Raw genomic sequence first — 56,812 nt, forward strand, 5'->3', positions numbered from 1 at the left:
GCGGGGGGCTGCGCCGAAGCGGGCATGTCCTGCGCGACCGCAATGCCGGTGACGCCCGCGCCGAAGGCCAATATGGCCGCGCCTGACAACAGGATCGATTTCATCGGGATCATCCTTTCCTTGTTCTCGACCCGTTCTGCCGTTCGGGCTGCACAAAGAACCGGATTTGCGACGCCGACGTTCCGGCCATGGCGACGAACCGTTGCCGCCGCGCCGCCAGACGATCCCCCAAACCGCCCGCCTCAATGTTCAGGATAGCGATCGAACTTCGGCAGTTCGTGCGCGCCCGCCATCCAGGACGCCGCCTCCGCGAATTGCACATGGATGGCCGGCGGCAGGGCGGACGGGTCGTCCAGCGTGCCCGTCTGAATATCCACCATGCCGGGGAAGACCGCGGCATTGCGATAGAACAGCCCCGTGCCGCATGTCCCGCAAAATTCCCGCGTCACATTGTCGGAGGATCGGTAGGTCACGGGGCGGCCCGTCACCGTCACCCGGTCTTCCGGAAACAAGGCCCAGCCGACCATCGGCGCGCCCGCGCTTTTCCGGCAGTCCGAACAATGGCACAGCGCGCTGTAGACTGGCTCCCCTTGCGCTTCGTAATGGATCGCCCCGCATTGGCACCGCCCCGAAACCATGGCCTTTCTCCTTGCACGATTCGCCTTTTGTTCTCATAGAAGAAGCGACGGCGCAAGGGCTGCCCGCCCTTGCCGCTTCCCGCCCGGCACCTTAGTTGATAGCTCATGACCCTGCCTGCTCCCTCGCCCGACGATCCCGCCTATCTTCAGGGGCTGAACGAACCCCAGCGGGAGGCCGTGCTCTCGACCGAGGGGCCGGTGCTGGTGCTGGCGGGCGCCGGCACGGGCAAGACGGCGGCGCTTACCGCCCGCCTCGCCCATCTGATCGCCACGCGGCGGGCCTATCCTTCCGAAATCCTTGCCGTCACCTTCACCAACAAGGCGGCGCGGGAAATGCGGGAACGCGTCGGCCGCATGATCGGCCCGGCGGTGGAGGGCATGCCCTGGCTGGGCACTTTCCACGCCATCGCCGCGAAGATGCTGCGCCGCCATGCCGAACTGGTGGGGTTGCAATCCAACTTCACCATCCTCGACACGGACGACCAGCTTCGCCTGATGAAGCAGTTGATCCAGGCGGAGGGCATCGACGAAAAGCGCTGGCCCGCCCGCCAGCTCGCCGGCCTCATCGACCAGTGGAAGAACAAGGGCCTGACCCCGGAGGAGATCGGCGCGGGCGAGAGCGAGGGCTATGCCAACGGCAGGGGGCAGAAGCTCTATGCCGCCTATCAGGCGCGTCTTCGGGACGTGAATGCCTGCGATTTCGGGGACTTGCTGCTGCATGTTCTGACGATATTGAAACGTCATCGGGACGTGCTGGAAAGCTATCAGCAGCGCTTCCGCTATATCATGGTGGACGAATATCAGGACACCAACTCCAGCCAGTATCTGTGGCTGCGCCTGCTCGCCCAAAGCAGCAAGAACATTTGCTGCGTGGGCGACGACGACCAGTCCATCTATTCATGGCGCGGGGCCGAAGTCGCCAATATCCTGCGGTTCGAAAAGGATTTTCCGGGCGCGAAGATCATCCGGCTGGAGCAGAATTACCGTTCGACCCCGCATATATTGGGCGCGGCGTCAGGGGTGATCGCGGAAAACGGCAATCGCCTGGGCAAGACGCTATGGACCGACATCGACGTGGGCGAAAAGGTCCGCGTCATCGGCGTGTGGGACGGGCCGGAGGAAGCGCGGCGCGTGGGCGAGGAGATCGAATCGATCGAACGCGGCGGCCGATCGCTGGACGAAGTGGCCATCCTCGTCCGCGCCCAGCACCAGACCCGCGAGTTCGAAGACCGCTTCATCCAGATCGGCCTGCCCTATCGCATCGTCGGCGGTTTCCGCTTCTATGAGCGCGCTGAAATCCGCGACGCGCTGGCCTATCTGCGCCTCGTCAACCAGCCCGCCGACGACCTGGCATTCGAACGGATCGTCAATGTCCCCAAGCGCGGCCTGGGCGACAAGGCGGTGGAAAAGCTGCACCGGCTTGCCCGCGCGGAGGGCGTTCCGCTTGCCCTCGCCGCCGCCCGCATCCTCGACACGGACGAGATGACGCCGCAGGCCCGCCGCAGCCTGGGCGCCTTCATCGGCGACCTCGCCCGCTGGCGGGACCGCGCCGCGCAACTGCCCCATGCCGAACTCGCCCGGCAGATATTGGACGAGAGCGGCTACACCGCCATGCTCCAGGCCGAGCGGACCGCCGAAAGCGCGGGGCGGCTGGAGAACCTGAGCGAACTCGCCCGCGCCATGGAGGAATATGAGACGCTGGGCGCGTTCCTGGAACATGTGTCGCTGGTCATGGACAATGAGGCGCAGGCGGACGAGCGCAAGGTCACGATCATGACCATCCACGCCGCCAAGGGGCTGGAGTTCGACACCGTCTTCCTGGCGGGGTGGGAAGAAGGCATTTTCCCTTCCCAGCGCGCCCTTGACGAAGGCGGCCTCAACAGCCTGGAGGAGGAACGCCGCCTTGCCTATGTCGCGATCACGCGGGCGAGGAAATCCTGCATCATCCTGCACGCCGCCAACCGGCGCATCTATGGCCAGTGGACCAGTTCCATCCCCTCGCGCTTCGTCGGGGAACTGCCGCCCGAACATGTGGAGGAGGAGAGCAGCATGTCCGGCGGCGCCTCGCTCTGGCGCGCCAACTGGTCCGAACGCGCCGATCCCTTCGCCAATGTCCAGCGCGGCACGGGACGCGGCCCCGGCTGGCAGCGCGCCCAGCAGAGCGGGCAGTTCATGAAGGAACCCGTCCGGATCGTGGAAGCCCGCGCATCGGCCGTATCGCTCGGCAACAAGGGCCGCGACGACATGAGCGTCGGCCTGCGCGTCTTCCACCAGAAATTCGGATACGGCACCGTGGCGGAGATCGAGGGCAACAAGCTGGAGATCGACTTCGAAACGACAGGGCGGAAGCGGGTGATGGACAGCTTCGTGCAGCCTGCCTAGGGGTCAATCGGGCATCCACAATGCAGGGGGCGATCTGGTATCGTGAAATGGCGGCGGTAAGGTTAGCGCCCGTATGGGAATGATAAGGATAGGGGTGGGGAGCGGACGCTCCCTTATTCGTCACCCCGGGCTTGACCCGGGGTCCCGCTGCCTTGGACGAGGCGCGCACTCAGACAAGAAAGCGGGACCCCGGATCAAGTCCGGGGTGACGGAAACTTCAGCTATTAGCCAATTCCAGTCGCTCATTCGACCGTCAGCTTCTGGACTTAAACGACCCACTGAGGACCAGCCGCAATAACCCAACGGCAATGACATCCCCAAAGGCGTCCTACTGCCCAACAGGCGGCCATTTCGCCTGTCCTATCCCGCACGGGCCAGCTTACCAGGCTCCGTCTTTGACAGGCTCGATATGCAGGCGCACCCATGAGCGTCAACGGAAAACAGCGGAAATCAGCCTCCAATCCCGATCGGATGGAGAAGCTTGCCGATGGCGAGCTCATTCATATGTTGGTGGAGCCTAGCGGGATCGAACCGCTGACCTCCTGCATGCCATGCAGGCGCTCTCCCAGCTGAGCTAAGGCCCCATCGTCGCGCGGCACATCATACCGCATCCCAATGGATCAGGCCATGTCCGGCATCAAGCCATCGGCCAAATATGGAACACTCCTTGCGTGGCTTTGGAGTGTTAATCGAGGTCACTTGCAACCTCGCCACACCCCTCGCTTGCGCTCGGGAGTTTTTCGGGAAAATGTCCCCCGGACATTTTCTTTTTCCGAAAAACTGGTGGAGCCTAGCGGGATCGAACCGCTGACCTCCTGCATGCCATGCAGGCGCTCTCCCAGCTGAGCTAAGGCCCCGTTTCCAGTGTCGGCGCCGTTTGGGTCCGGCGCCTCGGAGGCCGCTGCCATTAGGTGGCAGCGAACTCCTTGGCAAGCACAAAATTCAATTAATTGTCGTCGTCGCCATCGTCCCCGCCGGCGTCGACGCCCAGATCGTCGTCGCCGCCCAGATCGACGTCATTGTCGGGCGAATCGCCGTCATCATCCACGTCCAGATCCAGGTCCAGATCGTCGTCCGCCGTCTCGATCTCACCATCGGCGGTTTCGATGACCTTCTTGGGCGCTTCCTCATAGGGCAGCGGCTGCTTCGACTTCAGCACGGGTTCCGGTTCCCAGGCCGTGCCGCAATTGATGCAGGTGACCGGGTCATCCTTGCCCAGGTCGTAGAAGCGCGTGGCGCATTTCGGGCAGGTACGCTTCGTGCCCCATTCAGCCTTGACCATGTCCGGCCTTGTCCTTCTCTTGCGAGTGCTCAAAACAGAAATTACGCGGCACGACAGGGTCGCCCGCGAAGAGACGGCGCCTTGCCATAGCGAAACCGCGCTGTCAAAAGCCGGGCGCATTTTTTCAAGTCTTGCAGACGGATTGACCCGTGACCGCTTCTTCCGACCAGCCGATGCCCCAAGCTCAACCCGCTACCTTCACCGCCGCCCCGGCGCTTTCCGGATCGATCGCCGTGCCGGGCGACAAGAGCATTTCGCACCGTTCCCTGATGCTCTCGGCGCTGGCGGTGGGCGAAAGTCGGGTCGAAGGGCTGCTGGAGGGGGAGGATGTCCTGTCCACTGCCGCCGCGATGCGGGCGATGGGCGCGGACATCCGCAGGCAAGCGGACGGCATCTGGCATATCCATGGCGTGGGCGTCGGCGGCCTGCTCCAGCCGGAAAGCGCGCTCGACATGGGCAATAGCGGCACCTCCACCCGCCTGCTCATGGGCCTGGTCGCGAGCCACGCCATCACCGCGACCTTCGTGGGCGACGCCTCGCTCAGCAAGCGCCCCATGGCCCGCGTCACCGAACCGCTGTCGCGCATGGGCGCCAGCTTCACCACCAGCCCCGGAGACCGCCTGCCCCTTACCATGCGCGGCGCCTGCCCGGCGGTGCCGCTGGACTATCGCCTTCCCGTGGCATCGGCGCAGGTGAAGTCTGCGATCCTGCTCGCCGGCCTTAACGCCCCCGGCATCACCCGCGTGGTCGAGCCGATCCCCACCCGCGACCATAGCGAACGCATGCTCAAGGGCTTCGGCGCGGACCTCCATGTCGAGGTCGAGGGCGACGGCACCCGCATCGTCACGCTCAGGGGCGAGGCGGAACTCCGCCCGCAGTCGATCACCGTTCCCGGAGACCCCTCCTCCGCCGCCTTCCCGATGGTCGCGGCGCTGCTGGTTCCGGGGTCGAAGGTCGCCATCGCCAATGTCGGCCTCAACGCGACCCGCGCCGGGCTGATCGACCTGCTGCGCGAAATGGGCGGCGACATCGTCGTCGAAAACCCCCGCGAAGTGGGCGGCGAGCCGGTGGGCGATCTGGTCATCACCGCCTCGACGCTCCAGGGGGTGGAGCCGGACCCCGCCCGCGCGCCGTCGATGATCGACGAATATCCGGTCGCCTTCATCGCCGCCGCCCTGGCCGAGGGGCGCAGCACCTTCCGCGGGCTGGAGGAACTGCGCGTCAAGGAATCGGACCGCATCGCCACCATGGCGGCGGGGCTGCGCGCCATCGGCGTGACGGTGGAGGAACTGGAGGACGGCATCGTCATAGAGGGCAGCGGCGGCGCGCTCCTGCCCGGCGGCGGCCCGATCGCCACGAAGCTGGACCACCGCATCGCCATGAGCTTCGCGGTCGCGGGCCTCGTGTCGAAGAAGGGCGTGACCATCGACGACATGCGCCCGGTCGCGACCAGCTTCCCCGGCTTCACCGCGCTGCTGCGCTCGCTCGGCGCATCGGCATGAGGCAGGGGGCATGACATTCGATTTCGCCAGCGTCATCGGACTGGTCGGCAGCGGCCTGATGGTCCTCGCCTATGCCTACAGCAACATGGCGAAGGTGCTGAACTTCACCCTGTTCAACCTGCTGAATCTGGTCGGCGCGCTGTTGCTGATCTATTCGCTGACGGTTCATTTCAACGTCGCGTCGATGGCGCTGGAAGTCGTCTGGGCCTTTATCGCCCTGATCGGCCTCGCCAAGGCGCTGCGGAAAGGCAAGGCATCATGATCATCGCCGTCGACGGCCCCGCCGCATCGGGCAAGGGCACCATCGCCAAGGCGCTGGGCCGCCATTACGGGCTGCCGGTGCTCGACACGGGGCTGCTCTATCGCGCAGTCGGGCTTGCCGTGCTCAAGGCCAGCGGCGACCCGGACCATGAGGCCGACGCCCTTGCCGCCTGCGATTTCGACGACGCCATGCTGGACGACCCGGCGCTGCGCAGCGAAGCGGTCGGTTCGCTCGCCTCCCGCGTTTCGATCCACCAGAGCGTCCGCCAGGCGCTGGTGAAGCGCCAGCGCGACTTCGCGACCCAGCCTGGCGGCGCGATCCTGGACGGGCGCGACATCGCCACCGTCATCGCGCCCGATGCCGACGCCAAGATCTTCGTCACGGCCAGCGTCCATGTCCGCGCCCAGCGCCGCTATCAGGACGCGCTCGACCATGGCGGCCACCCCGACATGGACAGCCTGATCGCGGACATCCAGGCCCGCGACACCCGCGACATGAGCCGCGACCACGCCCCGCTGCGCGTGGCCGATGGAGCGGACTTGCTCGACACCAGCAATTTGACTATAGACGCCGCCGTCCAGCAGGCCATTGCTCTGGTGGACGCCCAGTTGGAACGTCGGCGACAGGCCTGACGCGAATGCCGGGCGCCGGGGATTCCCAGGCGCCCTTTTCGCTTTTCCACGGGGCGTCGACTCGTCGTGGCCGAACGGATGTTCGCTTGGGCATTCGGCCCTGCGGACGCTTTGGCCTGAAAGACCACCGGAGACAACCGGTAGGCCAGCAATGACGAGTGAAGGAAACTACCATGGCCTCTACGGCATTCCCCTCGCGCGACGATTTCGCCGCGCTTCTCAATGATTCTCTCGGTGGCGAGGATGGCGGCTTCGAAGGCCGCGTCGTCAAGGGCACCGTTACCGGCATCGAAAACGACATGGCGCTGATCGACGTCGGCCTGAAGTCGGAAGGCCGCGTGCCGCTGCGCGAATTCGCCGCGCCGGGCCAGAAGGCCGAGCTGAAGGTCGGCGACGAAGTCGAAGTCTATGTCGACCGCGTCGAAAACGCCCATGGCGAAGCCATGCTGTCCCGCGACCGCGCCCGCCGCGAAGCCGCCTGGGACAAGCTGGAATCCGAATTCACCGAAAACGCCCGCGTCGAAGGCGTCATCTTCGGCCGCGTCAAGGGCGGCTTCACCGTCGACCTGGACGGCGCGGTGGCGTTCCTGCCCGGCTCGCAGGTCGATATTCGTCCGGTTCGCGACGTCACCCCGCTGATGGACATCCCGCAGCCCTTCCAGATTCTGAAGATGGATCGCCGCCGCGGCAACATCGTCGTGTCGCGCCGCGCCATCCTGGAAGAAACCCGCGCCGAACAGCGCTCGGGCCTCATCCAGACGCTGGCCGAGGGCCAGATCATCGAGGGCGTGGTCAAGAACATCACCGACTACGGCGCGTTCGTCGACCTGGGCGGCATCGACGGCCTGCTGCACGTCACCGACCTCAGCTACAAGCGCATCAACCACCCCAACGAGATGATCAACATCGGCGACACCGTCCGCGTCCAGATCATCCGCATCAACCGCGACACCCAGCGCATCAGCCTGGGCATGAAGCAGTTGGAAAGCGATCCGTGGGAAGGCGCTTCGGCCAAGTACCCCGTCGGCGCCAAGCTGTCGGGCCGCGTCACGAACATCACTGAATATGGTGCGTTCGTCGAGCTGGAGCCGGGCATCGAAGGCCTGGTCCACGTTTCGGAAATGTCCTGGACCAAGAAGAACGTCCACCCCGGCAAGATCGTTTCGACCAGCCAGGAAGTCGACGTCATCGTCCTGGAAGTCGATCCCGAAAAGCGCCGCATCTCGCTCGGCCTCAAGCAGGCCCAGAACAATCCCTGGGACAGCTTCGCCGAACGTCACCCGATCGGCTCGACCGTCGAGGGCGAAGTCAAGAACGCGACCGAATTCGGCCTGTTCATCGGGCTGGACGGCGACGTCGACGGCATGGTCCACATGTCGGACATCGCCTGGGGCATTTCGGGCGAGGACGCGCTGGCCCTGCACCGCAAGGGCGAGACTGTTCAGGCCGTCGTTCTAGACATCGACGTCGAGAAGGAGCGCATCAGCCTGGGCATGAAGCAGCTTGAGCGCGGCGGCCCGGCCGCTGGCGGCACCACCGCCGCTGCCGCCGGCCTCAACAAGAACCAGACGGTCACCGTCACGGTTCTGGAAGTCCGCGACGGCGGCCTGGAAGTCCAGGCCGGCGAAGACGGCGCCACCGGCTTCATCAAGCGCAGCGACCTGGGCCGCGACCGCGACGAGCAGCGTCCGGAACGCTTCCAGATCGGTCAGAAGTTCGACGCCATGGTCACGGGTTTCGACCGCGCCAAGAAGCCGACCTTCTCGGTCAAGGCCCTGCAGATCGCGGAAGAAAAGCAGGCCGTGGCGCAGTACGGATCGTCCGACAGCGGCGCGTCGCTGGGCGACATCCTGGGCGAAGCGCTCAAGGCCAAGAGCGAGGGCTAAGCCCTCCTTCGGCATCTAACTTAAGTAATATGGCCCGCCGGAACTTAGTTCCGGCGGGCTTTTTCTATTCCCAAAATGAGAATGACATACCGATATTGGCTGATTGTCACAGGCATGAGGATTCACTATAAATAAACCGGGAACCAGAAGGGGGAGTCTGGAGGACCAATGATACGCTCGGAACTGATTCAGAAATTGGCTGAGGAAAATCCAAACCTCAACCTCCAGGAAGTGGAAAGGATCGTCGATCTTTTCTTCAAGGAAATAGTCGACCGTCTTTCAAGCGGCGGGCGAGTGGAACTTCGGGGCTTCGGCGCCTTTACGACACGGGCGCGCGAGGCGCGCACCGGCCGCAATCCGCGGACGGGCGAACAGGTGCCGGTGGATGCCAAGCGGGTTCCCTATTTCAAGCCCGGAAAGGAAATGCGGGAACGGCTGAACGCCAAGGCTGCGCTCTGATCCAACCACATCCTTGACCTGTGCGTCGTTAGCCTTCAGGGGGTAACGGCCTCAAGCGGACGTGGCGAAATCGGTAGACGCAGCGGACTTAAAATCCGCCTCCCCCTGGGAATGCGGGTTCAAGTCCCGCCGTCCGCACCATGGCGCTTCATGGCGTCATTTTCCGGTTTCGCATGCTTATCGCTGGATATCCGCCGCATTTGTGGCGATGATCGGTCATGGCCGGCGCGATCAATCCACAGAGCTTCAGCGATTCCCTCGTCATATTGGGGGCTGCGGGACTGGTGATCCCCGGCTTCGCGCGCCTCAGGATCAGTCCGGTCATCGGCTTCATCCTGGTCGGGCTGGCGGTGGGACCATCGGGGTTGGGCGCATTGGTGGGCCAATATCCCTGGCTCTATCATGTCACCATATCCAACAGGGCGGCGATAGAGCCCTTTGCCGAACTCGGCGTCATATTGCTGCTTTTCTCCATCGGGCTGGAACTGAGTTTTCGTCGCCTCTGGACCATGCGAACGCAAGTATTCGGAGTCGGCGCGGCAGAATTGATCGGCGGTGGCACGCTCATTGCACTTGGCCTTTACTTGCTGGGTCAGCCGCCGGCGGGCGCCTTCGGCCTTGGCCTGGCGCTGGCGCTGTCGTCCACGGCGGTCGTCCTGCCGATGGTCGGCACGCAAAACGCCGTCGGCCGCGCGGCCTTTTCCATGCTCCTTTTCGAGGATCTGGCCCTCGTCCCGATCATCTTCATGCTGGGCGCCCTCGCTCCATCCGTCGCCGCCAGCCCGGACGGCCCGTGGGGCGAACTGGCCGACACGCTGGTCAAGAGCGGCATCACCATCGCCGTCATGCTGGTCCTGGGCCGGCTCTTTCTGCCCCATATCTTCAGCCAGGCGGCCCGCACGAAAAGCCCGGAAGTGTTCCTGGCGGCCAGCCTGCTGGTCGTCATCGTCTCCAGCATGGCGACATCCATCGCCGGCCTGTCCCCCATCGTCGGCGCGCTGCTGGCCGGGCTGCTGATCGCGGAAACCGACTATCATGGCGAGGTCGAGGTCATGACCGCGCCGTTCAAGGGGCTGGCGCTGGGCGTCTTCCTCATCACCGTGGGCATGGGCCTGGACGTTCGCGTCATCCTGGCCAACTGGCCCGCGCTCATCCTGGCGGTGGTCGGCGTGGTCCTGGCCAAGACGATCGTCACCGCGGCGCTGCTCTATCTCTCCGGCGCGAGGAAAGGCGTCGCGCTGGAGGTCGGCGTGCTGATGTCCAGCCCTTCGGAAACCACGCTGATCGTGCTGTCCGCGGCGGCGGCGGCCCAGTTGATCCTCCCCTCCACCGCCGCCTTCTGGCAGATCGTGACCGCCATCGGGCTCACCATCACGCCGCTGCTCGCGCGCCTGGGGCATGACATTGCGCGGCGGCTGGAAATGGCGCTGGGCGAGGACACGCCGGAAATCAGCGAAGACCATGCGGAGGCAGCCGCCGTGGTGATCGGCTTCGGGCGCGTCGGCCGCATGGTCTGCGACCTGCTCGACCTGCACAAGCAGCGTTTCATCGTCGTGGAATCCGACCCGGACGTCGTGGCGGAGGCGCGGCGCGGGGGCTATCCCATATTGTTCGGCGACGTGTCGCGCACCGAAATGCTCGACAAGCTCCGCCTCGGCCATGCGCGGGCGTTGATCCTGACGATGGACGATCCCGTCCTGTCGGTCCGGGTGACGAAGCGCGTGCGGGGCTGGGTGCCCGACCTGCCGATCATCGCGCGGGCGCGGGATACCGACCATGCGGCCCAGCTTTATCGCGCCGGGGCCAGCGACGCCGTGCCGGAGACGCTGGAAAGCTCGCTCCAACTGGCGGAAACGGCGCTGGTGGACCTGGGCGTGGCGATGGGGCCGGTGATCGCCTCCGTCCATCAGATGCGGGAGGATTTGCGCATGGGCATAAAGGATGCCGCGCAACTGGAAACCGCGCCCAAGCTGCGCCGGCTGCGGGCCGATGAGGTGCCTTAGGACGGGTCTTGCGGCGGGCTGAAGACCGACCAGCCGGTGCGTCGCGCCAGTTCTTCGAGCGCCAGCGTGCCAAGCTGGCTGTTGCCATTTTCGTTCAGGCCGGGCGACCAGACAGCTATCGAGGCGCGACCGGGCACGATCGCCAATATGCCGCCGCCCACGCCGGACTTGCCGGGAATGCCGACGCGAAAGGCGAAATCGCCCGAAGCGTCATAATGGCCGCAGGTCAGCATCAGGGCGTTGATCCGCTTGGCCCGGCTGGACGAAACGACGCGGCCCCCTTCGGGATGACGGCCGTCGAGCATCAGGTAACGCCCGGCGAGCGCGAGTTGACGGCAGCTCATCTCGATCGCGCATTGGTGGAAATAGGTGCCGAGCACCAGATCGACCGGATGCCGGATATTGCCGAAGGCCCGCATATAATGGGCCAGCGCCATGTTGCGAAAGCCGGTGGCCGTTTCCGACGCAGCCACGGTTTCGTTGATGGCGATGCCGTCGTCGCCCGCGAGATAGCGGACGAAGCGCAGCATTTCGCCAATGGCGACGCGGGGTTGATGGCCGCCAAGGTTGACGTCCGCGACGACGACGGCGCCCGCGTTGATGAAGGGATTTCGCGGGATGCCCTGTTCATGCTCAAGCTGGACGATGGAGTTGAAGGCATTGCCGGAGGGTTCCCGCCCTACCCTCTGCCAAAGCTGGTCGCCGACCTTGCCGAGCGCGAGGGTCAGGGCGAAAACCTTGGAGATGGATTGGATGGAGAAGCCCGTGGCGGAATCTCCGCCTTCGATCAGACGGCCGTCGGCGGTAGCCACGGCGATGCCGAACTGGCGGGGGTCGACCTTCGCCAGTTCGGGGATGTAGCTGGCGACGGTGCCGCGATCTTCCCGGACGGCGGCTTGGGCGACGATGTCGGCGAGGATCGCGGGCAGGTCCATGGCTGGCCTCGGATGGCGGGGATGGCTTGGGGTGTATGGGGATTCAGTCCATGGCGGGCTGCAAATAGCGGCTTTCTGCGCTTCCGGTGCTCACGTACTGAAGTACGCTGCGCGCCAGTTCTCGAAATCCACTATTTTCGCCGCGCCCTGAACTGAATCCCCACACACCCTAGTCGGTTTTGGAGTTTAACGGGCGCTCAGGGAGCAGGGCATAGCCCGGATCGGGTGGTGTAGGACAGGGGAAATGTGCGGGGCCGTCACGGTCCGCGGGTTTTGACCGTTGGCAGTCGTCAGCGGGTATGTGCTGCCTTCCCTCCTTTGTCATGCTGAACTGGTTTCAGCATCCATTTCTCCCCATAAGCCAAGGCTCAAGCCGGAGAAATGGACCCTGAAACAGGTTCAGGGTGACGAACATGGCCAAGGGTGGAATCCACCCCGGCAATGCGGAAGCGATCAGGCCGGGACGTTGGCGAGGGCGGCCTTGACCGCTTCAAGCGCTGCTTCCGCCTTGTCTCCGTCGGGGCCGCCGCCCTGGGCCATGTCCGGGCGTCCGCCGCCGCCCTTGCCGCCAAGCGCTTCCACGCCTGCGCGGACCAGATCGACGGCGCTGATGCTGCCCACCAGGTCGTCGGTGACGCCGACGGCGATGGTGGCGCGGGCGTCGACCACGGCGAGGATGGCGGAAACGCCGCTGCCCAGGGTCGCCTTGTTCTGGTCGACCAGGCCGCGCAGTTCCTTGGGGTCCAGGCCTTCGATGACCTGGCCGATGAAGTTCACCGCACCGATTTTCTCAGGGCCTGCGGCCTGGGCGGAGCCGCCGCCGCCGAGCGCCAGCGCCTTCTTCGCTTCGGCCAGTTCGCGTTCCAGCTTGCGGCTCTGTTCGACCAGGGCGGCGATGCGGGCGGGGACTTCCTCCGGCGTCGTCTTGAGCGCGGCGGCGGACTGGCGCAGGCGATCCTCGCGGTCGGATAGCCAGAGGCGCGCCGCCTCGCCGGTCAGCGCCTCGATGCGGCGGACGCCCGATGACACGGCGGATTCCGAGATGATCTTGAAGATCGCGATGTCGCCCGTGGCGCGGACATGGGTGCCGCCGCACAGTTCGACGGAATAGCTGTGCGCATCGCCCTTCCCCATGGAAAGGACGCGGACTTCGTCGCCATATTTTTCGCCGAACAGCGCCATGGCGCCCGCCTGGATGGCGTCGTCGGGCGTCATCAGGCGGGTCGTCACCGCTTCATTATGGCGGACCTGTTCGTTCACATCGGCTTCGATGGCGGCGATCTGGCTGTGGGTCAGCGCTTCGGGATGGGAGAAGTCGAAGCGCAGGCGATCCGGCGCGACCAGGCTGCCCTTTTGCGTGACATGCGCGCCGAGCCGGTTGCGCAGCGCCGCGTGCAGCAAATGGGTGGCGCTGTGGTTGGCGCGGATGCGGTCGCGGCGACCGGTGTCGACGCTGAGGTGCACCGTATCGCCCAGCTTGACGCTGCCCGCGCCGATCTTTGCCCGGTGGGCGTGGAGGCGGCCCAGTGGCTTGGCGGTGTCCTCGACGTCCGCGACGAGGCCGGATTGCGAACTGATCGTGCCCGCATCGCCCATCTGGCCGCCGCTTTCGCCGTAGAAGGGCGTCTGGTTGGTGACGATCAGGACCGTCTCTCCGGCGGTGGCGCTGTCGAAGTTCACACCGTCCTTCACGATGGCCACGACCTCGCCTTCGCCCTCGGTCGAGCTGTAGCCGATGAACTCGGTGTTGCCGGTCTTTTCCGCGATGTCGAACCAGATTTCGTCCGATGCCTTTTCGCCCGAACCCTTCCAGGCGGCGCGGGCGGCGGCCTTCTGCTCGGCCATGGCCTTGTCGAAGCCTTCGCGGTCGACGCCTAGGCCGCGCGAGCGCAGCGCGTCTTCGGTCAGGTCATAGGGGAAGCCGTAAGTGTCGTAGAGCTTGAACGCGGTTTCGCCCGGCAGCGTGCCGCCTTCGCTGAGGTCGCCGGTCGCTTCGTCGAGCAGTTTCAGGCCCTTTTCCAGCGTCTGGCGGAAGCGGGTTTCCTCGCGCAGGAGAGTCTCCTCGATCAGCGGCTGGGCGCGGACCAGTTCCTGATAGGCGCCGCCCATTTCGGAGACGAGGCTGCCGACCAGGCGGTGCATCAGCGGTTCCTTCGCGCCGATGATGTGGGCGTGGCGCATGGCGCGGCGCATGATGCGGCGCAGGACATAGCCGCGGCCCTCGTTCGCGGGCAGCACGCCGTCCGCGATCAGGAAGCTGGTGGAGCGCAGATGGTCGGCGATGACGCGGTGGCTGGCCTTGAACTCGCCGTCGGTGGCGGTCTTCGTCAGCGCGCCCGATTCCTCGATCAGCGCCTTGAACGTGTCGGTGTCGTAATTGTCGTGGACGCCTTGCAGCACCGCCGCGATGCGTTCGAGGCCCATGCCGGTGTCGATGCTGGGCTTGGGCAGTTCGCTGACGATCTCGTTCGCTTCCTGCTCATATTGCATGAAGACGAGGTTCCAGATCTCGACGAAACGGTCGCCATCCTCTTCCGGCGAACCGGGAGGGCCGCCCCAGATATGGTCGCCATGGTCGTAGAAGATTTCCGAACAGGGACCGCAGGGGCCGCTGTCGCCCATCGCCCAGAAATTATCCTTGGTGGGAATGCGGATGATGCGTTCTTCGGGCAGGCCCGCGATCTTCTTCCACAGGTCGAAGGCTTCGTCGTCCGTGTGGTAGACGGTGGCGGTCAGTTTCTCCGCCGGAAGGCCCCATTCCTTCGTCAACAGGGTCCAGGCGTGGGTGATCGCCTGTTCCTTGAAATAGTCGCCGAAGCTGAAATTGCCCAGCATTTCGAAGAAAGTATGGTGGCGCGCCGTGTAGCCGACATTGTCGAGGTCGTTATGCTTGCCCCCGGCGCGGACCGACTTCTGGCTGCTGGTCGCGGTGGAATAAGGCCGGGATTCCAGGCCCGTAAAGACATTCTTGAACGGCACCATGCCCGCATTGACGAACATCAGCGTCGGGTCGTTGTGCGGCACCAGAGGCGCGGACGGAACGATGGTGTGGCCGTTGGCCCCGAAATAGTCGAGGAAGGAGCGGCGAATGTCGTTGGTCGAGGTCATGCGGGCGATTTAGTGGGAAGCGCTCCAACGCACAAGCGGGGCTTTTCGTCGTTCATGGGAATATCGGTCGATGGGGTGGCGGAGCGGGATGGGTGGGGATAATGGGCTGAGGTTGCGCATTTCCCCTCCACCCCTCGCTTCGCGAGCGGTCCCCCTCCCCATCTTGCGATGGGGAGGATGTTTTTAGAGCGCCTTCGCCAGTGCGCGATATTTGTGGAGCAGGGGTTCGGTGTAGCCATTGGGTTGCGCGACGCCTTCGAAGACCAGGGCGCGGGCGGCTTGCCAGGCGAGGCTTTCCGGATGGCCGCTCATCGGCCTGTAGAGCGGATCGCCTGCATTCTGGGCGTCGACCTTGGCGGCCATGCGGGCGAAGGCGGCGTCGACCTGTTCCGCCGTGCAGACGCCGTGGAGCAGCCAGTTCGCCATATGCTGAGAGGAAATGCGCAGCGTGGCGCGGTCTTCCATCAGGCCGATGTCGTGGATGTCGGGAACCTTGGAACAGCCGACGCCCTGGTCGATCCAGCGGACGACATAGCCCAATATGCCCTGGGCATTATTGTCCAGTTCCTGCGTGATTTCCTCCTCCGACCAGTTGCGGCCCTGGGCGACGGGGATCGTCAGCAGCTTGTCGAGCGGGGCGATGGCTTCCTTCGCCCGCTCCTCCTGGCGTTTGAAGACGTCGACGCCGTGATAGTGAGTCGCGTGCAGCGTCGCGGCCGTGGGGGACGGAACCCAGGCGGTGTTGGCGCCGCTTTTCGGGTGGCCGATCTTCTGGTCCAGCATGTCGGCCATGCGGTCCGGCGCGGCCCACATGCCCTTGCCGATCTGGGCGCGGCCCGACAGGCCGCAGGCGAGGCCGATCTGGACATTGCGATCCTCATAGGCCGTGATCCAGTCGCTGGCCTTCATCTCGCCCTTGCGGATCATGGGGCCGGCGTGCATCGACGTGTGCATCTCGTCGCCCGTGCGGTCGAGGAAGCCGGTGTTGATGAAGACGATGCGGTCCTTCACCGCCGCGATGCAGGCGGCGAGGTTGGCGGAGGTGCGGCGTTCCTCATCCATCACGCCGACCTTGAGCGTGTGGCGGTCGAGGCCCAGCAGATCTTCGATGGCGTCGAACAGGCGGTTGGTGAAGCCGACCTCCTCCGGCCCGTGCATCTTGGGCTTGACGATATAGACGCTGCCGGTGCGGCTGTTGCCCCCTGCCCGCTTCAGGTCGTGCAGGGCGATCAGGCTGGTGACGATGCCGTCGACTATGCCTTCGGGCGCCTGCGCGCCGTCGGCCAGCAGGACGGCGGGCGTGGTCATCAGATGGCCGACATTGCGAACGAACAGCAGGCTGCGGCCCGGCAGGGTGAAGGCGCCGCCCCTGGGCGCTATATAGCTGCGGTCGGGGTTGAGGGTGCGGGTCATCATCGCGCCGTTCTTCTCGAACGTGTCGACAAGATTGCCCTGCATCAGGCCCAGCCAGTTGGAATAGGCGGCGACCTTGTCATCCGCGTCGACAGCGGCGACCGAGTCCTCCAGGTCGCAGATGGTGGTGAGCGCGGATTCCAGAATGATGTCGGCGATGCCCGCCGGATCGCCGCCGCCAATGGGATGCGAGCGGTCGATGACCAGTTCGATATGCAGGCCGTTATGGCGCAGCAGGATCGCCGTGGGATCTTCCGGATCGCCGCGATAACCGGCGAAGCCCTGCTCCTGCGTCAGGCTGGTCGCCACGCCGTGCGCGCCCTTGATATGCAGGTGGAGTTCGCCGTTCCAGACATGCAGCCGGACGATGTCGGACCAGCCCGCATGCCCCTTCAGCGGGACGGCGCGGTCCAGGAAATCCTTGGCCCAGGCGATGACCTGCGCGCCGCGCGCCGGGTCGTATCCCTTGCCCGACGGCGCGCCGGGCAGCGCGTCCGTGCCGTAGAGCGCATCGTACAGGCTGCCCCAGCGCGCATTGGCGGCGTTCAGCAGGAAGCGGGCGTTGAGGATGGGGACGACCAGTTGCGGCCCGGCCAGGCGGGCGACTTCATCGTCGACATTCTCGCTGCCGATCCGGAACGGCGCGGGTTCGGGGACGAGATAGTCGATCTGGCGCAGGAAGGCCTGATAGGCGGCGGCGTCGAAGGGCTGCCCCGATCTTTCCCGATGCCAGGCGTCGATCTGCGCCTGTAGCGCGTCGCGTTTGGCGAGCAGGGCCGCGTTTTCCGGGGCGAATTTCGCGAAGATCGCGGCGGTCCCCCGCCAGAAGGCGGCGGCGTCGATGCCCGTGCCGGGAAGCGCCCGATCCTCGATGAAGGCGGCGAGTTGCGGCGCGACCTTCAGGCCTGCGCGCTCTGTCATGCTGGTCATGGAACGATCTCCTTTGGGAGGACCATAGACGGATCGCATTATGACGTGTAGACGCCATTATTCGAATTCAGACTTTCTTCTGGTGAAAGAAATGATGGACCCGGATTATGATCTGTTCGCGACCATCGTGGACGAAGGCGGGATGGCGGCGGCGGGGCGGCGGCTGAACATCTCCCCCGCCATGGTGTCGAAGCGGCTGGTGCGGCTGGAGGAGCGGCTGGGCACGCGGCTGATCCACCGCACGACCCGGCGGCTGGCGCTGACCCCGGCGGGCGAGCGGCTGCACCAGGATCTGCGCGGGATCATGGCGGCGCTGGAAGAGGCGGAGCGGCGCGTGTCCGGCGCTTCGGCGGAGGCGGCGGGGACGCTGCGGGTTTCGGCGCCGACATCCTTCGGGCGGATGCATGTCGCGCCCTATCTGGGCCGGTTCCTGGAGGCGCATCCCAAGGTGCGCCTGCGGATCGACCTGTCGGACGATTATGCCGACCTGCTGGCGACGCGGGCGGACCTGGCCATTCGCATCACCGCCGATCCGGGGCCGGGGCTGGCCGCGCACAGGCTGGCGACCAACCGGCGGGTGCTGTGCGCCGCGCCCGATTACCTGGCCCGCTTCGGCGTGCCGGAGACGGTGCCCGACCTGCGCAGGCACCGGCTGCTCGCGGCGGATGGGCAACTGCCCTGGCGGCTGATCGGCCCCAAGGGCGCGGCGACGGTCGAGGGCGACAGCCATGTCCGCACCAACAGCAGCGAAATGGTGCGGGAACTGGCGCTTTCCGGCGTGGGCATAGCGCTGCGTTCGCTCTGGGACATCAGCGACGCGCTGGAGCGCGGAAATGTCCGGCAGGTCATGCCGGATCATGAAGGGTCGGCGGATGTGGGCCTCTATGCCGTTCATCTGCCGCAGAATAATCCCCCGCTCGCCATCACCGCCTTCATCGATTTCCTCGCCGGACTATATGCCCCCAGCCCGCCATGGGAGCGTTCGGGCATTGCCCCCGCGTAAAAGCGGCTTTAAGGGCCGTTTCATGGATGAAAACACCCGGCGCGCCGCCCTCGACTATCACCGCTATCCGCAACCTGGAAAGCTGAGGATCGAACCGACCAAGCGCATGGTCAACCAGCGCGACCTGGCGCTGGCCTATTCGCCCGGCGTCGCCGCGCCCTGCGTCGACATTGCCGAAGATCCCGAAAAGGCGATGGACTATACCGCGCGCGGCAATCTGGTCGCGGTGATCTCCAACGGGACGGCGGTGCTGGGGCTGGGCGCCATCGGCGCGCTGGCGTCGAAGCCGGTGATGGAGGGCAAGGCCGTCCTCTTCAAGAAATTCGCCGACATCGACGTGTTCGACATAGAGGTCGACACCACCGATCCGGAGAAGTTCATCGAGGCCGTCGCCCTGCTGGAGCCGACCTTCGGCGGCATCAACCTGGAGGATATCAAGGCGCCTGAATGTTTCGCCATAGAGGCGGAGCTGAAGAAGCGGATGAACATCCCGGTCTTCCACGACGATCAGCATGGCACGGCCATCGTGGTGGCGGCGGCGGTGCGCAACGCGCTGGTGTTGCAGGGCAAGACGCTGGCCGACGCGAAGCTGGTGACGTCGGGCGCGGGGGCGGCGGCGCTGGCCTGCGTCGACCTGCTGGTGTCGATGGGGCTGCCGATCGACAATGTGACGCTGACCGACAAGGACGGCGTCATCCATTCGGGGCGGGAGGGCATGTTGCCGAACATGGCCCGCTATGCCCGCACCACCAATGCGCGCAGCCTGCCCGACGTGCTGCCGGGCGCCAACCTGTTCCTGGGCCTGTCCGCGCCGGGCGTGCTGAAGCCCGAATGGCTGCCGCTGATGGCGCCCAATCCGCTGATCTTCGCGCTCGCCAATCCGGAGCCGGAAATCCGCCCCGAAGCGGCGCGGGAGGCGCGGCCCGACGCGATCATCGCGACGGGGCGTTCGGACTATCCCAATCAGGTCAATAATGTCCTGTGCTTCCCCTATATCTTCCGGGGAGCGCTGGATGCGCGGGCGACCGAGATCAACGAGGCGATGAAGGTCGCCGCCGCCGACGCCATCGCCAACCTCGCCCGCATGCCCGCGCATGACAGCGTCGCGCAGGCCTATGGCGGGCGCAAGCTGGCGTTCGGACCGGACTATATCATCCCGACGCCCTTCGACCCCCGGCTGATCGCGGAAATCGCCTGCGCCGTCGCCAAGGCGGCGATGGACAGCGGCGTCGCCAAGCGGCAACTGGACCTGGAGGCCTATAAGCGCCAGTTGACGCAGCAGAACGCCCGCTCCGCCCAGTTGATGCTGCCGGTGTTCGAGGCGGCGCGGGGAACGCAGCGACGCATCGCCTATGGGGAAGGCGAGGATGAGCGGGTGCTGCGCGCCATCCAGGATGCGCTGGACGAAGGCATCGTCCGGCCGGTGATCGTGGCGCGGCGGCGCATATTGGAACAGAAGCTGCCGGACATGGGCCTGCGGTTCCAACTGGACCGCGATGTCGAGGTGGTCGATCCGGAAACCGACCATCTGCTGATGGGCGAGCTGGTCGAAGGCTATCGCGCCGTCGCGGCGCGCAAGGGCGTGTCGGGGGCGGAGGTGGTGCGCCATGTCTATCGCCGGCCCAGCGTCACCGCCGCCATGCTGCTGCGCACCGGGCGGGTCGACGCCGCGCTGGTGGGCGGCAACAGCGACTATTGGGGCGAGGTCGAGCATGCGATGCGCATCATCGACCGCATGCCGGGCAGCAGCCGCGTCTATGCGCTGTCGGGGCTGATCCTGGACGCGGGCGCGCTGTTCATCACCGACACCCATATGGTGCCCGATCCGACGCCGGAGCAGATCGCCGAAATGGCGCTGCTGGGGGCGACGGAACTCAAGCATTTCGGCCTGACGCCGCGGGTGGCGCTGCTGTCCCACTCCAATTTCGGGGCTTCGCATTCGCCCAGCGCCCGGAAAATGCGGGAGGCGTTCAAGCTGGTAAGGCAGGCCGCGCCCGAATTGATGGTCGACGGGGAAATGCATGCCGACGCGGCGCTGAGCCAGGGGCTGCGCGAGCGGTTGATCCCGGATTCGCGGTTCGAAGGGTCGGCCAATCTGCTGGTCATGCCCAATCTGGACGCGGCGAACATCACGCTGACGGCGCTGTCGGCTTCGTCCAGTTCGCCGACGGTCGGGCCGATGCTGGTGGGGCTGGCGCAGCCGATCCATGTGCTGACGCCCGGCGTGACGGCGCGGGGCATATTGAACCTGACCGCCATCGCCGCGGCGGAGGTCGAGCGGGAGGGGTGATGCTTAACCTTTGCCTGCGATAGATTGTCCAACCGGAGTGGCTGAGGGCATATGGCGCGACAGGTTTCGACAGGGGTGAAGCTGGCCATCGGCGGCGGCGCGGCGGCCGTGGCGCTGTTGCTGGGCCTGTCCATGGGCCGTGGCAGCGATCTGCCGCCCATCCAGAGCAAGGTCGTTCAGGCCAAGGTCGTTCAGGCCAAGGTCGCTCACGCCAGGCCCGCCGAACGCACCCGCGCCCAGCCCGTGGCGGTCGATCCGCGGGCGTTGATGGTGAAGCGCGTGCTGCCGATCGACGGTCCCTTCCGCCATGGCGACTATGTCTGGGACGAAGGCGGCGCGCCCGCGACAGGGCCGCTGATCGTCACCGTCGACCTCAAGGCGCAGACGCTGTCCGTCTTCCGCGCAGGCTATGAGATCGGATCGGCGGTCATCCTCTATGGCGCCGACGACAAGCCAAGCCCTCTAGGCGCCTTTCCGATCATACAGAAGGATGCGGACCATTATTCCAGCACCTACAATAACGCGCCCATGCCCTACACGCTGCGCCTGACCAGCGATGGCGTGGCGATCCACGGCAGCGACGTGCAATGGGGCAACGCCACCCATGGCTGCATCGGCGTGCCCAAGCCTTTCGCGAAAAAGCTGTTCGGCGCGGCGAAACTGGGCGACCTGGTCGTCATCACCGACGGCAAGATGCTGGATACCAGCCACGCCCGGCCTGCGGCGTGAATTGCGCGATCCAGTGCCGCAACTGCAATAAAGTCACGCCGGCCATGGCTTGATTTTGTGCGGTAACGCTATCATGTGCGAGCGTCATTTCCACCGCATCGCAACATGGAGCAGCCGATGGCGCAGGCCAGCCGTCCCCCTTCTTCCGGCCCCGTTCACCCCGCTCTCGTCATTCTCGCGCTCTCCATGGGCGCCTTCGCCATCGGCACGACCGAATTCGCGGCGATGAGCCTGCTGCCCTTCTTCGCCGGCGACCTGCGCATCAGCGAGCCGATGGCGGGCCATGCGATCAGCGCCTATGCGCTCGGCGTGGTGGTCGGCGCGCCGGTGATCGCGGTGCTGGGGGCGCGGCTGCCCCGGCGGACGCTGCTGATCGGGTTGATGGCCCTGTTCGCCATCGGCAATGGCATGAGCGCCCTGTCGCCCGACTATGCGACGATGCTGCTGTTCCGTTTCCTGAGCGGCCTGCCCCATGGCGCCTATTTCGGCGTGGCGGCGCTGGTCGCGGCCTCGCTGGTGCCGGGCGACCGGCGCGCGCTGGCGGTGGCGCGGGTGATGACCGGCCTGACCGTCGCGACCGTGATCGGCGTGCCGGTGGCGAACTGGATGGGACAGGCGCTGGGATGGCGGTGGGGCTTTGGCATCGTGGCGGTGCTGGCGATGATCACCATGACGCTGGTGGCGCTTTATGCGCCGCGCGACGCGGGCGATCCGGCAGCCGTGCCCATGCGCGAACTGGGCGCGTTGCGGGAACCCCAGGTGCTGCTGACGCTGCTGACCGGGGCCATCGGCTTTGGCGGGCTGTTCGCGGTCTATACCTATGTGGCGTCGACCATGATTTCCGTGACCCATGTGTCGGAGCGGCTGGTGCCGGTGGTGCTGGCGATCTTCGGCATCGGCATGACGATCGGCAATCTGGCGGCGGCCTGGGCCGCGGACCGGGCGCAGGGCAGGACCGCCGTCATCGTGCTGTTGTGGAGCGCGGCGTCGCTGGCGCTGTTTCCCCTGATGGCGGGGAATATATGGAGCCTGTCGCTGGTGATCTTCCTGATCGGCTGCGGCGGGGGGCTGGGCAGCGTCTTGCAGACGCGGCTGATGGACGTGGCGGGCGATGCCCAGACGCTGGCGGCGGCGGCGCATCACAGCGCGTTCAACGTCGCCAATGCGCTGGGGCCGTGGCTGGGCGGGCTGGCCATCTCGGCCGGCTATGGGCTGACCTCCACCGGGTGGATCGGCGCGGCCCTCGCCCTGGGGGGCCTGGCGATCTTCCTGCTGGCGTTGAACCTGCGCCAAAAATCCCTGCGGCTGGCGGCGGTGGCTTGCGAGTGAGCCTCGCCGGAAACGCGACAGGGGCCGGATTTCCTAATCGGGATCGCAAAGCGGATCGCCGCTGCCGTCACGGGCCTGCAAGGCCGCGGCGGCGTCGCTCGCCACGCGGGGGAAGCTGACGCCCTCCAGCGAGCCTCGCCCCTTGCAGAGTTCCGCGCATTTCATGTCGACCACGCCGGGCAGCGACAGTTGATCGCCGTCATATTGGGCCACCACGATGCAATGATCGCTGCGGGAGAAGCTGAGGATCAGCTTGTCGCCGGCCCGCCGCGCCGATCCCTTGCCGGCGCAGCTCTGGCCCTCCCCGAAGGACGCTTCCATGCCGAAGCGATAATCGCCGTCCCTGGCCGGGATCACGCAGAGCGCGTCCCGCCCCGCTTCATGATTGCGCTGGTAAAGGCCGATTGCCGGCACCTTCGCCGCGTCCGCGATCGCTCCGGTCTCGATGGCTGCGCGCTCAAGGCCGGAACTGGTCTGGATGCCGGTTTCACGCGGACCCGGCGCGGGCGCAGCCTCACGCTGGCACGCGGCGAGCGACAGCAGCGCGGCAAGGCTAGCCAGCCGCATCGACAGGCGTCAGGCCTTCCGGGCCGATGCGGCGGAAGAAGCAGGAGCGCGCGCCGGTGTGGCAGGCAGGCCCGGCGGGCACGGCCTTCACCCAGACGGCGTCCTGATCGCAATCGATGCGAAGGTCGCGCACCTTTAGCATATGGCCGGACGTCTCGCCCTTCTTCCACAGCGACTGGCGGCTGCGCGACCAGAAATGCGCAAGGCCGGTGTCGCGGGTAAGCTGGAGCGCCGTCGCGTTCATGTGCGCGACCATCAGCAATTCGCCGCTGTCCGCGTCGGTGACGACGGCGGTGATCAGGCCGTCCCGGTCATATTTGGGGTTGAGGGCCAGGCCCTTGTCGCGCGCTTCGTCCATGAGCGGGCTATAGAGGGCTGCGGCGCTCGTGCGAAGCCCTGAATGATGGGCGGCGCATCGGGAAGAGAAGCAACAAGGCGCTTCGAGGGGATCGGCGCGAAAGAGGCGAGCCGGTGCGCAGGCCCTTTCCTGCCGCGACTGTCCAGGAAGGAAGGAAATGGGGCGATCGACGGGATCCGAACCCGCGACCTCCGGTACCACAAACCGGCGCTCTAACCAACTGAGCTACGATCGCCACAGGGGCCGTGCCCCTTGAGAGAAGGGCCACATATGCGGCCCATCCCGCGCCGTCAAGCGGACTGATGCGGAAAAAGCCGGGATGCCGCAATAAAAAGAAAAGGGGCGAAGGGCATGAAGCCCCCGTCCCTTTTCATGCCTTGGAAAATCAGCGCGCATGGGAGCATTTGCTCCCTGTTGCCGCGCTGAAATCCGGCGCTCTCTCTCCGATAAAACTTCGCCAACCGCGACGCCGGCTCAAAAAACGGACCGGGGCGCTTCATAGGAAAGCGCCCCAGGAAAATCCTTAGTTGACCGAATCCTTCAGGCCCTTGCCGGCCTTGAACTTCGGCTGGGCCGAAGCCTTGATCGTCATCGTCTCGCCCGTGCGCGGGTTGCGGCCGGTCGAGGCCTTGCGCTGCGAAACGGAGAAAGTGCCGAAACCGACCAGGCGAACTTCATCCCCCTTCTTCAGGGCTCCGGTGATGGCGTCGAAAACGCCCTCGACTGCCTTGCTGGCGTCGCTCTTGGAAAGGCCGCTGCTTTCAGCGACTGCGCTGATAAGATCCTGCTTGTTCATGCCTTGGGAACCCCCTTCTAGCTGTCTGGATAGTTTAGGAATCGCGGCGTAGGCGGGGCAATAAGGCGCAGCTTTCGGGCCTTGTCAAAGGGAAAGCGGCATCGGCGCCCGGCGAGGCGAGATTTTATGGTAAAAGCCTGCTGAATCGCCGCCCGCCGCCGCCTTTTTCATCCATCTCAGTGCCGGATGGGGGCTTCCCCGTCCCGCCCCTGCGCCGGGTTCGGCTGGGCGGCGAGATCGTCCTCTTCGGTCCAGGCGATCGCTTCGGGCTTGCTCACCAGGGCGCGGGCCAGCACCTCGTCCACATGGGACACGGGAACGATCTCCAGCCCTTCCCGGATATTGGCCGGAATCTCCGCGAGATCCTTCTCATTCTCGGCCGGGATCAGCACCGTCTTGATGCCGCCGCGCAGCGCCGCGAGCAGCTTTTCCTTGAGGCCTCCGATGGGAAGCACGCGGCCGCGCAGCGTGACTTCGCCGGTCATCGCCACATCCTTGTGCACGGGAATGCCGGTCAGCGTCGACACGATGGTCGTCACCATGCCGATGCCCGCCGAAGGCCCGTCCTTGGGCACCGCGCCTTCGGGAAGGTGGATGTGGATGTCCTTGCGGGTGAAGATGCTGGGCTTGATCCCATAGCCGGGCGAGCGCGCCTTCACATAGGAGAAGGCGGCCTGGACCGACTCGTTCATCACCTCGCCCAGCTTGCCCGTGGTCCTGATCGCGCCCTTGCCGGGCACGGTCACGGCTTCGATGGTCAGCAGTTCGCCGCCCACTTCGGTCCAGGCCAGGCCCGTCACCGCGCCGATCTGATGCTCTTCCTCGCCCACGCCATGGCGGAATTTCCGCACCCCGGCATAGTCGGCCAGGTTTTCCGGCGTGATCGTCACCTTGTCATAGGCGCCTTCGAGGATCTTGCGCAGCGCCTTGCGCGCGAGGCGCGCCACTTCGCGCTCCAGCGTGCGAACGCCGGCTTCGCGGGTATAGTAGCGGATGAGGTCGCGGACAGCCTCCTCCGTGACGTCGAGTTCGCCTTCCTTGAGGCCGTGGGCGTCGATCTGCTTGGGCAGCAGGTGGCGCTGCGCGATCTCCACCTTCTCATCCTCGGTATAGCCCTCCAGCCGGATGATCTCCATGCGGTCGAGCAAGGGCTGAGGCAAATTCAGGGAGTTGGCGGTCGTCACGAACATCACGTCTGAAAGATCGACGTCGATCTCCAGATAATGATCCTGGAACTTGCTGTTCTGTTCGGGGTCCAGCACCTCCAGCAGGGCGGAGGCCGGATCGCCGCGGAAATCCTGGCCCAGCTTGTCGATCTCATCCAGCAGGAACAGCGGGTTCATCGTCCCCGCCTTCTTGAGGTTGGAGACGATCTTGCCCGGCAGCGAGCCGATATAGGTCCGGCGATGGCCGCGGATTTCCGCTTCGTCGCGCACGCCGCCCAGCGACTGGCGCACGAATTCGCGGCCCGTCGCCTTGGCGATGCTGCGGCCGAGCGAGGTCTTGCCGACGCCCGGAGGGCCGACGAGGCACAGGATCGGGCCCTTCAGCTTGTTGGTGCGCGCCTGCACGGCGAGATATTCGATGATCCGGTCCTTGACCTTCTCCAGCGCGAAATGATCCTCGTCCAGGATCGCCTGCGCCTTCCTGAGGTCGGTCTTGACCTTGCCCTTCTTGCCCCAGGGCAGGCCGAGCAGCACGTCGAGATAGTTGCGCACGACCGTCGCTTCGGCGGACATGGGCTGCATGCCCTTGAGCTTCTTCAGTTCCGCCGTCGCCTTGGCACGGGCTTCCTTGCTGAGCTTGGCCTTGGCGATCTTCTCGGTCAGTTCGGCGAGTTCGTCGCCTTCCTCGCCCTCGCCATTGCCCAGTTCGCGCTGGATCGCCTTCAACTGCTCGTTCAGATAATATTCGCGCTGGGTCTTTTCCATCTGCCGCTTCACGCGGCCGCGAATCTTCTTCTCGACCTGGAGCACGCCCAGTTCGCCTTCCATGAAGGCGAAGACCATTTCGAGGCGCTTGACCGGATCTGCCTCGACCAGCAGCGACTGCTTGTCGGCGACCTTCACGTTGATGTTGGCGGCGACGGCGTCGGCCAGACGGCCCGCATCCTCGATCTCGCGCAACTGGACCGGGGTTTCGGCCGGCAGCTTCTTGTTGAGCTTGGCGTAATTTTCGAACTGTTCGGCCACCGAACGCATCAGCGCGGCGGCTTCCGGCCCTTCGGCAGCGATTTCCTCGACCGCCGTCACATCGGCGACCATGTGGCCGTCGGCCTGCCCTATGCCGTCGAGGCGCGCGCGCTGCTTGCCCTCCACCAGCACGCGGACGGTGCCGTCGGGGAGCTTCAGCAATTGCAGCACCACGGCGATGACGCCGGTGTCGTAGAGCGAATCCTGCCCCGGATCATCCTCCGCCGGGTCAAGCTGCGACACCAGGAAGATTTCCTTGTCGCCTTCCATCGCCGATTCGAGCGCGGCCACGCTCTTGTCGCGACCCACGAACAGCGGCACGATCATCTGCGGGAAAACGACGATGTCGCGCAGGGGCAGAAGGGGATATTGCGTAGTCATTCACTCTCCGGGGCGGCATCCCACCCAGTCATGCGGTTCATCGCCTTTATGGGGATGGTCGCCGCATGGTTCAATCATGCGTTATGGGATCGCAATGATGAATAAAGGCTGATCCCCGGCGCGTCCGCGATCAGAAAGGCAGCTTGAAACCGGGCGGCAGCGGCAGGCCGGCGGTCATCTTGCCCATTTCGGCGTTGGAGACTTCATCCGCCTTCTTGCGCGCATCGTTGAACGCGGCGGTGATGAGATCCTCCAGCATCTGCTTTTCCGACGGGGCGAGCAGGCTGTCGTCGATGGCGACGCCCAATATGCGACCCTTGGCGGAGGCGCGGACCTTGACCAGCCCGCCGCCGGCCGTGCCCTCCACCTCCAGCCTGTCGAGATTTTCCTGGGCGCGTTGCAGTTCCTCCTGCACGCGGCTCGCCATGCCCAATATTTCGTTCAGATCCTTCATCGCTCTGCGCTCCATTGTTCGAGCCCGTCGCCAAGCTCGGCATCGGGGAAAGCGGCCAACACCGCCTTGACCACCGGGGTTTCCATGATTTCCGCGCGGGCGTCCGCCGCCTTGCGCATTTCCTGCTCCAGCAGGGTGGGCGCGGCGGGGCCGTCGACGGCATTGACGCGCCAGGCCGTGCCGGTGACCTCGCGCAGCGCCGGGTTGAGGCGGGCAGGGAAATCGGACGGCAGGGAGGGCGTCGGGGCATAGTCCAGCTCCGGCGCGGCATAGCGGACGACGCCGATGCAATCGTGCAGTTCCTGCGCGAGCTGGCCCTTGCCGCGCTGCCAGAAGGCCTCGATCAGTTCCTCGAAGCTGGCGGGGAGCGTGGCGGCGGGCGCCGAGGATGGGGCGGCTGCGCCCCCCTCGCCCGGCGCGGCGGCGGCTGGCGCGCCTTCCCGGATCAGGCGGGCGATCTCGCCGGGGTCGGGCATGGTCGCGGCGTGCATCACGCGCAACAGCGCCATTTCGCAGCTTTCGATGGGCAGCGCGGCGCTGGCGACCTCGTCATGGCCCTTCAGCAGCAACTGCCAAAGCCGATGCAGCGGCGCGAAGCCGAGTTGCGACGCCCAGTCGGCCAGCGCCTCGCGCTCCTCCGCCGACTGGCCGGGATTGGCGATGTCGCGGCCCGCCTTCACCAGCGTCACGGCATGGACCAGTTCCAGCAGGCCGCGCATCAGCGAGAGCGGCTCCACGCCCAGCGCATATTGGTCGCGCACTGCGCCCAGCAGCGCGCCGGTGTCGCCCTCCAGCAGCAGGCCGAGCAGGCGACGCGTGGCGCCCCTGTCGGAAAGGCCCAGCATGTCGCGGACCTGCGCTGCGGTGACGAGCGGCGCGCCTTCGCCCATTTCGGCGTGGGCGATGGCCTGGTCGAGGATGGAGAGGCCGTCGCGGGCGGAACCTTCGGCGGCCTGGGCTATGAGGGCCAGGGCATCGGGTTCGGCGGCGACCGATTCCGCCTCCACCACATGGGCGAAATGGGCGGCGAGCAGTTCGGCGGGGATGCGGCGCAGGTCGAAGCGCTGGCAGCGCGACAGCACCGTCACCGGCACCTTGTTCACCTCCGTCGTTGCCAGCACGAACTTCACATGTTCAGGCGGCTCCTCCAACGTCTTCAGCAAAGCATTGAAAGCATTGCGGGAAAGCATGTGAACTTCATCGATGATATAAATCTTGTATCGGGCCGAATAGGCGCCTTTGCCCGCTATATCGATGATCGAACGAATATCGTCGACGCCGGTATGGCTGGCGGCGTCCATCTCCAGAACGTCGATATGCCGCCCCTCGCCGATGGCCATGCAGGGTTCGCAGAGGCCGCAGGGATCGATGGTGGGACCGCCCTGCCCGTCCGGGCCGACGCAGTTCAGCGCCTTGGCGATGAGGCGGGCGGTGGAGGTCTTCCCCACGCCGCGCACGCCGGTCATCAGGAAGGCATGGGCCAGGCGACCCCGGCGGATCGCATTGCCCAGCGTCTGGACCATCGCGTCCTGCCCGATCAGTTCGCTGAAATTGCGCGGGCGATATTTGCGCGCAAGGACGCGATAGGGCTGAGGGGAATCGGACATTCGAATCTTCTAGCCGTTCGTGCGGGGCTTGGCGACCCGAAGGGAAGCCTCCTTCGTTCCCATAGCGAAAGAAGAAGCGGCGTTCGACAGGCTGGGCCAGAACGGGGTTTGGATGGAGGTGGGAGCCGGAACGACCCGCAGCGAAATCACTGTGGCTGCTTCCGTCAGGACCTGACCAGGTTCGCGACGACTGCGTCCGCCCGACTCCCGGCGCGGCATATGGCGAAAGGCGGTGGGGATGGCAAGGGGTTAAGGGATCGGCCGGACAGGGGCCTTCCGTGCTCCTGCGAAGGCGGGAGCCCAATGCCCGGTGCGCTTCTCCACCCTGGACTTCTGCCTTCCCAGGAGCCCATTGGTTTTCTTTGGTTCCTTCCGGGTCTATTCCAGCCCGGTCTTCTGCGCCTTATCCACGAAATCCAGCGCGGCGCGGGCGGTTTCGGCTATGGCGGCTTCGGCGGCCTTGGCGTCGACGGTCGGGCGGTCGAGATAGATGGCCAGGATATATTCCTCGCCCGACGGGGCCTTCACCAGCGCCACGTCATTATAGGCGGTGCCGCAGCTTCCCGTCTTGCTGCCGGAGGTCCAGCCCTTGGGCAGGCCCGCCTTGATCCGGTTGGCGCCGGTGGTGCTGGCATTGAGCCAGCCGCGCAGCTTTCCGGCGCTTTCCGGAGCGAGGTCGCGGAAGATCAGGCGGCCCATCAGGCCGGCCATGGCGGCGGGGCTGGTGGTGTCGCGCTCGTCGCCCTCCGCATTCTCGTTGAGAGACGGCTCATTGCGGTCGAGCCGCGTCACCATGTCGCCATGGGCGCGGATGAAGCGAGTCAGGCCCTCCGGCCCGCCGACCATCGGCAGCAGCAGGTTGGCCGCGCTGTTGTCGCTGACCTCCACGGCGGCGGCAGCGAGTTCCTCCATCGACATGCGGCCGCGCTTCACATTCTTCCTGACGACCGGGGCATAGTCCAGCAGATCGGCCTTGGCGAAGCTGATCTGCCCCTCCAGCCCGAACTTGCCGCCTTCCGCGCCCGCCAGCACGGCGGCGGCGAGCGGCGCCTTGAAGGTCGAGCACATGGCGAAACGCTCGTCCCGGTTGAAACCAAGGATCAGCGCGCCCTTGCCGTCGACCAGCGCCACGCCCAGCCGGCCGCCGCTTTCGGTCTCGATCTCCTTGGGATTGCGGACCGACTTCATGGCGGATTCGCTGACCATATAGCGAGGCGGCGGCGGGAGCAGCGACGGGCGCGGCGCTTCCTGCTGCGCGGCCGCCGGGGCGGCGAGCAGCAGGGCCGCGAATATCAGGCGCCTGGGCAAGCTCACATTCCCTGCATATTGTAGGATTCGCCCGGAATGCGGACGGTCAGGCTGTCGAGCTGTTCATCCAGCACGATCTGGCAGGACAGGCGGCTGGTGCGGGTCGCGGCGGCGGCGAGGTCCAGCATGTCCTCCTCATCCTCGCTCGCCTTGCCGAGCTTGGAGAAATCGGCGGCGTCGACGATGACATGACAGGTGGAACAGGCCATCTGCCCCTCGCATGTTCCCTCCAGCGGCTGGCCCGCGGCCTGCGCGACGTCCAGCAGCACGGCGCCCGGCGGCGCTTCGACCTCCTGCTTATGCTCTCCATCCGCGCTGATGAAGACGACCCTGGTCATGATATGCGTTCCCCGCTCTGTATTGCCGCATGATGCGAAAAGCGGTTTTCCGCTTTTCCGCGCGACGCTTCATGGCGCCCATATTTGGGCTGCCCTGTTCATTGCCTCCGCCGCATCCTCCAATTCGGCCAGTGTCGTGTACCGGCCGAAGCCGATCCGCACCGATCCGCGCGCCTCCGCGTCTGAAAGGCCGAGTGCGCGCAGCACATGGCTAGGCCGCCCGGACCCACTTGCGCAAGCGCTGCCGAGCGAAAAAGCGACATCGCGGCATTCCGACAACAGCCGCGCGCCGTCCACGCCCGTCCGACGCAGGTTCAGATTGCCATGATAGCGCAGGCTTTCGCTGCCGTTTAGCGTCCATTGGGAGAAGAGACGGCGGGCAGCGTTCCAGAGCGTTTCCGCATGCGCCCGGTCGCCATCCGCCCGTTCGCGCATCAGCCGGGCGGCGGCGCCGAAACCCGCGCACAGCGCCGGCGACAGGGTGCCCGAACGCAGGCCGCCCTCCTGCCCGCCGCCGTGGATGACGGGCGTCAGGGCCACGTCGTCGCGCAGCCAGAGCGCGCCTATGCCCTTGGGTCCATGGACCTTGTGGGCGCTGATCGCGATCATGTCGCACCGGGGCGGGATGGGCACGCGGCCATAGCCCTGCACGGCGTCGCAGAGGAACAGCGCGCCTGCCTTGTGCGAAAGGTCGGCCAGTTCGGCGACCGGCTGGATGACGCCGATCTCGTTATTGACCAGCATGGCCGCGACCAGCGCCGTGCCGGGACGGATCGCCCTGGCGGCTTCTTCTAGGTCGACGATGCCGTCGGGGCCGACCGGCAGGATGGTGATGTCCCGCCCCGCCCTGCCCATCGCCTGGACCGTGTCGAGGACGGCGGCATGTTCTGTGGCGATGGTGACGATGCCGCCCGGCGGGACGCCCTGAATCGCCATGTTGAGCGCTTCCGTCGCGCCGGAGGTGAAGATCAGGCGGCCGCCATCCGGCAGCAGCTTCAGGATTTCGGCGCGGGCATGCTCGACCTGCGCGGCGGCGGCCCGGCCGAGCCGGTGGGCGCTGTGCGGATTGGCGAACTGGTCGCGCAGCAGCGGGACCATCGCATCGAAGGCTTCGGGCGCGAGCGGCGTCGTCGCCTGATAGTCGAGATAGACGGTCATCGCGCCCGTTCCGCTATCCGCGTCCAGGCCGCGACGAAGCGATCCACGTCCGCCTCGCTCGTATCCGGGCCAAAGCTGACGCGGATGACTTCGCCCGCCCGCGCATCGTCCCAGCCCATGGCGCGCAGGACATGGCTGGTCTTGAGCGAACCTGAGGAACAGGCGCTGCCGGCCGAGACGGAAATGCCGGCGAGGTCGAACTGGATAAGCTGGGCGCGGGCGGAAAGGCCGGGCATGCGGTAGCCGGCGATGGTCGGGATGCGCGACGCATCGCGGGCGACGATCTCGCCGCCGGACGCTTCGATGGCGGCGTCAAGTTTGGCGCGGAGGGTCGCGGCCCTGGGGAGCCAGTCGGCGCGGGCTTCGAGCGCCGCCGCCATGGCGAGGATGGCGGGGAGGTTTTCGGTTCCGGCGCGATAGCCCTGCTCCTGGCCGCCGCTGGGGTCGATCAGGACGAGGTCTTTGATCAGCAGCGCGCCGATGCCAGGCGGGCCGCCGAATTTATGGGCGCTGACGGCGATCATGTCGGCGTCGGGAAGCGGGAGTTTGGCGGCGCTCTGGGCGCAGTCCGCGAAGAGGATGATATTTTCGCGGGCGATGGCGTCCAGCGGCTGGATGACGCCGGTTTCGTTGTTGACGTGCTGGATGGCGAGGAGAACCCTCTCATCCGTTCGGGCTGAGCTTGTCGAAGCCCTCCCCTTCTCTTCCGAAAACAAGTGTTGGGCTTCGACAGGCTCAGCCCGAACGGGGGAGAGTGTGGCGAGACCATCGGACGTTACTTCCAGACGTTCGGCCTGTGGCGTGACGCGCAGGACCGAATCATGTTCGACCGGGGAGGTCAGGATGCGGGCCGCCCTGGCCCGCCCCAGTCCTATGGCGATGGCCTCGCTCGCGCCAGAGGTGAAGATGACCTGGCCGCCCCAGCCCAGCGCCGCGCCGATGCGGCGGCGGGCGTCCTCCAGCGCGGCGCGGGCGGCGCGGCCGTCGCCATGGGGGCTGGACGGGTTGGACCAGTTGTCCAGCGCCTCGACCATCGCCGCCTTCGCCTGGGGCAGGACAGGCGTGGTGGCGGCGTGATCCAGATAGAGACGGTCGGAAGCCACGGATCTGGGAAGACTCATTGATTGCGGAAATGGTGGCGACTTCTATATAGGCGGTCTGTCGCGCAGCGCCAGCACTGGCTGCTGCGCCCTCTCCATTCGCGGCTCGCCCTGTTTCGGGTGGGGCCGCCCAGAACCATAACAGGTGCCATGCCCGACGTTATTTTCCCCGGTCCCGAAGGTCGCCTCGAAGGCCGCTTCAGCCCTCCGCCCCGCCCCCGCGCGCCCGTCGCGATGATTCTGCACCCGCACCCGCAGGGCGGCGGCACGATGAACGACCGCATCACCCAGGCGCTCTACAAGACCTTCGTGCGGCGCGGCTTCGCGGTGTTGCGGTTCAACTTCCGTGGCGTGGGCCGCAGCCAGGGCACGTTCGACAACGGCATTGGCGAACTGAGCGACGCCGCAGCCGCGCTCGACTGGGTGCAGAGCTTCCATCCGGAGGCGCAGACGACCTGGATCGCGGGTTTCTCCTTCGGCGCGTGGATCGGCATGCAATTGCTGATGCGGCGGCCGGAAATCCGGGGCTTCATCTCGGTCGCGCCGCCGGCGAACATGTATGACTTCTCCTTCCTGGCGCCCTGCCCTTCGTCCGGCATCATCGTGCAGGGGACGGCGGACGAGGTCGTGACCGCCAGCGCCGTGCAGAAGCTGGTCGACAAGCTGCGGACGCAGAAGGGCATCACCATCCATCATGACGAGATCCGTGGCGCGAACCACTTTTTCGAACATGAGCTGGATCAGTTGATGAAGTCGGTCGACAATTATCTGGACATGCGGCTTTCGCCGGATTCGCCGATACGGTGAATGGGTTTTGCGGTTGAGGATTTGGGGGCTGCCTTGGCGGCCCCTTTTCTTTTTGGGCTGGCACGGGAGCCGTCGCAGGGCCGAATATCGATCGGCCTTAACGGCTGCCGTTTTCCAGCACAGGCAGGTCCGGGCCGGGGATGGCGCTGACGGCGACATTGGCGAACATGACGAGGCCCGCGACGATCATCAGCGCGCCGCGCTTGCGGTCGCCCTTCCGGACGATGGCGTAGATGCCGCCGCCGGTCAGCGCCATGCCCGCGAGCATCAATATGGATAAAATCGTGCCAGCCATGAAGCAGGCCATAGGTGGGCGGGTGGACTGTGGCAATATCGCGGATCAGCCCCTATGAGGCGCGGAAACGAATCGCCTTTTGCGTGACAGGACGAAATTGCCGTGAAAATCGCCATCGCTTCCGACCATGCCGCCGTCGATCTGAAGGCGGAACTTGCCGACTGGCTGCGCGCCGAAGGGCATGAGGTCGACGATCTGGGTCCGGCGACGGCCGACCGAGTGGATTATCCCGATTTCGGCTACAAGCTCGCGGCGGCGGTGGCTTCGGGCGCGGCGGAGCGGGGCATCGCGCTCTGCGGGTCGGGCATCGGCATTTCCATCGCCGTGAACCGCAACCCCGCCTGCCGTTGCGCGCTGGTGTCGGAGCCGCTGTCCGCCGCGCTCAGCCGCGAGCATAATGACGCCAATGTCCTGGCCATGGGCGCGCGCCTGACCGGCGTGGACATGGCCAAGGCCTGCGTCTCCGCCTTTCTTTCCACCGATTTCGGCGGTGGCCGCCATGCCGGCCGCGTCGAGAAACTCTCCCAGCCCGCGCTTTAAGGAGCCTGCCCTATGAGCACCGCCACCCTCGCCCAGCCCGCCCTGTCGGACATCCGTTCCGAAGGCTATTTCACGCGCAGCCTGGCCGATGCCGATCCGGCGGTCTTCGCGGGCGTCACCCATGAACTGAAGCGCGAGCAGAACCAGATCGAACTGATCGCTTCGGAAAATATCGTGTCGAAGGCGGTGCTGGAGGCGCAGGGTTCGGTCTTCACCAACAAATATGCCGAAGGCTATCCGGGCAAGCGCTATTATCAGGGCTGCGCGCCGTCGGACGAGGTCGAGCAGTTGGCCATCGACCGCGCAAAGCAGATCTTCAACTGCGGCTACGTCAATGTGCAGCCCCATTCGGGCGCGCAGGCGAACGGCGCGGTGATGCTGGCGCTGACGAAGCCGGGCGACACCATCATGGGCCTGTCGCTGGACGCGGGCGGGCACCTGACGCACGGCGCGAAGCCAGCGTTGTCGGGCAAATGGTATAATGCCGTGCAATATGGCGTGCGCGAAGACACGCATGTGATCGACTATGACGCGCTGGAGGCCCAGGCGGTCGAGGCCAAGCCGACGCTGATCATCGCGGGCGGTTCGGCCTATCCGCGTCACCTGGACTTCGCCCGCTTCCGGGCGATTGCGGACAAGGTTGGCGCGCTGCTGATGGTCGACATGGCGCATTTCGCGGGCCTGGTGGCGGGCGGCGCGCATCCGACGCCCTTCGGCCACGCCCATGTCGTGACCACGACCACGCACAAGACGCTGCGCGGGCCGCGTGGCGGCATGATCCTGACCGATGACGAGGCCATTGCGAAGAAGATCAACTCGGCGGTGTTCCCCGGCCTTCAGGGCGGGCCGCTGATGCATGTGATCGCGGCGAAGGCGGTGGCCTTCGGCGAAGCGCTGCGGCCGGAGTTCAAGACCTATGCCCATGCCATCGTCGCCAATGCCAAGGCGCTTGCCGGCAAGCTGGAGCAGCGCGGCCTGGCCGTGGTTTCGGGCGGCACGGACACGCATCTGGCGCTGATCGACCTGCGCCCCTATGGCATTTCGGGCAAGGATGCGGACGAGGCGCTGGAGCGCAGCTTCATCACCTGCAACAAGAATGGCGTGCCGGGCGACCCGCTGCCGCCGACCAAGACCAGCGGCATTCGGGTCGGTTCCCCCGCGGGAACGACGCGCGGGTTCGGCGTGGCGGAGTTCGAGGCCATCGGCGACATGATCGCGGACGTTCTGGAAGGGCTGCGCGATCATGGCGAGCATGGCGATGCTGCCGTGGAAGCCAATGTGCGCGAGCGCGTTTCGGCCCTCTGCGCCCGTTTCCCCATTTACGAAGGCTGATAAGGAGTAGGTTCGTTTCGAACCCTTGGACGCCGTCCGCGGCGTCGCTCCGGACAGGCCGAGGTCGAGAAACGGGCAGTAGCGACATCTCGTTTCTCGACCAGCTCGAAACGAACGGAGTTTAGTGAATGCGTTGCCCCTTCTGCGCCCATGACGACAGCCAGGTGAAGGACAGCCGCCCGACGGAGGATGGCGCCGCCATCCGCCGCCGGCGCCAGTGCGAAGCCTGCGGGGCGCGCTTCACCACCTTCGAGCGGATTCAGCTTCGCGACATATGGGTGGTGAAAAGCGAGGGGCGCAAGGAAGCCTTCGACCGCGACAAGCTGGCGCGCTCCATCGGCATCGCGTGCCGGAAGCGGCCAATCGATCCCAGCCGGCTGGAGAAGCTGATTTCGGGCATCCAACGGCAGTTGGAGACGTCAGGCGACGGAGAGGTTCCGGCGCGGGCGATCGGAGAGATGGTGATGGAAGGGCTAAAACGCCTGGACAGCGTCGCCTATATCCGCTTCGCCAGCGTGTACAAGGACTTCACCGATGCGCGGGACTTCGAGGATTTCGCCTCGACGGTGAAGGAGGTGGGGAGTGATTGACCCCGCCCTGTCCTTTTCTTCCTCCGTTCGTCCTGAGTAACCATTGAGCGAAGTCGAAATGGCATATCGAAGGACCAGGCCGTGACCTTCCACGTCTACATGCTGCGCTGTTCGGACGGCAGCTACTATCTGGGGCATACGGATAATCTGGAACAGCGCATCGCCCAGCATCAATCGGGCGGGATTGCGGGATACACGCAGAAGCGGCGGCCTGTGTCGCTCGTCTGGCAACAGGATTTCGGGACACGCGACGAAGCGATTTCCGCAGAGCAGCAGATCAAGGGTTGGTCGCGGAAGAAGAAGGCAGCCTTGATCGCTGGCGATTGGGACATGATCAGCCAGTTGGCGCGCAAGTCCTTCGATACGGGGCTTCGACAGGCTCAGCCCCTACTCAGGACGAACGATGGTATGATTGAAACCGCCCCACCCCCCGTCATCGTGCTCGTCCGTCCGCAGCTTGGCGAGAATATCGGCAAGGCGGCGCGGGCCATGTTGAATTTCGGGCTGGTCGAGATGCGGCTGGTGTCCCCGCGCGACGGCTGGCCCAATCCAGATGCCGGGCCGTCGGCGGCGGGCGCGGACGTGGTGCTGGACAAGGCGGAGGTTTTCGAGACGCTGGCCGACGCGGTGGCGGATTGCGCGCATGTCTACGCCACCACCGTGCGCAAGCGGGGCGTGACCAAGCCGGTGGTGACGCCCGAAGAGGCGGCGCGGGAAATCCATGCCGCCACGGGGCGCTCCGCCTATGTGTTCGGGCCGGAACGGTCGGGGCTGGAGACCGAGGATGTGGCGCTGGCGCGGAAGATATTGACCGTGCCGATCAATCCGGAATTCGGGTCGCTCAACCTGGCGCAGGCGGTGATATTGTGCGCCTATGAATGGTCGAAACAGGCTTCGCTGGAGCAGCCGACCGTGGTCGACCTGGGCGAACCGGCTCCGCAGGCGGAACTGGAGGGGATGATCGGGCAGTTCGAGACGCTGCTGGAAGGCGCGGGCTATTTCTTCCCGCCGGATCGGGCGCCCGCGACCAAGCGCACCTTGCGGAACCTGCTGACCAAGCCGGGCTGGAACCATCTGGAGGTGCGGACCCTGCGCGGGGTCTTGTCGGCGCTGAGCAATCCGCGGTCGCGCTAGAGACTTTCGTCATTCCCGCGCAGGCGGGAATCCATCTCTTCAGCGCTGCGCTTGACGCTACTTATGGCAGATGGGTTCCCGCCTGCGCGGGAACGACATTATTTCACGCAGAGCGCAATCGGTCGAATTCGGTCATTTCATAGGCGATCGAGGCTTCAACCAGCCGATCCCAAAGGTCGGCAATCACATCGGCCGGGGCGCCCAGCCTCTCCGCCTCGGCGCGGACATTTTCGATCACCTCGGCCTTGCGCGCCTCGTCGCGGACGGCGGCGCGTTCCGGCTTGATCCGGGCGGCGGCGCGCATATGGGCAAAGCGTTGGTCGAGCAGCGCGACGAGCCGGCGGTCGATTTCGTCCACCCCTGCGCGGACTTCGGCCATGGTGGTGTAGCTTTCGGGGTCCATGGCCCGCTCAACTAAGGCCGGAAACAGGCGCTGTCGAGGGTTGACATCGCGTCCTCGCTTCTTCATAGGCGCCGCTTCGCGATTGGCCCCGTATCCCGGTGAAACGGTGGCCCTGCCCCTGAAATATGGGTCGTAGGCGATACCGGGGATACATTCGCCCTTCCCGAAAAGCGGGAACCGGTTTTCGGATCAGAAGGGTGAACAAACGTTAAAAGCAGTTGTTAAGGAATCATCATGTCGAAGCGTTCAAGCGCCAAGTACAAACTCGACCGCCGCATGGGCGAGAACATCTGGGGCCGGCCCAAGAGCCCGGTCAACAAGCGGGAATATGGCCCCGGCCAGCACGGCCAGCGCCGCAAGGGCAAGATGTCCGACTATGGCATCCAGCTTCGCGCCAAGCAGAAGCTGAAGGGCTATTATGGCGACATCACCGAAAAGCAGTTCAAGAAGAACTACACCGAAGCCGCCCGCATGAAGGGCGACACCGGCCAGAACCTGATCGGCCTGCTGGAACGCCGCCTGGACGCCGTCGTGTATCGCGCCAAGTTCGCCCCGACCATCTGGTCGTCGCGCCAGCTCGTGTCGCACGGCCACATCTATGTGAACGGCGTGAAGTGCAACATCGCCTCGCGCCTGGTGAAGCCGGGCGATGAGATCACCCTGGGCAAGAAGGCGCAGGAAATGGCGCTGGTCCTGGAAGCCCAGGGCCTGCCCGAGCGCGACATCCCTGACTATGTCGTGGCTGACGGCGCCGCCAAGGTCACCTATGTCCGCGTGCCGACGCTGGACGAAGTGCCCTATCCGGTGAAGATGGAACCCAATCTGGTCGTCGAATTCTATTCGCGCTGATCCGGTTTCGCTTCCGGCGAGAATTTCAGGAAGGCGGTCCTTCGGGGCCGCCTTTTTGTTTGCCCCTTCGGCTTGTTTGCCCGTCCTACTTGTTTGCCCGTCCTACTTGTTTGACACCCGGGCAACTGGCATCAACGGCGCATTCGCCGTCTTTTTTCAAGGGCCTTGCCATGCGCGCGCTTTTCCTGACCACCCTTGTCGCCCTTGCCGGCGGGAACGCGGCGATTGCCGCTGCCGCCGACGACGGCCCTTCCATCGACACGATGAAGGAGGTGGTGAAGGAGATTTCGTCCGACGCCTATGAAGGGCGCGCCCCCGGAACGGCCGGGGAGGAAAAGACCCTGGCCTATCTGGTGCGGCGTTTCGAGGCGCTGGGACTGAAGCCCGGCAACAAGGGAAGCTGGTTCCAGGACGTGCCGCTGGTGGAGATCGACGCCAAGAATGTGTCTCCGCTGCGCTTCACCGGGGGCAAGACTGCGGTTTCGGCCGCCTACGGCCCCGAAATGGTGATCGCCACCTATCGCACCGGCCAGCCGCATGTCGAGGTGAAGGACAGCCCGGTCGTCTTCGTCGGCTATGGCATCAACGCGCCGGAGAAGAAGTGGAACGATTATGCCGGGGTCAATGTGAAGGGCAAGACTGTCCTCATCCTGGTGAATGATCCGGATTACCAGACGCCGACGCTGCGCGGGCCGTTCAACGGGCGGGCGATGACCTATTATGGCCGCTGGACCTACAAGTTCGAGGAAGCGGCGCGGCAGGGCGCGGCGGCGGCGATCATCGTGCATGACACCATGCCCGCCGCCTATGGCTGGAACGTCGTGCAGTCGAGCTGGACGGGCGCGCAGCATGTGGCGGACAGCGCCAACGGCAATGCCGACCAGTCCGCCGCCATCGGCTGGATTCAAAAGGACAAGGCGGCCGCGCTGATGGCAAGCGCGGGCCTGAACCTCGACGCGCTGACGGCGGCGGCGAAGAAGCGCGGGTTCAGGGCGGTCCCGCTCAAGAATGTGAAGGCCGGCGTCTCCTTCGACAACGCTGTTCGCAGGCATAGTTCGAAGAATGTCGTGGCGCTCCTCCCCGGCAAGGCGCGGCCCGACGAATATGTGCTCTACGCGGCGCACTGGGACCATCTGGGCCGGTGCGAGGCCGCGCCCGACGGCGACGACATCTGCAACGGCGCCATCGACAATGCGACCGGGACTGCGGCGCTGGTGGCCCTGGCGGAGGCCAATGTGAAGGCCGGGCCGACCGAGCGCAGCCAGGTCTTCCTGGCGGTGACGGCGGAGGAATCGGGGCTGCTAGGGTCGGCCTATTACGGCAATCATCCGGTCTTTCCGCTTGGGCAGACGGTGGGCGGGGTCAATATGGACGCGCTCAGCATGGCGGGGCTGGCGAAGAATGTCGTGGTGATCGGCAAGGGCAAGTCGCAGCTCGACGCCTATCTGGACCGCGCCCTGGCGGCGCAGAAGCGGGTCGCCAGCCTGGAGCCGACTCCGGAAAAGGGCTTTTACTACCGATCCGACCATTTCAGCTTCGCCAAGCATGGGGTGCCGATGCTCTATTTCGAAGGCGGGCAGGATCTGGCGAAGGGCGGCCCCGCCGCGGGCGCGAAGGCGGCCAAGGACTATGAGGAGCATCATTATCACGGCCCCAAGGACGAATATGACCCCAGATGGGACTGGAGCGGGGTGAAGGCGGACCTGAAGCTCTATTATGATGTGGGCCGCGCGCTTGCCGTCGCGACCGATTGGCCGAACTGGATGCCGGGGGACGAGTTCCGCGCGATCCGCGACGCGAGCCGGGCGGGCAAGTGAGCGAATCCATGGCCTTTTAGGGGCGAAGGCCGCCATTTTCCGTCGGCAGGCGCGCAATCGCCGGCGGGGCAGCCGCCCCTGACCCTACGGCATCGGGGAAGACGCCTCCCTGCCCCCGGCATCTCCGCGATTCGGCCTTTTTCGTCGCCCGCTTAAATGATAGCGCCCTGCTGGAAATCATGAAGGAGAGGCTTGGCCCATGAGTTTGCCGGCATTTTTGGAAGGGCGCCTGTCCCTGCCGCTGATCGGTTCGCCGTTGTTCATCATCTCGCAGCCGGCGCTCGTGATCGCCCAGTGCCGCGCCGGGATCGTGGGTTCCTTTCCTTCGCTCAATGCGCGTCCGTCCGGCATGTTCGAACAATGGCTCCAGCAATTGGGCGAGGCGCTGACAGACCGGGACGCGCCCTTCGCGGTCAACCTGATCGTGCACAAGACCAACAGCCGGCTGGAGGAGGATCTCGCCCTCTGCGTCAAATATCGCGTGCCCATCGTGATCACCTCGCTGGGGGCACGGGAGGATGTGAACCGGGCGGTGCACAGCTATGGCGGCATCGTCCTGCACGATGTCATCAACAATGGCTTTGCGCGCAAGGCGATCCAGAAGGGCGCGGACGGGCTGATCGCCGTGGCGGCAGGCGCGGGTGGCCATGCCGGCACCATGTCGCCCTTCGCGCTGGTGGAGGAAATCCGCGCCTGGTTCGACGGGCCGCTGGCCCTGTCGGGCGCGATCGCCACCGGCCGATCGATCGCGGCGGCGCGGATGATGGGTGCGGACTTCGCCTATATGGGTTCCCCCTTCATCGCGACGCAGGAAGCCAATGCCGAACCGGCCTACAAGCAGATGATCGTCGACAGCGGCGCGGCCGACATCGTCTATTCGGATTATTTCACCGGCGTGCTCGGCAACTATCTGCGGCCGAGCATCACCGCCGCCGGGCTGGATGCCGACAATCTGCCGAAGGCGTCGGAAATGGATTTTTCCAGCGCGGCGGGCGGCGCCAAGAAAGCCTGGCGCGATGTCTGGGGCGCGGGCCAGGGAATCGGCGCCATCCGCGACATTCAGCCGGCGGGCGACTTCATCGCCCAGCTCAAGGCCGAATATCGGGCCGCCATCGCCGCCTTCGCCGCTTAGGCTGTATCGACATTCAGCCCTGACGGCCTCCACCGGCCGGAGGTGACGCCTCAGCGCTTCGCTGCGGAAGGGTCAGAGGAAGCCGCGCAGTTCGGCCATGAAGCGGTCGAACTGGTCATGGTGCAGCCAATGGCCCGCATTGGCGAATTCGACCAGCCGCGCGTCCTGGAAATGCGCGGCGCGCCCATCCTTCACCGGATTGGACGCCCAGCTATCCAGGCCCAGGCACAGCAGGGTCGGGCATGTGATCCGCTTCCAGAACTGGGGCAGGTCGACATCCGACCAGGCCTGAGGCGCCGGATCGTGCAGATAGGGGTCGAATTTCCAGCGATAGCTGCCATCCTCGTTGCGGTTGACGCCGTGGATGGTGAGGTGCATCGCCTGCTCGACCGACAGATGGTCGTTGCGTTCCCGCATGCGCGCCACCGCCGCCTCTATGGTCGGGTAATGCCGCCGCGTCTGGCGCGCCCGCGTCCGCCGCTTGTCGATCCATTGGAGCCATTGGTCCGGCCCGGCCTTTTGCGCCTGTTCCTCGATCCGGCCCGGCGACAGGCCCAGCCCCTCTATGGCGACTATCCTGGCGACCCTGTCCGGAAACAGCCCGGCATAGCGCAGCGCGACCGATCCGCCCAGCGAATGGCCGACCAATATCACCGGCTCCCGCCCCAATTGCTCGATCAACTGCGCCAGGTCGTAGACATAGTTCGCCATCATGTAGGAACCCTCGGCCGACCAGGCGCTGTCGCCATGGCCGCGCAGGTCCGGCGCGACGACGTGATAATCCTTCGCCAGCGCCCGCGCCGTCCAGTCCCAGCTTCGCGCATGGTCGAACCCGCCATGCACCAGGATCAGCGTGGGCGCCGCGCTGTTGCCCCAGTCCAGATAATGCAGGCGCATCCGCAGCGACGTGTAGAAATGCGAGGTCGGCGCGGCTTGCGTGTTCATGCGATCCTGCGAAAGCGGTGACGGGAAAGGACGACGTTCCTGCCTCTTTGGCGAACTCCCCGCCGCATGCAAGGGGCGATGGGCGAAAATCCTTGGTTTACGCGCCTTTCGTCAAACTTTGTTGCCGCCGTCGCGCGCGGCGCGCCCTGGGGAAAGCCGCCCGTCCGTTCCCCGTCCGAAATCGACCATTTGCCATAATGCCTCTGGAATGCCCGGCGCGATGCTGTAGAGGGCGCGGAGGACAGCGTGCGATCAGGAGCCGAGCCCATGACTTTCCATATGCCCGCCGAATGGGCGCCGCATGAATGGACCTGGATCGGCTTTCCCACATCCGCCGAGGAATGGCCCGGCGCGTTCGACGATGCGCGGCGGCAGATCGCGCAGTTCGCAAGCGCGCTGCATGCCGGGGGCAAGGGCGAAGAGGTGCGGCTGGTCTGCGCCAATGAGGGGGATGCGGACATCGCCCGCGCCCTGGCGCCGCCGGGGGTCGCCATCGTCGTGCAGAAGCTGGGCGACGTCTGGCTGCGCGACACGGCGCCCATCGCCGTGAAGCGGGGAAAGGAGCGGGCGCTGGTCGACTTCGGCTTCAACGGCTGGGGCGGCAAATATCGGATGCCGGGCGACGAGGATATAGGCGCGCGATTGGCGGCGACGACGGGGCTGCCGATCTCTACCCAGAATTGGGTGTTCGAAGGGGGCGCGGTCGACACCGACGGCACCGGCCTGTTCGTGACGACGGAGCAATGCCTGCTCAACCCCAATCGCAACCCCGAACTGGATCGGGGAAAGATCGAAACCCTGCTGGCCGGCTCGCTGGGGCTTTCCGACATGCTGTGGCTGGGCGACGGCCTGCTCAACGATCATACGGACGGGCATGTCGACAACCTGGCCCGCTTCGTGGCGCCGGGGGTGCTGGCGCTGCCGGAAGCGAGCGGGGAGGATGATCCCAATGCCGCCGTCTATGCCGATGCGCGGGCGCGGGCCAGGGCGTTCGGGGTCGACGTAGCCCCCATCCCCTCCCCCGGCCGCGTGATCGTGGATGGGGAGGCGATTCCGGCAAGCTACATGAATTTCTATATCGGCAACGCCGCCGTCATCGTGCCCGTCTATGGCCGGCCCAATGACCAGGCGGCCCTGGACGCGCTCAAGCCCTTCTTCCCCGGCCGGGAGATCGTCGGGCTGCGCAGCGACGCGATCCTGTCGGGCGGCGGCAGCTTCCATTGTTGCAGCCAGCAGATGCCGTCCGCCTGAAAGCCGAAAGGAGCGAGCGCGGCGCCGATCGCGGGTTGCGCGGTCACGATCCTGCTCTATCTCCTCACCATTGCCATTGCGGCCCGCATGGGCGCTTGTCCTTAGGGTGTTACCGATGACCAAAGTTACCGTCGCCGCTCTCCAGCTCGCCTTTTCGGACGACCGGGCGGACAATATCGAAATGGTCGCCGGCCATGTGGTGAAGGCGGCGGCGCGGGGCGCGAAGATCGTCCTGCCGCCCGAACTGTTCGAAGGCCCCTATTTCTGCAAGGTGGAGGAGGAGGAACTGTTCGCCAACGCCCTGCCCCTGGACGAGCATCCCGCCGTGCAGGAAATGCGCAAGGTGGCGAAGGCGGAGGGCGTCTATGTCCCGACCAGCTTCTTCGAGCGCGACGGCCATCATCACTACAATTCGCTCGCCATGATCGACGATGAGGGCGAGATCATGGGCGTCTATCGCAAGAGCCACATCCCCGATGGGCCGGGATATGAGGAGAAATATTATTTCCGCCCCGGCAATAGCGGGTTCAAGGTGTGGAAGACGAAATACGGCACCATCGGCGTCGGCATATGCTGGGACCAATGGTATCCGGAAACGGCGCGGGTGATGGCGCTGATGGGGGCGGAGATGCTCTTCTACCCGACCGCCATCGGGTCCGAACCCTATGACGCGGACCTCGACACCAGCCGCATGTGGCGCCGGGCGATGATCGGCCATGCCGTCAGCAACTGCATGCCCGTGATCGCCGCCAACCGGATCGGCGAGGAGGACGGCCAGAAATTCTACGGCCACAGCTTCATCGCCGACGAGTGGGGCGATTTCGCCGCGGAAGCCGACGGCAGGGACAATGGCGCGCTGGTGGCGACGCTGGACCTGGCGCAGGCGCGCAAGCATCGTGCCGGCATGGGTTTCTTCCGCGACCGCCGGCCGGAGCTTTACGGCCGGATCGCCCAGGATATCTGAACAAACAGGAGGAAAGACGATGACCATTGCACGCTACTATGTCATGCACGCGAAGGAAGGCATGAGCGCCGCCCTGGAAACCGCCCTGCGCGCCGTGACGGACGCGGTCCGCCCGCTGGCCGGATGCGAAGGGGTGGAATTGATGCGCGACATCGGCAATGAGCGCCGCTTCGTCTTCATCGAGCAATGGGCCGATGTCGACGCCCACAAGGCGGCGGTGGAGATATTGGACAAGGCGCTGTTCGCGCCGATGCTGGCGGCGCTCGACGGTCCGCCGGACGGGCTCTACCTCGACTATCTCATTCGCTGAGCGCCAGCGCCCGGGCGAAGACGGCCTCGAACATCCGAGCCGTCAATCGCCCGGTATTCTGGTTGTACCGCGAACAATGATAGCTATCGATGACGATCCTGCCGCTGGGCATGCGATGCTCCGCCATATGGGCGAAGCGCGCCTTGGGGAGCTTGCCGCCCAGCGCCTTGACCGTCGACTGATGCGCGATCTGACCCAGGGCGAGGAAGACCTGCGCGTGAGGCAAGGCCTCCACCGCGGCCTTCAGGAAGGCGCGGCAATTGTGGACCTCCTCCGGCAGTGGCCTGTTCTGCGGCGGCAGGCATTTGACCGCGTTGAGGATGATGGCGCCGCGCAATGTCAGGCCGTCGTCGGCGCGCGCTTCATAGACGCCGTCGGCGAGGCCGAATTTGGCGAGGGTGGCAAAGAGCAGATCGCCGGCATGATCCCCGGTGAAGGGCCGGCCCGTGCGGTTGGCGCCCATCCTGCCGGGCGCCAGGCCGACAATCGCGATCCGGCCGAGCGGATCGCCGAAATGCGGGACCGGCGCGTTCCACCAGCCGGGATGTTCCGCCCGGTTCCGTTCGCGCAAAACGGCCAGGCGCGGGCAAAGCGGGCAATCGTGGGGCGCCTCGCCATGCGGGATAGGACTTTGCAGCGTCATGGCGACGGGATAGGCGCTGTGGGATGGCCAAGACAAGCACCCGTCATGTTTACGCCCTAGCCCTGGGATCGAACCGGGCCTTGTCGGCGCGGCTGGATCCGCCCCGCCTGTTGGCCGAGGCGATCCGCCGGATCGCGGAACTGGGCGCGGTTCTCAGCATCGCTCCCGTCATGCAGACGCCGCCCATCGGGCCGTCGCGCCGCGTCTTCGCCAACGGCGCGGTGCTGATGGAAAGCTCCCTGCCGCCCGAGGAGATGCTTTCCCGCCTGCAGGCGATAGAGCGCGCCTTGGGCCGGCAGCGGTTCAGGCGCTGGGGATCAAGGCGGCTGGACATCGACATCATCCTGTGGTCGGGGGGGCGCTGGAACAGCCCCTCGCTGCGCATTCCGCACCCGGCGTTTCGCGGGCGGGACTTCGTGCTGGCGCCGCTGCATGCGATCGCGCCGGGCTGGCGCGATCCGATGTCGGGACTTTCGATCCGCCATTTGCGCTTCCGCCTGCGAAAAGCGGTTTCTGGAGGTTGACCCGCCGCATCGCCGCCTCTAGTGCGTGCGGACCCCAGGACATGAGGGCCCTTAGCTCAGTCGGTAGAGCAACTGACTTTTAATCAGTAGGTCGCTGGTTCGAATCCAGCAGGGCTCACCATATTTTTCAATGAATTATGCGTGATTGAAATGGTGCGAAACGCCTCAAAAGGCTGCTGGGGTACCAATGGGGCATCAGAGTGCGGAACTGCAGTTTTTAGCTCGCAATCCTTTGCGCGATTCACTTGGTGAGCCGTGTCACCACTGCATCGATGCATTCCAGCACAGCTTGCCGTTTGGTGGCGGGATCCAATAGAATTTTGAGTTCGTCATCCGTCGGCCGCATCGCTTTTGGCCCTGTTGCCTCTACGTCCGACCCGATGAGCTTCTCCGCGATCTCTTGTGCCGCTCCGCCGGTTGCACCGATTGGTAATAGGAAAGCGCCTACTTCACGTGCCGCTTCATATTCTTCAAGCACGCCCCTTGCGGGAACAAGCTTGTCCCCCTCCTGCTTTACGCCTCCGATGAATATGATTCCTCCGGCCTGCCGTGCTAGTTCTTTGCGAAGCTCAGTCCACTTGGCGGCGTCCGGCTCGGCACCAGCCAGAGGTTGAGGGAAAGGCCTCGCAATTAGACGTCGGTTCAGATCCCAGCCGCCTCCGTCTCGCAACGCCTCAAGAAAGCCTGATATGGCCGCAGAACCAACGAGCAATCCGGCTCCACTCACAAGATCTCGCCCCGAACGCCCTATCCAGCGTCCAACATCCTCCGAAAGCCGGTAGATATCAGATGCGGCTGCGCCGCCATCGTCGATCGGCCAGCTACCGCTCACCCATATCCGTCGCGCCGCCACCCGCCGTTCAATCTGAAGAAGCAAGTCAGGCACTTCTTCATAGTCGTCAATTTCAACCGCGATTAATCCGTATCGCCGCAAATCCTTCGCCCAAAGGTTATGCTGTGCAAGGCGGGCCTTATACTCCTCTTCCGAGTCATAATCGTCAGGATGTGGAGGACGGACGATTGCAAAATGCTCTGGCGGCGCGTCAGTGAACGCCTCGCGTATGAGTGAGAGAACATGACGGATGTTTGGATCGGTAAAGCTGAGGCCCACGAAAAGCATCGACATGCTCGTTAGGTGAGCCTGTAGTAGCGGAAGAAAAGCTCCCCGTTTCTTGCGAAACAATTCGTAGTCGTCCGTCGAGATCACAATGTCGTCAAGGCGATCGATGGACCCATGCATCTTGTAAAGCCGTACCGCTCCGGGGGTAGGCTTAAGTGCGAGATCGCTAGCTCCCGATATTGAATCCAGTGGCCTATCAATTTCCGCGAATGCACTCTCAATGAGTCGATCGTAATTAGTCGTCCAAATATGCGCGACCGGGAGGCGAGCGATGACCTCAAGGGTCGATGGCGTAGGATAGGCCTTGCCAATCTTTTCCTTGATGACGTTGCGAACGCGCGTCGCGCTCCCACTCTCTTGGATACTCCATTGGGCTAATGCGGCTAGATCATGAATGCCCCGCGAACTGACGCCCAATTCCTCACCAATGTCATGGAGAAGTTTCGCCCATGATGGGTAACCGGCGGCCATCGACATGCCCGCGCCCACAAAGACCGCACCAACACCGTCGTTGAGCGCTGTTGGGAAGTCCTCGAGGAATCGCCTCATCGCAGCTTTGACCATACCCCCCCGATCGAACGCCTAAAGAAGCAACGGCGTCGGCTCGCCCTCCTGTAGGGCGTAGGCCGTGCGAATCTGCTTCACAAACTGAGATTGTCCACCATAGCTCGGATGCCGAACCGCAACCACCGGAAGGCTATGCTCGATACGTCGAGCCACATTTGCAGCGTCATTGCCGATCGCAAAAATTCGACGCGGACGAAGCATGTCGATCAAAAGCGCCAGAATTTCCTCGCCAGCGCGTCGTTCCCTTGAATTGTGCGTTCTATTGGTGAACGGCTCGTCGGGTTCATGTGGGTGCAGCGGAAAAACGTTCCAGAGGAATATAGGCGCTTCAATTTGCCCGAGCATTGTCCAGATAACTGCGGCAGTGCGTTCGGCGACCACAGCGCCAACAGTGGGGCGTTGGCTTTCAAAACCCCAACGGCTTGTATGGGCACCCGCATTCACCTCGTCGGTGAGAGCAAGCCCCGTCCGTCTGCCGCCGCGATAGCCAAGGTCGCGCCCGATCCAGATACTTTCTATGTCCGTCTCAGCAGCTCTCTCCACGATGGCAGATAAGGCCTGTGCGCGCTGAAACGGTGCATCCTGCCGATCGTGAGCTTCGCATCGGTCGACATAGGGATTGAAGCAATTTTCAAATCGAAGGTCAGCAACGGCTTTGACGAAAGGGTGCAAGTTCAATCCATCGATTCGAGGGCCTCATATCGGATCGTTCTACTCTCACGATCGCCCACGATCCACCCTCCCTCGGCGTCTCGAACCTGACGAAAGACCGAGTAGCCCTCTAGTATGGCTCTTTCCCACAGCTTAAGCGGGCAGGCGTCGACCTCATAGCCTTGCACAAACTCGCCGATCGTCTTCAAGATACCCAGCGAAACCCGGTCCTGTCCCTCGAAAAAGTTCAGCTCCTTCGCCTTCGCGAATATCCAAGCCGTCAGCCCTTCTTCGACCACGATTGCGCGACCGCTGTCCTGAGATTCGTCGTATTCCGCCACACTCTTGCGCTTGTGCTTGATCAAGGCTCGAATGACGGGTGACCAGTGGAGGATGGCCGCATAAGCGAAGTGAAAGACATCGTGGAACCGATACCCGTCTGGATCGGCGATATTGTCCGTCAGAGGGTCACCTATAAATACGCCATTCCACTGTAGGTAGCTTTTGCCGCTCTTGCGTTGACTGATGCGAATTCTGAATTGGCGCGGCAATTGTTCATCACATAGAAATTTCGCGTCGAAATCGGGCAAATCATCAATCTGTGGAGTGATGAATGCCCCCCTCGCCTTATCCAGATTTCGGCGCGCGATGTTAGCGAAAGACAGTCCAGAGGCATGAAGCGCCTCCAAATAGCAGACCGCAAAAGCCTGCATGTCCGCTTCTGTTGGACGAGCATCACCCAATAACGCTGCGGCAGCCCGTCCAAGCCTAAATAGGGTGTCATCGAGCGGCGCGACCAAGATAGGCGTCCACACCTGCGCCAGCGCACCCACGCCGACGTCGCTAGCTGCTCCCTCAGCCCTAAAGCCCTTTCCATTCGCAGCAGTTACGAGAAGGTCGTTGAGAGAAATATTCAGTCGCCTGCATAATGCGGCGAGATACCAAAGCGTATCTCCAAATTCCTCCTCAGCGGCCCTGCCAAAACCGGGATAGGCCTTGCCTTCACGAACATGCTTCTTGGCGGTCGACATTATCCCGCCTACCTCGCCATATAGACCTTGCATGATCGGGCTTAGATCGGCGGGGTCGATTACATCAGTCTCTGCAACGCCAGCCGCGTATTCCGCGATTGAAACAGATGCACTGTGACTGGAGTCGACTTTAGCCACGGAGCGTGAGCCATTCATAAGGCGCCCCCTGATATCCTTTCACTCCCAAGCTCCGTATCCAGCCTTCCAATGACTCGAACGCTTGTTGATCATCGAAGCGAGATCGACCGATGCCCTTTTTGCATAACTGCCTGCCATCAGATGAGATCAAATCATCAGGGAAAAGAGGTCCCTCCCCGCCAAAATAGACGTAGTCTTCGCTGACAAGAACTCTGTTCACGCCCGTATCGCGTCGAATGTGATCGGGATTTGCCTGCCCATCAGGGCGAGAGTGGAAGGAATCGCGTTGCTGCCATGGTGACGCCGGATTGGCGCGAAAATAAATGTTGTCACCGCAACTCTGCTTTCGGCTCCCTGTGCGATAGGGCTTCTTGGGCTCGAAGCGGGGATCCGAAGCATATGCGTCGAACGTAAGAATCTCGGTTATCCGCATCGCATGAACCAGATAGCCGCCGCGACGAACGGAGCGATCGTTACTCCCGCTGCCCACCACCCAATCGCCAACGCTAGCGCTGCCTCGAATGTCAGGCTTGCAAGTCGCGAGAGTGGAATATCCGTAAAATGGGTTGGGCGCGAACCCACTGTCGTATCGGACGACATAGGAAAACACGCTAGGCATTAGCAGGGATGCCGCTTCAGCGGCACCGGGGCACACGGGCCGCCATCCGGCTTTTCCCAAGTGTCCGCGCCATTTATCGCGTCAATAATTGCCTCCCCGTTCCATCCCACCATCGCGTCGGCATATTCTTCAAGCGCTTCCGGTAGATCGCATTCTTTCTCACCGTGCTCCCAGATGCCGACAATGCGTTTGCCCTGTTTAGCCGCGTATTCAATTTCCCAGTTCACCCACTCGCTGTTTTTGGTCTCAGGGGTGACATAGCAAATGAAAACGCCAGCCCAATTGATGGCTGGCGCGAGGATCTGGGTTTTGATGTAGGCGGGGTCCGTGGCGTTATTGAACTTGCCCGTATGGATAGACGAATCCCTGACATCCATACCCTTCGGAGCAAGGAGGTCCTTGAGCTTTTGCAATCCATGATCGTCCTTATGGACATGGCTGATAAAGACGTTTTTCGTTTCCGCCATTTTCCCACCCTTTCAATGGTTCACGAACAAATAGGAAACACGGCTTTGGTTTCAAGGCCGCAACGAATATCTGCAATGGGGCGAAGCCCAATCTAAGTCTTGACCCCCACTGCCAATATTGGCATATAACAAACATGACAAATATATCAAGTCCGTCCGTAATGCTGCGCGCAATCCGCGATACGATGGGGATCACTCAAGATCAGCTTGCCGAGAGGCTAGGCGTGTCTTTCGCCACGGTAAACCGCTGGGAAAATGAGCAGAACAAGCCGCAAAGGGCTGCGCGCGAAGCTATCCGGGCGCTGGCGCTAGAGGCTGGGCTTGATGTGGGCGACGACGCTGCGCCCCTCCCGGTAATCACCTCCCCTGGTCGCCGTGGGCGTCGAGTCGCTGGGCAGGCCCCGTCCACCAAGTCGATGGAACAGATGCTGTGGGATGCAGCCTGTTCGATCCGTGGGGAGAAGGACGCGCCGAAGTTCAAGGACTATCTGCTCCCGATGGTATTCCTCAAGCGCTTGTCGGACGTCTTCGATGATGAGATTGCACGGCTGGCGGAGGACTATGGGAGCCGGGAAACGGCCCTGAAGATCGCTGCAGCCGATCATACCGTTGTGCGTTTCTATATGCCGCCAGAGGCGCGTTGGGCGGTCATCAGCGGGCGTGAGCGGTTCGAGTGGCCGAAGGATGAAGCGCCACGCGACATCGGGGAGCATCTGACCAAGGCGATCCGCGCGGTCGTGAAACAGAATCCCGATCTGGACGGCACGATTAACGTCGTCGATTTCGCCGCAGAACGGAATGGCGAGCGTGACATCAACCCCGCCAAACTGCGTGAGGTCGTCGAGACATTTTCCGATCCGCGTTACAGGCTTGGCCTTGCCGATGTTGAACCGGACTTTCTCGGGCGCGCCTACGAATATCTGCTGCGTAAGTTCGCCGAAGGATCGGGCCAGAGCGCAGGCGAGTTCTTCACGCCGACCGAGGTCGGTTTCCTTATGGCCTATCTCTTGCGGCCCCGGCCCGGCGAGGAAGTGCATGACTATGCCTGCGGTTCGGCGGGCCTGCTGATCAAGCAGCAGATCGTGTGCCGCGAGTTGGACCCGCTCAGCAAGGTGCCGCTCAAGCTCTATGGGCAGGAGTTGCAGTCGGAAAGCTTCGCCGTGGCCAAGATGAACGGCATCATCCATGACATGGCGGTCGAAATCGCGCGCGGAGACACGATGATTAACCCCAAGTTCAAGACGGCCCAGGGCGACATTCGCACGTTTGACATCGTGGTTGCCAATCCGATGTGGAATCAGCCGTTCGATCCGGAGCGGCTGGCGGCAGATCCGTTCGATCGATTTCGCACGGCGGACGGCGTAACCACCGGAAAGGGCGATTGGGCATGGTTGCAGCACACGCTGGCTTGCTTGAAGCCTAACGGACGCGCAGCGGTCGTTCTGGATACCGGCGCGGTGACGCGCGGATCGGGATCGAAGAACGAGGACCGCGAGCGGAACATCCGCAAATGGTTCGTGGACCGCGACCTGATCGATGGCGTGATCCTGCTGCCCGATAACCTGTTTTACAACACCAGCGCGGCGGGCATCATCGTGTTGCTCAACAAGCGCAAGCCCGAGGCGCGGAAGGGCAAGATCACGCTCGTCAATGCCAGCAAGCGGGTGAAGAAGGGCAAGCCGAAGAACTACCTGCCGGACGACGCAGTAAAGGCCATTGCAGCCATGTTCGTTGGTGGCGAGCCAGTCGATGGCGAAGTGGCGGTGATCGAGACAGCGCAAGCGATTGAAGCTGACTACAACCTCAGCCCAAGCCGTTGGGTCGGACAAGCCGCCGAAGCGACGCATCGACCCATCAAGGATATCGTGGCGGAGCTGCTGAGATTGGACGAGCGGGCCGTCGAGATCGATCGGTCGCTTAAAAAGCTGCTGGCAGGCGTATGATGGCTGATTGGCCCACCACAACCATAGGCGACATCTTTGACATTGGTTCCGGTAAAACCATGTCGAGCAAGGTGCGCACGGGTGCCCAGCCCACCCCGTTCCTGCGGACATCCAATGTGTTCTGGGACCGTATCGATCTGTCCAAAGTTGATGAAATGCCGATGCAGCCTTGGGAGCGCGAGGATAAATCCTTGCGACCCGGCGACCTTTTAGTTTGCGAAGGCGGTGAAATCGGCCGCGCCGCCGTCTGGGAGGGGCAAGCGGAAGGCGTATCCTTTCAGAACCATGTCCATCGGCTGCGCCGCAAGAGTGATGACGTTGACCCCGGCTTTTATGCCTATTTCCTTCAATCCGCTTTCACCCAGCTTGGGATTTACGAGGGAGCAGGAAACAAGACCACTATTCCTAACCTGTCCCGGAGCAACTTGGCCGCGCTTGATGTGCCCAAGCCTGATTTTGATGAACAGCGCAATATCCGGTTGGTGCTCAAGCGGGTCCGGAGAACCATGGACTTGGCCGATAATATGGTTCGCGTTGCGGACGAACTGAAGCGAGCTGCCATGCACGAACTGTTCGCGCGTGGGTTGCGAGGCGAGCCGCAGAAGGACAGCGAAATCGGACCTATCCCTGAAAGCTGGGAAATCAAAACCCTGTTGGAGATTTGCACAATCTCGTCGGGTGGGACTCCTCGCAAGAGCGTTGCGGAGTATTGGAATGGTGACATTCCATGGGTATCCGGCAAGGACTTGAAGAAGCCCACTTTAGACGATGCCATCGATCACATCAGCGAGGATGGGGCCGCAGTCGGAAGCAAGATCGCCCCATCCGACACCGTACTGATATTGGTGCGAGGAATGGGGCTGGCCAAAGATTTGCCTATCTCCCGGATTTCTCGCCCAATGGCGTTCAATCAGGACTTGAAGGCCCTAATCTCAAAGGGGGAAGTCACCGGAGCATTTCTGCGATCAGCAATCTACAACCGAAAGGATGCGCTGCTGTCGCGCATTGTTCCATCTGCGCACGGCACAATGACTTTGAACCTCGATGACCTTGAGAGCTTCAAGATTGGTTGTCCAACGGACCCTGATGAAATCAGCGGCATCACTGCCACCATCGACGCCATCGACGCCAAGATAGACCTGCACAAGCGCAAGAAGGCCGTCCTCGAAGAACTGTTTCGCTCGCTTCTCCACAGGCTGATGACCGGCGAAATCCGCGTTGCCGATCTCAACCTGACCGCGCTCGAAGCCAACCAACAGGTGGCCGCATGACCGATATTGCCATCTCCGAGGCTGGTTCAGTTCAATTCCCGATGGTGCGTCATGCCGAAGAGATCGGCTGGACGCCGCTGACGCCGGATGACGCCCGCACCAAGCGGGGGAGCGAAGCGGCGATGTTCCTGCGCGATGAACTGGAAGGCGCGATTGCCCGGTTCAACCCGTGGCTCGCCACTGATGCAGTGCGATCGATTTTCGAGACACTCGACGCCATCCCGGCAACGATCGAGGGCAACCGAACGATGCTCGGCTGGATGCGCGGCGAGCAGAGCTGGTATGACGAGAACGAAAAGCGCCACCGCCGCGTGACGCTGATCGACTTTGACGATGTTGTTGCTAACGCCTTTCATGTTACGTGGGAATGGACGCTCAAGCCGCCTGCCCGCAAAGGCAACCGCGCGGATGTGCTGTTCCTGATCAACGGCCTGCCGGTTGCCATCGTCGAGCACAAGAACCCCAAGGACGGCAACGCGATGGAGCGCGCCATCGTGCAGCTTCGCCGCTACGAGGCAGAAACGCCCGAATTGCTCGGCGCGCCGCAACTGTTCAACGTCACCCATCTGATCGATTATTGGTACGGCGTGACGTGGAATGCCAACCGGCGGTTCATCGCCCGGTGGAAGGAAGCGCGCGAAGAGACCTATCGCTTTGCGGTGCAGGCGTTCTTTGAACGCACCGATTTCCTCCGCACGCTGCAGCATTGGGTGCTGTTCTATGTCGAGGATAACGAGACCCGAAAGTCGGTGCTGCGCCAGCATCAGCGCCGGGCGATCGATGCCGTGGTCGCGCGTTGCGCCGATCCTGACAGACGGCGCGGGCTGGTGTGGCACACCCAAGGGTCGGGAAAGACGTTCACGCTGCTGACCGCCGCTAAACTTATCCTTGAAGACAAGAAACGGTTCGACAATGCGACGGTGATCCTCGTTGTCGATCGCACCGAGCTTGAAGGGCAGTTGAAAGGCTGGGTCGAGCGGTTGCTGGGCGAAATGCAGAAGCAGGATATCGCCACCCGCCGCGCGAACTCGAAAGACGACCTGCAAGCCCTGCTAGATGCCGATTTTCGCGGGCTGGTGATCGCGATGATCCATAAGTTCGAGGGCATTAACAAGGGCAGCGCCGACCGCGCCAATATCCATGTGTTTATCGACGAGGCCCACAGGTCGGTGGCGAAGGATCTCGGTTCCTATCTGATGGGCGCGGTGCCGAACGCGACGATCATCGGCTTCACCGGCACGCCCATTGCCGACACCGAACGCGGCAAAGGCACATTCAAGATTTTCGGTGCCGAGGATGAGCGCGGTTATCTCGACAAATACTCGATCCGGGAATCGATTGACGACGAGACCACCTTGCCGATCAAGCACGTCATGGCCCCAAGCACGATGACCGTGCCGCTGGACCGGATCGACCGCGAATTCTTCGCCCTGGCCGAAGCGGAGGGTATTAGCGACATTGAGGAGCTGAACCGCGTTCTCGACCGGGCGGTTGGCCTACGAGCCTTTCTCAAGGCCGATGAGCGGGTGGCGAATGTCGCTAAATTCATTGCCGATCATTTCCGCGAAAACGTGCTGCCGCTGGGCTACAAGGCATTCGTGGTCGCGGTCGATCGCGAGGCCTGCGCCAAGTACAAACGGGAGTTGGACAAGCATCTCCCGTCGGAATGGTCCGAGGCAATCTATACCAGCAACGTCAACGATGCGGTCGAGCGGCCTGACGTGGCGGCTCTGCAACTCAGCGATGAGCGGGAATCCGATGTCCGGCTGCTGTTCAAGAAGGCCACCGAAGAGCCGAAAATCCTGATCGTCACTGACAAACTGCTGACCGGATACGACGCGCCGGTCCTCTATGCAATGTATCTCGATAAGCCGATGCGCGACCATGTGCTGCTGCAGGCAATCGCCCGCGTGAACCGGCCCTACGTTGATAGCGAAGGCGTGCGCAAACCGATCGGGCTGGTCGTCGATTTTGTCAGCGTGCTGCGCGACCTCAAGAAAGCGCTCAAGTTCGACTCAGAAGATGTCAGCGGCGTTATCGAGGACCTTGATCTGCTGTTGGCCGATTTCCTTACGAAGATCGCGACAGCGAAGGCCGAATATCTCGATGCGGGCGAAGGTGGTGCGGCCGACGAGCGGCTGGAAGCATTGGTTTACGGCAAATTTCTCGATCCTGAGCCGCGCAAGGCGTTTTTCGAAGCCTACAAGGACATCGAAAGCCTGTGGGAAATCCTATCCCCGTCCGCCGAGCTGGTCGATCATATCACGACGTTCAAGCGGCTGGCGCAGCTCTATGCGACGGTGCGGAACGCCTACGCCGATCAGGTCGGATTCGTTGCTGACCTCGCCTATAAGACGCGCCGACTTGTCGAAGCGAACGCCGAACAGTCAGGGCTGGGCAATCTCACCAAGACTGTCACCTTCGACG

Annotated in this window: 50 protein-coding genes, 5 tRNA genes and 1 other RNA gene (1 of these 56 cut by a window edge); 28 read left to right on the forward strand and 28 right to left on the reverse strand. The window is 64.2% G+C overall.

All coding sequences use genetic code 11. The annotated features are described in order from the left end of the window. Positions 1–242 precede the first annotated feature (242 nt). On the reverse strand, positions 243–638 hold the full coding sequence (locus L286_RS0124225; protein WP_007688829.1) for a GFA family protein: 396 nt from the start codon (positions 636–638) through the stop codon (positions 243–245). Between the two features lie 105 nt (positions 639–743). Between L286_RS0124225 and L286_RS28145 the strand changes: the two genes are divergently transcribed. Continuing rightward, entirely contained in the window at positions 744–3,020 is a 2,277-nt protein-coding gene (locus L286_RS28145) for an ATP-dependent helicase (protein ID WP_020819932.1), read from the forward strand. A 508-nt stretch (positions 3,021–3,528) separates the two neighbouring features. On the opposite strand, the gene L286_RS28150 is transcribed toward L286_RS28145, so the two are convergent. The 3 genes from L286_RS28150 to L286_RS28160 all read right to left on the reverse strand — a co-directional run bounded on the left by L286_RS28150 (position 3,529) and on the right by L286_RS28160 (position 4,302). Beyond that, positions 3,529–3,604: transfer RNA gene (locus tag L286_RS28150), tRNA-Ala, on the reverse strand. Positions 3,605–3,801: 197 nt separating this feature from the next. Further along, positions 3,802–3,877: transfer RNA gene (locus tag L286_RS28155), tRNA-Ala, on the reverse strand. Positions 3,878–3,966: 89 nt separating this feature from the next. Continuing rightward, positions 3,967–4,302: a TIGR02300 family protein gene (locus tag L286_RS28160; RefSeq protein WP_007688826.1), complete on the reverse strand. Its 336-nt coding sequence runs from the start codon at positions 4,300–4,302 to the stop codon at positions 3,967–3,969. A 149-nt stretch (positions 4,303–4,451) separates the two neighbouring features. Between L286_RS28160 and aroA the strand changes: the two genes are divergently transcribed. From aroA to L286_RS28195, 7 genes are all read left to right on the forward strand, one after another. Then, positions 4,452–5,804 (forward strand): 3-phosphoshikimate 1-carboxyvinyltransferase, encoded by a 1,353-nt coding sequence (gene aroA / locus L286_RS28165; RefSeq protein ID WP_021223078.1) that lies wholly within the window; start codon positions 4,452–4,454, stop codon positions 5,802–5,804. A 10-nt stretch (positions 5,805–5,814) separates the two neighbouring features. Then, positions 5,815–6,066 (forward strand): CBU_0592 family membrane protein, encoded by a 252-nt coding sequence (locus L286_RS28170; RefSeq protein WP_013040426.1) that lies wholly within the window; start codon positions 5,815–5,817, stop codon positions 6,064–6,066. Next, complete coding sequence (cmk, locus tag L286_RS28175) at positions 6,063–6,698, forward strand: (d)CMP kinase (protein WP_013040427.1); 636 nt, start codon at positions 6,063–6,065, stop codon at positions 6,696–6,698. The genes L286_RS28170 and cmk overlap by 4 nt, the downstream gene beginning before the upstream one ends. Positions 6,699–6,871: 173 nt before the next feature. Beyond that, positions 6,872–8,584, forward strand: a complete 1,713-nt coding sequence (rpsA, locus tag L286_RS28180) for a 30S ribosomal protein S1 (protein ID WP_007688820.1) — start codon at positions 6,872–6,874, stop codon at positions 8,582–8,584. 168 nt (positions 8,585–8,752) lie between these two features. Further along, on the forward strand, positions 8,753–9,043 hold the full coding sequence (locus L286_RS28185) for an integration host factor subunit beta (RefSeq protein WP_007688818.1): 291 nt from the start codon (positions 8,753–8,755) through the stop codon (positions 9,041–9,043). A gap of 55 nt (positions 9,044–9,098) precedes the next feature. After that, positions 9,099–9,184: transfer RNA gene (locus L286_RS28190), tRNA-Leu, on the forward strand. 77 nt (positions 9,185–9,261) lie between these two features. After that, positions 9,262–11,046: a cation:proton antiporter domain-containing protein gene (locus L286_RS28195; RefSeq protein ID WP_013040428.1), complete on the forward strand. Its 1,785-nt coding sequence runs from the start codon at positions 9,262–9,264 to the stop codon at positions 11,044–11,046. On the opposite strand, the gene L286_RS28200 is transcribed toward L286_RS28195, so the two are convergent. From L286_RS28200 to L286_RS28210, 3 genes are all read right to left on the reverse strand, one after another. Next, the gene (locus L286_RS28200; protein WP_020819934.1) at positions 11,043–11,981 is read right to left on the reverse strand and encodes a glutaminase; all 939 of its coding nucleotides are present in this window, start codon (positions 11,979–11,981) and stop codon (positions 11,043–11,045) included. The two genes, L286_RS28195 and L286_RS28200, sit on opposite strands and share 4 nt — an antisense overlap. A 453-nt stretch (positions 11,982–12,434) precedes the next feature. Then, on the reverse strand, positions 12,435–15,089 hold the full coding sequence (gene alaS / locus L286_RS28205; RefSeq protein ID WP_020819935.1) for an alanine--tRNA ligase: 2,655 nt from the start codon (positions 15,087–15,089) through the stop codon (positions 12,435–12,437). A gap of 183 nt (positions 15,090–15,272) precedes the next feature. Continuing rightward, on the reverse strand, positions 15,273–17,432 hold the full coding sequence (locus tag L286_RS28210; RefSeq protein WP_020819936.1) for a malate synthase G: 2,160 nt from the start codon (positions 17,430–17,432) through the stop codon (positions 15,273–15,275). 91 nt (positions 17,433–17,523) lie between these two features. On the opposite strand from L286_RS28210, the gene L286_RS28215 reads away from it, so the two are divergent. The 4 genes from L286_RS28215 to L286_RS28230 all read left to right on the forward strand — a co-directional run bounded on the left by L286_RS28215 (position 17,524) and on the right by L286_RS28230 (position 22,783). After that, on the forward strand, positions 17,524–18,435 hold the full coding sequence (locus L286_RS28215) for a LysR family transcriptional regulator (protein WP_020819937.1): 912 nt from the start codon (positions 17,524–17,526) through the stop codon (positions 18,433–18,435). Positions 18,436–18,457: 22 nt separating this feature from the next. Next, a complete protein-coding gene (locus L286_RS28220) occupies positions 18,458–20,725 on the forward strand; it encodes an NADP-dependent malic enzyme (protein ID WP_020819938.1) in 2,268 nt (755 codons plus the stop codon). Between the two features lie 51 nt (positions 20,726–20,776). Further along, positions 20,777–21,454 carry a L,D-transpeptidase family protein gene (locus tag L286_RS28225; protein WP_020819939.1) on the forward strand — a complete coding sequence of 226 codons (678 nt, stop codon included), beginning with the start codon at positions 20,777–20,779 and terminating at the stop codon, positions 21,452–21,454. Positions 21,455–21,571: 117 nt separating this feature from the next. Continuing rightward, positions 21,572–22,783, forward strand: a complete 1,212-nt coding sequence (locus L286_RS28230; protein WP_013040435.1) for an MFS transporter — start codon at positions 21,572–21,574, stop codon at positions 22,781–22,783. A gap of 33 nt (positions 22,784–22,816) precedes the next feature. On the opposite strand, the gene L286_RS28235 is transcribed toward L286_RS28230, so the two are convergent. The 12 genes from L286_RS28235 to L286_RS28290 form a co-directional block, all read right to left on the reverse strand. Further along, complete coding sequence (locus L286_RS28235; RefSeq protein ID WP_013040436.1) at positions 22,817–23,350, reverse strand: hypothetical protein; 534 nt, start codon at positions 23,348–23,350, stop codon at positions 22,817–22,819. Next, on the reverse strand, positions 23,337–23,708 hold the full coding sequence (hisI, locus tag L286_RS28240) for a phosphoribosyl-AMP cyclohydrolase (RefSeq protein WP_020819940.1): 372 nt from the start codon (positions 23,706–23,708) through the stop codon (positions 23,337–23,339). Before hisI ends, L286_RS28235 begins: the two co-directional genes overlap by 14 nt. Positions 23,709–23,866: 158 nt before the next feature. Next, positions 23,867–23,943 (reverse strand) — tRNA-His (locus L286_RS28245). 288 nt (positions 23,944–24,231) lie between these two features. Then, a complete protein-coding gene (locus L286_RS28255) occupies positions 24,232–24,504 on the reverse strand; it encodes an HU family DNA-binding protein (protein ID WP_007688799.1) in 273 nt (90 codons plus the stop codon). A gap of 176 nt (positions 24,505–24,680) precedes the next feature. Then, entirely contained in the window at positions 24,681–27,077 is a 2,397-nt protein-coding gene (lon, locus tag L286_RS28260) for an endopeptidase La (RefSeq protein WP_007688798.1), read from the reverse strand. Between the two features lie 130 nt (positions 27,078–27,207). Beyond that, complete coding sequence (locus L286_RS28265) at positions 27,208–27,531, reverse strand: YbaB/EbfC family nucleoid-associated protein (RefSeq protein WP_007688797.1); 324 nt, start codon at positions 27,529–27,531, stop codon at positions 27,208–27,210. Then, complete coding sequence (locus L286_RS28270) at positions 27,528–29,138, reverse strand: DNA polymerase III subunit gamma/tau (RefSeq protein WP_020819942.1); 1,611 nt, start codon at positions 29,136–29,138, stop codon at positions 27,528–27,530. Before L286_RS28270 ends, L286_RS28265 begins: the two co-directional genes overlap by 4 nt. A 114-nt stretch (positions 29,139–29,252) precedes the next feature. Continuing rightward, an RNA gene (gene ffs / locus L286_RS47735) (signal recognition particle sRNA small type) lies at positions 29,253–29,350 on the reverse strand. A gap of 166 nt (positions 29,351–29,516) precedes the next feature. Continuing rightward, positions 29,517–30,446, reverse strand: a complete 930-nt coding sequence (gene blaSGM / locus L286_RS28275; protein ID WP_037445466.1) for an SGM family class A beta-lactamase — start codon at positions 30,444–30,446, stop codon at positions 29,517–29,519. A 2-nt stretch (positions 30,447–30,448) separates the two neighbouring features. Continuing rightward, the gene (locus L286_RS28280; protein ID WP_007688791.1) at positions 30,449–30,784 is read right to left on the reverse strand and encodes a 2Fe-2S iron-sulfur cluster-binding protein; all 336 of its coding nucleotides are present in this window, start codon (positions 30,782–30,784) and stop codon (positions 30,449–30,451) included. A 69-nt stretch (positions 30,785–30,853) separates the two neighbouring features. Further along, positions 30,854–31,942, reverse strand: coding sequence for a cysteine desulfurase family protein (locus L286_RS28285; protein ID WP_020819944.1), 1,089 nt, complete (start codon positions 31,940–31,942; stop codon positions 30,854–30,856). Continuing rightward, the gene (locus L286_RS28290; RefSeq protein ID WP_020819945.1) at positions 31,939–33,045 is read right to left on the reverse strand and encodes a cysteine desulfurase family protein; all 1,107 of its coding nucleotides are present in this window, start codon (positions 33,043–33,045) and stop codon (positions 31,939–31,941) included. Before L286_RS28290 ends, L286_RS28285 begins: the two co-directional genes overlap by 4 nt. 147 nt (positions 33,046–33,192) lie before the next feature. Between L286_RS28290 and L286_RS28295 the strand changes: the two genes are divergently transcribed. Beyond that, positions 33,193–33,849 carry an alpha/beta hydrolase gene (locus L286_RS28295; protein WP_007688785.1) on the forward strand — a complete coding sequence of 219 codons (657 nt, stop codon included), beginning with the start codon at positions 33,193–33,195 and terminating at the stop codon, positions 33,847–33,849. A 97-nt stretch (positions 33,850–33,946) separates the two neighbouring features. Here the strand turns inward: L286_RS28295 and L286_RS28300 are convergent, their stop codons facing one another. After that, positions 33,947–34,144, reverse strand: coding sequence for a hypothetical protein (locus L286_RS28300; RefSeq protein ID WP_025160653.1), 198 nt, complete (start codon positions 34,142–34,144; stop codon positions 33,947–33,949). Between the two features lie 102 nt (positions 34,145–34,246). Here L286_RS28300 and rpiB point away from each other — a divergent pair, with 102 nt between their 5' ends. The 4 genes from rpiB (at position 34,247) to L286_RS0124230 (ending at position 37,740) form a co-directional block, all read left to right on the forward strand. Further along, positions 34,247–34,684, forward strand: a complete 438-nt coding sequence (gene rpiB / locus L286_RS28305) for a ribose 5-phosphate isomerase B (RefSeq protein ID WP_013040445.1) — start codon at positions 34,247–34,249, stop codon at positions 34,682–34,684. 12 nt (positions 34,685–34,696) lie between these two features. Next, the gene (gene glyA, locus L286_RS28310; RefSeq protein WP_020819947.1) at positions 34,697–36,016 is read left to right on the forward strand and encodes a serine hydroxymethyltransferase; all 1,320 of its coding nucleotides are present in this window, start codon (positions 34,697–34,699) and stop codon (positions 36,014–36,016) included. Between the two features lie 128 nt (positions 36,017–36,144). Continuing rightward, positions 36,145–36,606 (forward strand): transcriptional regulator NrdR, encoded by a 462-nt coding sequence (nrdR, locus tag L286_RS28315; RefSeq protein WP_013040447.1) that lies wholly within the window; start codon positions 36,145–36,147, stop codon positions 36,604–36,606. An 81-nt stretch (positions 36,607–36,687) separates the two neighbouring features. Beyond that, positions 36,688–37,740 (forward strand): TrmH family RNA methyltransferase, encoded by a 1,053-nt coding sequence (locus L286_RS0124230; RefSeq protein WP_020819948.1) that lies wholly within the window; start codon positions 36,688–36,690, stop codon positions 37,738–37,740. 103 nt (positions 37,741–37,843) lie between these two features. Here L286_RS0124230 and L286_RS28320 read toward each other — a convergent pair whose 3' ends face one another. Next, positions 37,844–38,143, reverse strand: a complete 300-nt coding sequence (locus tag L286_RS28320; protein ID WP_020819949.1) for a chorismate mutase — start codon at positions 38,141–38,143, stop codon at positions 37,844–37,846. A 234-nt stretch (positions 38,144–38,377) separates the two neighbouring features. Between L286_RS28320 and rpsD the strand changes: the two genes are divergently transcribed. The 3 genes from rpsD to L286_RS28335 all read left to right on the forward strand — a co-directional run bounded on the left by rpsD (position 38,378) and on the right by L286_RS28335 (position 41,941). Further along, positions 38,378–38,992, forward strand: coding sequence for a 30S ribosomal protein S4 (rpsD, locus tag L286_RS28325; protein ID WP_007688773.1), 615 nt, complete (start codon positions 38,378–38,380; stop codon positions 38,990–38,992). 170 nt (positions 38,993–39,162) lie between these two features. After that, positions 39,163–40,809 (forward strand): M28 family peptidase, encoded by a 1,647-nt coding sequence (locus tag L286_RS28330; protein WP_020819950.1) that lies wholly within the window; start codon positions 39,163–39,165, stop codon positions 40,807–40,809. Positions 40,810–41,008: 199 nt separating this feature from the next. Further along, positions 41,009–41,941 carry an NAD(P)H-dependent flavin oxidoreductase gene (locus L286_RS28335; protein ID WP_013040451.1) on the forward strand — a complete coding sequence of 311 codons (933 nt, stop codon included), beginning with the start codon at positions 41,009–41,011 and terminating at the stop codon, positions 41,939–41,941. Between the two features lie 72 nt (positions 41,942–42,013). Here the strand turns inward: L286_RS28335 and L286_RS28340 are convergent, their stop codons facing one another. Then, on the reverse strand, positions 42,014–42,886 hold the full coding sequence (locus L286_RS28340) for an alpha/beta fold hydrolase (protein ID WP_013040452.1): 873 nt from the start codon (positions 42,884–42,886) through the stop codon (positions 42,014–42,016). A gap of 267 nt (positions 42,887–43,153) precedes the next feature. Here L286_RS28340 and L286_RS28345 point away from each other — a divergent pair, with 267 nt between their 5' ends. The 3 genes from L286_RS28345 (at position 43,154) to L286_RS28355 (ending at position 45,411) form a co-directional block, all read left to right on the forward strand. Then, positions 43,154–44,137, forward strand: a complete 984-nt coding sequence (locus L286_RS28345; protein WP_020819951.1) for an agmatine deiminase family protein — start codon at positions 43,154–43,156, stop codon at positions 44,135–44,137. 115 nt (positions 44,138–44,252) lie between these two features. Beyond that, positions 44,253–45,101 carry an N-carbamoylputrescine amidase gene (gene aguB / locus L286_RS28350; protein ID WP_007688765.1) on the forward strand — a complete coding sequence of 283 codons (849 nt, stop codon included), beginning with the start codon at positions 44,253–44,255 and terminating at the stop codon, positions 45,099–45,101. Positions 45,102–45,120: 19 nt separating this feature from the next. Further along, on the forward strand, positions 45,121–45,411 hold the full coding sequence (locus L286_RS28355) for a putative quinol monooxygenase (protein ID WP_007688763.1): 291 nt from the start codon (positions 45,121–45,123) through the stop codon (positions 45,409–45,411). Here the strand turns inward: L286_RS28355 and L286_RS28360 are convergent. Beyond that, positions 45,401–46,054 (reverse strand): uracil-DNA glycosylase, encoded by a 654-nt coding sequence (locus L286_RS28360; protein ID WP_021223084.1) that lies wholly within the window; start codon positions 46,052–46,054, stop codon positions 45,401–45,403. The two genes, L286_RS28355 and L286_RS28360, sit on opposite strands and share 11 nt — an antisense overlap. Positions 46,055–46,077: 23 nt before the next feature. On the opposite strand from L286_RS28360, the gene folK reads away from it, so the two are divergent. Both folK and L286_RS28370 read left to right on the forward strand, forming a co-directional pair. After that, on the forward strand, positions 46,078–46,578 hold the full coding sequence (folK, locus tag L286_RS28365) for a 2-amino-4-hydroxy-6-hydroxymethyldihydropteridine diphosphokinase (RefSeq protein ID WP_021223085.1): 501 nt from the start codon (positions 46,078–46,080) through the stop codon (positions 46,576–46,578). Between the two features lie 45 nt (positions 46,579–46,623). Beyond that, positions 46,624–46,699, forward strand: a tRNA-Lys gene (locus L286_RS28370). 120 nt (positions 46,700–46,819) lie between these two features. Here L286_RS28370 and L286_RS28375 read toward each other — a convergent pair. The 5 genes from L286_RS28375 to L286_RS28385 all read right to left on the reverse strand — a co-directional run bounded on the left by L286_RS28375 (position 46,820) and on the right by L286_RS28385 (position 51,171). Then, positions 46,820–48,262: an SIR2 family protein gene (locus L286_RS28375; protein ID WP_020819954.1), complete on the reverse strand. Its 1,443-nt coding sequence runs from the start codon at positions 48,260–48,262 to the stop codon at positions 46,820–46,822. Between the two features lie 18 nt (positions 48,263–48,280). Next, positions 48,281–48,937, reverse strand: coding sequence for a uracil-DNA glycosylase (locus L286_RS47740; RefSeq protein WP_031286426.1), 657 nt, complete (start codon positions 48,935–48,937; stop codon positions 48,281–48,283). 2 nt (positions 48,938–48,939) lie between these two features. Next, positions 48,940–49,947 (reverse strand): hypothetical protein, encoded by a 1,008-nt coding sequence (locus tag L286_RS28380; RefSeq protein WP_021223087.1) that lies wholly within the window; start codon positions 49,945–49,947, stop codon positions 48,940–48,942. Between the two features lie 130 nt (positions 49,948–50,077). Beyond that, positions 50,078–50,704, reverse strand: a complete 627-nt coding sequence (locus L286_RS47745; protein WP_084498495.1) for a hypothetical protein — start codon at positions 50,702–50,704, stop codon at positions 50,078–50,080. After that, positions 50,704–51,171, reverse strand: coding sequence for a TIR domain-containing protein (locus tag L286_RS28385; protein ID WP_020819956.1), 468 nt, complete (start codon positions 51,169–51,171; stop codon positions 50,704–50,706). The genes L286_RS47745 and L286_RS28385 overlap by 1 nt, the downstream gene beginning before the upstream one ends. Positions 51,172–51,332: 161 nt before the next feature. Between L286_RS28385 and L286_RS28390 the strand changes: the two genes are divergently transcribed. The 3 genes in view from L286_RS28390 to L286_RS28400 are tightly spaced (each overlapping or abutting the next) and all read left to right on the forward strand, a layout consistent with a single transcriptional unit that may run on beyond the window. Then, entirely contained in the window at positions 51,333–53,114 is a 1,782-nt protein-coding gene (locus L286_RS28390; RefSeq protein WP_200862241.1) for an N-6 DNA methylase, read from the forward strand. Continuing rightward, on the forward strand, positions 53,111–54,385 hold the full coding sequence (locus tag L286_RS28395; RefSeq protein WP_020819958.1) for a restriction endonuclease subunit S: 1,275 nt from the start codon (positions 53,111–53,113) through the stop codon (positions 54,383–54,385). The genes L286_RS28390 and L286_RS28395 overlap by 4 nt, the downstream gene beginning before the upstream one ends. Beyond that, positions 54,382–56,812 carry the 5' portion of a type I restriction endonuclease subunit R gene (locus L286_RS28400; RefSeq protein ID WP_020819959.1) on the forward strand. It continues 500 nt past the right edge of the window, so 2,431 of the gene's 2,931 nt are visible here — the first part of the coding sequence; the start codon lies at positions 54,382–54,384; its stop codon lies beyond the right edge, outside the window. The genes L286_RS28395 and L286_RS28400 overlap by 4 nt, the downstream gene beginning before the upstream one ends.

It is taken from the genome of Sphingobium sp. HDIP04 (assembly GCF_000445085.1).
Lineage (GTDB): Bacteria > Pseudomonadota > Alphaproteobacteria > Sphingomonadales > Sphingomonadaceae > Sphingobium > Sphingobium indicum.

Excerpts from the sequence above, each read along its gene's own strand:
- cmk (WP_013040427.1), top strand. The coding sequence starts at position 6,063 with ATGATCATCGCCGTCGACGGCCCCGCCGCATCGGGCAAGGGCACCATC.
- nrdR (WP_013040447.1), top strand. The coding sequence starts at position 36,145 with ATGCGTTGCCCCTTCTGCGCCCATGACGACAGCCAGGTGAAGGACAGC.
- L286_RS28390 (WP_200862241.1), top strand. The coding sequence starts at position 51,333 with ATGCTGCGCGCAATCCGCGATACGATGGGGATCACTCAAGATCAGCTT.
- L286_RS28185 (WP_007688818.1), top strand. The coding sequence starts at position 8,753 with ATGATACGCTCGGAACTGATTCAGAAATTGGCTGAGGAAAATCCAAAC.
- lon (WP_007688798.1), bottom strand. The coding sequence starts at position 27,077 with ATGACTACGCAATATCCCCTTCTGCCCCTGCGCGACATCGTCGTTTTC.
- L286_RS0124225 (WP_007688829.1), bottom strand. The coding sequence starts at position 638 with ATGGTTTCGGGGCGGTGCCAATGCGGGGCGATCCATTACGAAGCGCAA.
- L286_RS28195 (WP_013040428.1), top strand. The coding sequence starts at position 9,262 with ATGGCCGGCGCGATCAATCCACAGAGCTTCAGCGATTCCCTCGTCATA.
- rpsA (WP_007688820.1), top strand. The coding sequence starts at position 6,872 with ATGGCCTCTACGGCATTCCCCTCGCGCGACGATTTCGCCGCGCTTCTC.
- L286_RS28255 (WP_007688799.1), bottom strand. The coding sequence starts at position 24,504 with ATGAACAAGCAGGATCTTATCAGCGCAGTCGCTGAAAGCAGCGGCCTT.
- L286_RS28340 (WP_013040452.1), bottom strand. The coding sequence starts at position 42,886 with ATGAACACGCAAGCCGCGCCGACCTCGCATTTCTACACGTCGCTGCGG.
- L286_RS28395 (WP_020819958.1), top strand. The coding sequence starts at position 53,111 with ATGATGGCTGATTGGCCCACCACAACCATAGGCGACATCTTTGACATT.
- hisI (WP_020819940.1), bottom strand. The coding sequence starts at position 23,708 with ATGGACGAAGCGCGCGACAAGGGCCTGGCCCTCAACCCCAAATATGAC.
- L286_RS28210 (WP_020819936.1), bottom strand. The coding sequence starts at position 17,432 with ATGACCAGCATGACAGAGCGCGCAGGCCTGAAGGTCGCGCCGCAACTC.
- L286_RS28375 (WP_020819954.1), bottom strand. The coding sequence starts at position 48,262 with ATGGTCAAAGCTGCGATGAGGCGATTCCTCGAGGACTTCCCAACAGCG.
- L286_RS28300 (WP_025160653.1), bottom strand. The coding sequence starts at position 34,144 with ATGGCTGGCACGATTTTATCCATATTGATGCTCGCGGGCATGGCGCTG.
- L286_RS28200 (WP_020819934.1), bottom strand. The coding sequence starts at position 11,981 with ATGGACCTGCCCGCGATCCTCGCCGACATCGTCGCCCAAGCCGCCGTC.
- L286_RS28225 (WP_020819939.1), top strand. The coding sequence starts at position 20,777 with ATGGCGCGACAGGTTTCGACAGGGGTGAAGCTGGCCATCGGCGGCGGC.
- L286_RS28220 (WP_020819938.1), top strand. The coding sequence starts at position 18,458 with ATGGATGAAAACACCCGGCGCGCCGCCCTCGACTATCACCGCTATCCG.
- L286_RS28335 (WP_013040451.1), top strand. The coding sequence starts at position 41,009 with ATGAGTTTGCCGGCATTTTTGGAAGGGCGCCTGTCCCTGCCGCTGATC.
- rpsD (WP_007688773.1), top strand. The coding sequence starts at position 38,378 with ATGTCGAAGCGTTCAAGCGCCAAGTACAAACTCGACCGCCGCATGGGC.
- L286_RS28230 (WP_013040435.1), top strand. The coding sequence starts at position 21,572 with ATGGCGCAGGCCAGCCGTCCCCCTTCTTCCGGCCCCGTTCACCCCGCT.
- alaS (WP_020819935.1), bottom strand. The coding sequence starts at position 15,089 with ATGACCTCGACCAACGACATTCGCCGCTCCTTCCTCGACTATTTCGGG.
- L286_RS28320 (WP_020819949.1), bottom strand. The coding sequence starts at position 38,143 with ATGGACCCCGAAAGCTACACCACCATGGCCGAAGTCCGCGCAGGGGTG.
- folK (WP_021223085.1), top strand. The coding sequence starts at position 46,078 with ATGGCCAAGACAAGCACCCGTCATGTTTACGCCCTAGCCCTGGGATCG.
- L286_RS28215 (WP_020819937.1), top strand. The coding sequence starts at position 17,524 with ATGATGGACCCGGATTATGATCTGTTCGCGACCATCGTGGACGAAGGC.
- L286_RS28355 (WP_007688763.1), top strand. The coding sequence starts at position 45,121 with ATGACCATTGCACGCTACTATGTCATGCACGCGAAGGAAGGCATGAGC.
- L286_RS28295 (WP_007688785.1), top strand. The coding sequence starts at position 33,193 with ATGCCCGACGTTATTTTCCCCGGTCCCGAAGGTCGCCTCGAAGGCCGC.
- L286_RS28330 (WP_020819950.1), top strand. The coding sequence starts at position 39,163 with ATGCGCGCGCTTTTCCTGACCACCCTTGTCGCCCTTGCCGGCGGGAAC.
- L286_RS28280 (WP_007688791.1), bottom strand. The coding sequence starts at position 30,784 with ATGACCAGGGTCGTCTTCATCAGCGCGGATGGAGAGCATAAGCAGGAG.
- L286_RS28360 (WP_021223084.1), bottom strand. The coding sequence starts at position 46,054 with ATGACGCTGCAAAGTCCTATCCCGCATGGCGAGGCGCCCCACGATTGC.
- L286_RS28145 (WP_020819932.1), top strand. The coding sequence starts at position 744 with ATGACCCTGCCTGCTCCCTCGCCCGACGATCCCGCCTATCTTCAGGGG.
- L286_RS28265 (WP_007688797.1), bottom strand. The coding sequence starts at position 27,531 with ATGAAGGATCTGAACGAAATATTGGGCATGGCGAGCCGCGTGCAGGAG.
- L286_RS28285 (WP_020819944.1), bottom strand. The coding sequence starts at position 31,942 with ATGACCGTCTATCTCGACTATCAGGCGACGACGCCGCTCGCGCCCGAA.
- L286_RS28345 (WP_020819951.1), top strand. The coding sequence starts at position 43,154 with ATGACTTTCCATATGCCCGCCGAATGGGCGCCGCATGAATGGACCTGG.
- L286_RS47745 (WP_084498495.1), bottom strand. The coding sequence starts at position 50,704 with ATGCCTAGCGTGTTTTCCTATGTCGTCCGATACGACAGTGGGTTCGCG.
- L286_RS28385 (WP_020819956.1), bottom strand. The coding sequence starts at position 51,171 with ATGGCGGAAACGAAAAACGTCTTTATCAGCCATGTCCATAAGGACGAT.
- L286_RS28270 (WP_020819942.1), bottom strand. The coding sequence starts at position 29,138 with ATGTCCGATTCCCCTCAGCCCTATCGCGTCCTTGCGCGCAAATATCGC.
- L286_RS28160 (WP_007688826.1), bottom strand. The coding sequence starts at position 4,302 with ATGGTCAAGGCTGAATGGGGCACGAAGCGTACCTGCCCGAAATGCGCC.
- L286_RS28170 (WP_013040426.1), top strand. The coding sequence starts at position 5,815 with ATGACATTCGATTTCGCCAGCGTCATCGGACTGGTCGGCAGCGGCCTG.
- glyA (WP_020819947.1), top strand. The coding sequence starts at position 34,697 with ATGAGCACCGCCACCCTCGCCCAGCCCGCCCTGTCGGACATCCGTTCC.
- L286_RS28235 (WP_013040436.1), bottom strand. The coding sequence starts at position 23,350 with ATGCGGCTGGCTAGCCTTGCCGCGCTGCTGTCGCTCGCCGCGTGCCAG.
- L286_RS28380 (WP_021223087.1), bottom strand. The coding sequence starts at position 49,947 with ATGTCGACCGCCAAGAAGCATGTTCGTGAAGGCAAGGCCTATCCCGGT.
- aguB (WP_007688765.1), top strand. The coding sequence starts at position 44,253 with ATGACCAAAGTTACCGTCGCCGCTCTCCAGCTCGCCTTTTCGGACGAC.